27 protein-coding genes, 1 tRNA gene and 1 pseudogene (2 of these 29 only partly in view) are annotated in these 57,671 nt (G+C 64.5%); 10 read left to right on the forward strand and 19 right to left on the reverse strand.

The genetic code is table 11. The features are described from left to right. From LZA78_RS12580 to ubiT, 10 genes are all read right to left on the reverse strand, one after another. Positions 1 to 589: the 5' portion of a NapC/NirT family cytochrome c gene (locus LZA78_RS12580; RefSeq protein WP_306798982.1), read on the reverse strand. Its footprint begins 116 nt before the window's first position; only the first 589 of its 705 coding nucleotides appear in the window; the start codon lies at positions 587 to 589; its stop codon lies beyond the left edge, outside the window. A gap of 24 nt (positions 590 to 613) precedes the next feature. Then, positions 614 to 1,051: a nitrate reductase cytochrome c-type subunit gene (locus LZA78_RS12585; protein ID WP_233677290.1), complete on the reverse strand. Its 438-nt coding sequence runs from the start codon at positions 1,049 to 1,051 to the stop codon at positions 614 to 616. Positions 1,052 to 1,071: 20 nt separating this feature from the next. Further along, positions 1,072 to 1,992: a quinol dehydrogenase ferredoxin subunit NapH gene (napH, locus tag LZA78_RS12590; RefSeq protein WP_233677291.1), complete on the reverse strand. Its 921-nt coding sequence runs from the start codon at positions 1,990 to 1,992 to the stop codon at positions 1,072 to 1,074. Next, positions 1,989 to 2,804, reverse strand: coding sequence for a ferredoxin-type protein NapG (gene napG, locus LZA78_RS12595; RefSeq protein WP_233677292.1), 816 nt, complete (start codon positions 2,802 to 2,804; stop codon positions 1,989 to 1,991). Before napG ends, napH begins: the two co-directional genes overlap by 4 nt. Positions 2,805 to 2,831: 27 nt before the next feature. Next, the gene (gene napA / locus LZA78_RS12600; RefSeq protein ID WP_233677293.1) at positions 2,832 to 5,315 is read right to left on the reverse strand and encodes a nitrate reductase catalytic subunit NapA; all 2,484 of its coding nucleotides are present in this window, start codon (positions 5,313 to 5,315) and stop codon (positions 2,832 to 2,834) included. A gap of 16 nt (positions 5,316 to 5,331) precedes the next feature. After that, positions 5,332 to 5,592: a chaperone NapD gene (locus LZA78_RS12605; RefSeq protein ID WP_233677294.1), complete on the reverse strand. Its 261-nt coding sequence runs from the start codon at positions 5,590 to 5,592 to the stop codon at positions 5,332 to 5,334. Then, complete coding sequence (locus tag LZA78_RS12610) at positions 5,586 to 6,086, reverse strand: ferredoxin-type protein NapF (RefSeq protein WP_233677295.1); 501 nt, start codon at positions 6,084 to 6,086, stop codon at positions 5,586 to 5,588. Before LZA78_RS12610 ends, LZA78_RS12605 begins: the two co-directional genes overlap by 7 nt. A 321-nt stretch (positions 6,087 to 6,407) precedes the next feature. After that, entirely contained in the window at positions 6,408 to 7,310 is a 903-nt protein-coding gene (gene ubiV / locus LZA78_RS12615) for a ubiquinone anaerobic biosynthesis protein UbiV (RefSeq protein ID WP_233677296.1), read from the reverse strand. A 2-nt stretch (positions 7,311 to 7,312) separates the two neighbouring features. Next, positions 7,313 to 8,290, reverse strand: a complete 978-nt coding sequence (gene ubiU, locus LZA78_RS12620) for a ubiquinone anaerobic biosynthesis protein UbiU (RefSeq protein WP_233677297.1) — start codon at positions 8,288 to 8,290, stop codon at positions 7,313 to 7,315. After that, positions 8,290 to 8,772 (reverse strand): ubiquinone anaerobic biosynthesis accessory factor UbiT, encoded by a 483-nt coding sequence (gene ubiT, locus LZA78_RS12625; RefSeq protein WP_438811077.1) that lies wholly within the window; start codon positions 8,770 to 8,772, stop codon positions 8,290 to 8,292. Before ubiT ends, ubiU begins: the two co-directional genes overlap by 1 nt. Here ubiT and LZA78_RS12630 point away from each other — a divergent pair. The 4 genes from LZA78_RS12630 (at position 8,707) to LZA78_RS12645 (ending at position 12,171) form a co-directional block, all read left to right on the forward strand. Further along, complete coding sequence (locus LZA78_RS12630; RefSeq protein ID WP_233677299.1) at positions 8,707 to 8,910, forward strand: hypothetical protein; 204 nt, start codon at positions 8,707 to 8,709, stop codon at positions 8,908 to 8,910. The two genes, ubiT and LZA78_RS12630, sit on opposite strands and share 66 nt — an antisense overlap. A 62-nt stretch (positions 8,911 to 8,972) precedes the next feature. Next, positions 8,973 to 10,481: a UbiD family decarboxylase gene (locus tag LZA78_RS12635; protein ID WP_233677300.1), complete on the forward strand. Its 1,509-nt coding sequence runs from the start codon at positions 8,973 to 8,975 to the stop codon at positions 10,479 to 10,481. Beyond that, positions 10,478 to 11,044 (forward strand): UbiX family flavin prenyltransferase, encoded by a 567-nt coding sequence (locus LZA78_RS12640; protein WP_233677301.1) that lies wholly within the window; start codon positions 10,478 to 10,480, stop codon positions 11,042 to 11,044. The genes LZA78_RS12635 and LZA78_RS12640 overlap by 4 nt, the downstream gene beginning before the upstream one ends. Before the next feature lie 2 nt (positions 11,045 to 11,046). After that, a complete protein-coding gene (locus LZA78_RS12645; protein WP_255697452.1) occupies positions 11,047 to 12,171 on the forward strand; it encodes an NnrS family protein in 1,125 nt (374 codons plus the stop codon). Here the strand turns inward: LZA78_RS12645 and LZA78_RS12650 are convergent. Beyond that, positions 12,150 to 13,403: an MgtC/SapB family protein gene (locus LZA78_RS12650; protein WP_233677303.1), complete on the reverse strand. Its 1,254-nt coding sequence runs from the start codon at positions 13,401 to 13,403 to the stop codon at positions 12,150 to 12,152. The genes LZA78_RS12645 and LZA78_RS12650 overlap by 22 nt on opposite strands. Positions 13,404 to 13,599: 196 nt before the next feature. Between LZA78_RS12650 and LZA78_RS12655 the strand changes: the two genes are divergently transcribed. Both LZA78_RS12655 and LZA78_RS18055 read left to right on the forward strand, forming a co-directional pair. After that, the gene (locus LZA78_RS12655; protein WP_233677304.1) at positions 13,600 to 13,866 is read left to right on the forward strand and encodes a spike base protein, RCAP_Rcc01079 family; all 267 of its coding nucleotides are present in this window, start codon (positions 13,600 to 13,602) and stop codon (positions 13,864 to 13,866) included. Continuing rightward, on the forward strand, positions 13,866 to 15,086 hold the full coding sequence (locus LZA78_RS18055) for a phage head spike fiber domain-containing protein (protein WP_438811074.1): 1,221 nt from the start codon (positions 13,866 to 13,868) through the stop codon (positions 15,084 to 15,086). Before LZA78_RS12655 ends, LZA78_RS18055 begins: the two co-directional genes overlap by 1 nt. A 135-nt stretch (positions 15,087 to 15,221) precedes the next feature. Here the strand turns inward: LZA78_RS18055 and LZA78_RS12660 are convergent. The 8 genes and pseudogenes from LZA78_RS12660 to LZA78_RS12695 all read right to left on the reverse strand — a co-directional run. Further along, positions 15,222 to 16,232 (reverse strand): annotated as a pseudogene (locus LZA78_RS12660) (glycosyltransferase); the annotation flags it as partial. Then, positions 16,210 to 17,328, reverse strand: a complete 1,119-nt coding sequence (locus LZA78_RS12665; protein WP_233677306.1) for a hypothetical protein — start codon at positions 17,326 to 17,328, stop codon at positions 16,210 to 16,212. The pseudogene LZA78_RS12660 and the gene LZA78_RS12665, both read right to left, overlap by 23 nt. Then, on the reverse strand, positions 17,325 to 18,200 hold the full coding sequence (locus LZA78_RS12670) for a sulfotransferase (protein ID WP_233677307.1): 876 nt from the start codon (positions 18,198 to 18,200) through the stop codon (positions 17,325 to 17,327). Before LZA78_RS12670 ends, LZA78_RS12665 begins: the two co-directional genes overlap by 4 nt. Beyond that, the gene (locus tag LZA78_RS12675; protein WP_233677308.1) at positions 18,197 to 19,477 is read right to left on the reverse strand and encodes a lipopolysaccharide biosynthesis protein; all 1,281 of its coding nucleotides are present in this window, start codon (positions 19,475 to 19,477) and stop codon (positions 18,197 to 18,199) included. The genes LZA78_RS12670 and LZA78_RS12675 overlap by 4 nt, the downstream gene beginning before the upstream one ends. Next, positions 19,474 to 20,250: a WecB/TagA/CpsF family glycosyltransferase gene (locus LZA78_RS12680; protein ID WP_233677309.1), complete on the reverse strand. Its 777-nt coding sequence runs from the start codon at positions 20,248 to 20,250 to the stop codon at positions 19,474 to 19,476. The genes LZA78_RS12675 and LZA78_RS12680 overlap by 4 nt, the downstream gene beginning before the upstream one ends. An 89-nt stretch (positions 20,251 to 20,339) precedes the next feature. Beyond that, entirely contained in the window at positions 20,340 to 23,384 is a 3,045-nt protein-coding gene (locus LZA78_RS12685; protein WP_233677310.1) for an efflux RND transporter permease subunit, read from the reverse strand. Then, positions 23,381 to 24,424, reverse strand: coding sequence for an efflux RND transporter periplasmic adaptor subunit (locus LZA78_RS12690; RefSeq protein ID WP_233677311.1), 1,044 nt, complete (start codon positions 24,422 to 24,424; stop codon positions 23,381 to 23,383). Before LZA78_RS12690 ends, LZA78_RS12685 begins: the two co-directional genes overlap by 4 nt. Further along, a complete protein-coding gene (locus LZA78_RS12695) occupies positions 24,421 to 25,452 on the reverse strand; it encodes an efflux RND transporter periplasmic adaptor subunit (protein WP_233677312.1) in 1,032 nt (343 codons plus the stop codon). The genes LZA78_RS12690 and LZA78_RS12695 overlap by 4 nt, the downstream gene beginning before the upstream one ends. A 462-nt stretch (positions 25,453 to 25,914) precedes the next feature. Here LZA78_RS12695 and katG point away from each other — a divergent pair, with 462 nt between their 5' ends. The 4 genes from katG to LZA78_RS12715 form a co-directional block, all read left to right on the forward strand. Then, positions 25,915 to 28,140 carry a catalase/peroxidase HPI gene (katG, locus tag LZA78_RS12700; RefSeq protein WP_233677313.1) on the forward strand — a complete coding sequence of 742 codons (2,226 nt, stop codon included), beginning with the start codon at positions 25,915 to 25,917 and terminating at the stop codon, positions 28,138 to 28,140. A gap of 157 nt (positions 28,141 to 28,297) precedes the next feature. Next, positions 28,298 to 28,756 carry a GNAT family N-acetyltransferase gene (locus LZA78_RS12705; RefSeq protein ID WP_233677314.1) on the forward strand — a complete coding sequence of 153 codons (459 nt, stop codon included), beginning with the start codon at positions 28,298 to 28,300 and terminating at the stop codon, positions 28,754 to 28,756. A gap of 52 nt (positions 28,757 to 28,808) precedes the next feature. Further along, positions 28,809 to 28,885, forward strand: a tRNA-Arg gene (locus LZA78_RS12710). Positions 28,886 to 29,273: 388 nt separating this feature from the next. Next, positions 29,274 to 57,671 carry the 5' portion of a proprotein convertase P-domain-containing protein gene (locus LZA78_RS12715; protein ID WP_233677315.1) on the forward strand. 9,762 nt of this gene lie beyond the right edge of the window, so 28,398 of the gene's 38,160 nt are visible here — the first part of the coding sequence; the start codon lies at positions 29,274 to 29,276; its stop codon lies off the right edge, out of view.

Consider the following 57,671-nt stretch of genomic DNA (forward strand, 5'->3'; position numbering starts at 1 on the left):
CCGCCGGCAGCTCGTGCGCGATGCCCTGGTGGCAGTCGATGCAGGTCTTGCCCTCGTCGAGCGCCTTCTGGTGGTTCGACGCCGCACGGTTTTCCTGCATGGTGAAGTCCATGAACTCGAAGCTGTGGCAGTTGCGGCATTCCTTCGAGTCGGTGCGCTTCATGCGTTCCCACTCGTTGCTGGCAAGATGAAGCCGGTTTTCCTCGAACTTCTCGCGCGTCCAGATCGACTTGGTGATGAAGTGCCCGTAAAGTTCTTTCGAGGCTTTGATCTTGCGGATCATCTTCGGACCCCAGTCCTTCGGAACGTGGCAATCGGGGCAGGTAGCGCGCACGCCCGAACTGTTGTTCTGGTGAACCGAGCCTTGATACTCGGCGTAGACGTTGTCGCGCATCTCGTGGCAGGTCGTGCAGAACTTCTCGCTGTTGGTCATTTCCAGCGCGGTGTGGAAACCGCCCCAGAACAGGATGCCCGCGACGAAGCCCACGATCAGCAGAACGCCAAGCGAGACAGCGCCGGTCGGGCTCCAGAAGAAGCGCCACATGCGCCGGATGAGGCCCGGGCGGGCGGAAGGATTGCTGTTGGACATTGTCTTGTTCCTCTCGCCTCGGCCTTAGTTGTCGGAGCCCTGGAAGGTGTTCTGGACCAGCTCGGGGGCGTTCACCTGCGGAACGTGGCACTGGTTGCAGAACCAGCGGCGCGGCGCCACGTCATCGGTCTGCACGCCATCGCGGCTGACATAGTGCGTCATCGACAGGGTGGGCGCGCCGCGCTCGGCCGCGTTCTTCCAGTCGTGGCAGGCCAGGCATTCATTGGCCTTCACGTCGATCTGGTACTTGTCGATCGTGTGCGGGATGATCGGCGGCTGCTGGCGATAGTTGCGGTCCTGGCGGCCTTCTTCCTGATGATAGACCGGGGCAAGCCCGATGTCCTGGTCAGGCTGCGCGCCGCGCAGCGAGGTCACCGTGTCCGCGGACTGGGCAACTGCGAAACTGGCGGCGAGCCCAAGCGAGGCCGCGGCGATGGCGCTGAAGAGAATGGCGTTTTTCATGGCTTGGTCTCCGTAGGATCTCAGGCGGCACGCGTTTGCTGTGCCGGGGATTTGCGGGCTGCCTCGTCGCGGCCCGGAGCAGGGGCCTTGTCGAAGCGGTTGGTGAAGCGGAAGACATCGACCGAGCAGACGTCGATGCATCGACCGCAATTGGTGCAGTCGGGCGACAGGATCAGAGGAGTTTCCTCGGTCTTGCCGCGCAGGGCGGGGGTGATGACATGCATTTCGGGGCAGACGGCAAAGCAATCCATGCAATCGTCGCATGCCGCGCGGTTCGTGGCCGAGACGCGCAGCAGCGCCTTGCTGCCGACAAGGCCGTAGAAGGCGCCGACCGGGCAGAGGTGGCTGCACCAGCCGCGGCGCGACACGAACAGGTCGAACAGGAAGACGCCTAGGACGAGCGTCCAGCCAAAGCCCATCCCGAAGACAAGCCCGCGCTGAAGCATGGTGATCGGGTTGATGAACTCCCAGGCGACGGTGCCGGTTGCGGCCGAAACGATCAGCAGCATCGCAAGCAGCCAGTAGCGGGTCGATTTCTTCGGCTGCCAGCCTTTCTGGACGCCAAGCTTCTCATGCAGCCAGTGCGCACCATCGGTGACCGGGTTGATCGGGCACACCCACGAGCAGTAGACCCGCCCGCCGATCAGCGCATAGGCGGCCAGCACGATCAGCGCGCCCAGGATCGCGGTCATTTCGGGCCAGTGCCGCGCGACGATGCTTTGCAGGAGAACAAGCGGATCGGTCAGCGGCAGGGTGTCGAGCGTCAGCGAGCCGGCAAGGTTGCCCTTGACGATCCATAGCCCGAACCAAGGGCCGATCAGGAAGATGCCCAAGAAGAACGCCTGCGACAGGCGCCGCAGCAGCAGCCATTTATGTGCACCCAGCCAGCCCTTGGTGGCAACGGCTTCGGCACCGGTCGGGAGTTTGGTTTTCTCGCTCATTGGCTTGCCCCCGGCATCTTGAAGGCGGGCTCAAAACCACCCGGTGCGGCAAGGTTGTCGGTGCCGGGGCCGGGCAGGCGGTCGGGCAGGTCGATGATGCCTTCGACCACCGGGCCGCCTTTTTCCTGCATTTCTTCCCAGCCGAGGCGGTAATGCTCGCCCAACTGGCCGCGGGCCAAGCGTTCGGGCAGCACCTTGATGGCGGCCTCGGGCAGGACGCAGGATTTCTCGCATTTGCCGCAGCCGGTGCAGTAGTCGGCATGAACGGTCGGCATGAACATCGCATGGTGGCCCGAGCGTTCGTTATGTGTCAGGTCTAGCGTGATCGCCTCGTCGATGACGGGGCAGACGCGGTAGCACACGTCGCAACGCAGGCCGAGCGCGTTGAGGCAGTTCTCGCGGTCCACCAGAACCGCGATACCCATGTTGGCCTCGCCGATATCCTCCAGCGCGGGGTCGAGCGCGCCCGTCGGGCAGGCTTTCACGCAGGGGATGTCCTCGCACATCTCGCAGGGGATGTCGCGGGCGGTAAAGAAGGGGGTGCCGGTGGCCGGGCCTTCGCCCAGTTCGGCCAGCGCCAGCGTGTCATAAGGGCAATCGCGCACGCATAGCCCGCAGCGGATGCAGGCAGCAAGGAAATCACCCTCGGGCAGCGCGCCCGGCGGGCGCAGGGCCTCGGCCGGAAGGGCGCGAGCCTGTCCGGCATAGGCGCCCAGAAGAGTGCCCGCCACCGCGCAGCCCGCCGCAGCGCGCGCAGCATCCAGCAGGAAGCGACGGCGGTCGATCGGTTTGGCTTTGACGGCGGCGGGCATCACTTGTCTCCTAGGGAGGGACGGGCGTTAGACCCGTTCCACCTTCACGGCGCATTTCTTGTAGTCGGTCTCTTTCGAGATCGGGCAGGTCGCGTCGAGCGTGAGCTGGTTGACCAGCTGGCTCTCGTCGAACCAGGGCATGAACACGAGGCCTTTCGGCGGCTTGTTCCGGCCACGGGTTTCGACGCGGGTTACGATCGAGCCGCGACGGGTGCTCACGCGGACTTCCTGACCCCGCTTGAGGCCACGCTCGGTGGCGTCATCGGGGTGCATGAAGACCACGGCCGACGGGAAGGCGCGGTGCAGTTCCGGCACGCGGCGGGTCATCGACCCCGAGTGCCAGTGTTCCAGAACGCGACCGGTCGAGAGCCACAGGTTGAACTCTTCGTCCGGGCTTTCCGCCGGCGGTTCGTAGGGGGCGAAGATGATCTTGGCCTTGCCGTCCTTCTGGCCGTAGAACTTCACGCCCTCGCCAGCCTTGACGTAGGGGTCGTAGCCCTCGCGGAAGCGGTAGAGCGTTTCCTTGCCGCCGACGACCGGCCAGCGCAGGCCGCGGGCCTGGTGGTAGGTGTCGAAATCCGCAAGGTCGTGGCCGTGGCCGCGCCCGAAGATCGCGTATTCCTCGAACAGGCCCTTTTGCAGGTAGAAGCCGAAGTCCTTGGATTCGTCGTTGTCGAAGCCCGCGTAGGTGTCGGTCAGCGGATACTTGTCCACGACGCCGTTGGTGAAGAGCACTTCGTACAGCGTCTTGCCCTTCAGTTCGGGCTTCTTGTCGAGCAGTTCGGCCGGCCACACCTCATCGGTGGTGAAGCGCTTCGAGAACTCGACCAGCTGCCAGACGTCCGACTTGGCCTCGCCAGGGGCGGCAACCTGCTGGCGCCAGAACTGGGTGCGGCGCTCGGCGTTGCCATAGGCGCCTTCCTTCTCAACCCACATGGCGGTGGGCAGGATCAGGTCGGCGGCCATCGCGGTGATGGTCGGGTAGGGGTCGGACACGACGATGAAGTTTTCCGGGTTGCGATAGCCCGGCCAGCCTTCCTCGTTCATGTTCGGCGCGGCCTGCATGTTGTTGGTGCACTGCACCCAGTAGGCGTTGATCTTGCCGTCTTTCAGCAGGCGGTTCTGCAGCACGGCATGGGCGCCGATCTTTTCGGGGATGGTGCCTTCCGGCAGGCCCCAGATTTCCTCGGTGTGCTTGCGGTGATCCTCGTTCGTCACCACCATGTCGGCGGGCAGACGGTGGGCGAAGGTGCCCACTTCGCGCGCGGTACCGCAGGCCGAGGGCTGACCGGTCAGCGAGAAGGGCGAGTTGCCCGGCTCCGAGATCTTACCGACCAGCAGGTGCACGTTATACATCAGCGAGTTGACCCACGAGCCGCGGGCGTGCTGGTTGAAGCCCATCGTCCAGAGCGACATCACCTTGCGGTTCGGGTCGGCATATTGCTGGGCGAGCTTGAGCAGCTTGTCCTTCGGCACGCCCGACAGCTCGGCGGTGTAATCAAGGGTGTAGTCCGCGACCATCGCCTTGTAGGCCTCGAAGTCGATCCCCTCCATCTTGCCGGTGGTCTTCGGATCGACGCCTTCCTCAAGCTTGTGGGTCGGGCGCAGGCCGTAGCCGATATTCGTCTGGGTTTTGGCGAAGTTGACGTGATTGTTCACGAAGTCCCAGTTCACCGCGTTGTTTTCAATGATGTAATTGGCGATGAAGTTGAGAATCGCGAGGTCGGTCTGCGGCTTAAAGATGATGCCATTGTCGGCCAACTCGAACGAGCGGTGCTCGAAGGTCGAGAGCACGTGCACCTGGCAGCCCTGCTTGGTCAGGCGGGTGTCGGTGAGGCGCGACCACAGGATTGGGTGCATCTCGGCCATGTTCGAGCCCCAGAGCACGAAAGTGTCGGCATGCTCGAGGTCGTCATAGCAGCCCATCGGCTCGTCGATGCCGAAGGTGCGCATGAAACCGGCCACGGCCGAGGCCATGCAGTGACGCGCGTTCGGGTCGATGTTGTTCGAGCGGAAACCCGCCTTCATCAGCTTGGCGGCGGCATAGCCTTCCCAGACCGTCCATTGGCCCGAGCCGAACATCCCGATCGCCTCGGGGCCCTTGGCCTTCAGCGTGGTTTTCCACTTCTCGGCCATGATGTCGAAGGCCTCGTCCCACGAGACCGGGGTGAATTCGCCGTTCTTGTCATAGACGCCGTTGGTCTTGCGCAGCATCGGCGAGGTCAGGCGGTCCTGGCCGTACATGATCTTGGACAGGAAATAGCCCTTGATGCAGTTCAGGCCGCGGTTCACCGGGGCCTCGGGGTCGCCCTGGGTGGCGACGACGCGGCCATCCTTGACGCCCACCAGAACCGAGCAGCCCGTGCCGCAGAAGCGGCAGGCTGCCTTGTCCCAACGGATCGAGTTGTCAGCGGCGGCCGCCGGGGTCGCCATTTGAATGCCGGCTGCCGAAGCGGTCGCTGCGGCGGCGGTGGCCTTGAGGAAGGTGCGGCGCGTGGTGTCGAGCGTCATGGGTCAGTCTCCCGGATCAGGAAAGGGTTGCAGGCGCGTCGTCTTCGAGCGCCTCGAAATGGTGGTAGGTGAGGGTCACGCCGATCACGCCCGGGATCTGGTGCATATCCATGATCAGATCAGAGGCGCGGCGTGTTTGAGTGTCCTCGACGGTCACGACGATCCGGCCCTTGTCATGGGCATGGACCTCGCTGCCTTCGGTCGCGTTCAGCGCCTCGATGACGCTTGCGGTCCGGTCGGGGGCCGTCTGGACGAGGCATCCGCAAATATTCAGCATTGGGCAGGCTCCGTCGGGTTGAAGGGGTGCAGGGCGATGGCTCCGGCGGGGCAGGGCGCCACGCAGGCGCCGCAGCCGGTGCAGGCGGTATCGTCGAACAGCGGTTGCGCCGAGCCGCCGGGCAACAGCCGGAAGCGGATCGCGCTTGAATCGCATTGGTCCTCGCAGGCGCGGCATTGCACACCGTTGAGCGAAAGGCAGTTGGGTTCGGCGGCGGCGCGCCACGGGAAGGGCTGCCCCGCGATCAGGGCGCCGGTCTCGCAGGCCTCGGTGCAGGCGCCGCAGAAGGTGCAGGCCCCGGCGCGCGGGTCGAGCACGGGATAGCCCTCGGCATCTCGCAGGATGATCTCTTCGGGGCAGGCGCGCGCGCAGTCGCCGCATTGGGTGCAGGCATCCTCGAACGCCATCGGCGCCAGCGCCCCGATCGGGCGCGGGTGCGGGCGCTCGTTGACCTTGCCGCGCAGGATCGCGCGCCGGGAAGGCGAGGAGGTCATCGGCTTGCGGGCTCCGGGGTGATTTGGTGACGCTATCTGAACCATGGGAATGTCCCTAGCATCGTGTCCGCATGATTCCGTTGATCTGCGTCAAAAAGCAAAATTGACTTTGAGGAAGAAATGAACTCTGCGGCGTGTTCCGTCGGGCGGGGCAGGATGGGTAGAACCGCTGACATGGCTTTGCTTTGTTGGCTTCGGAGCCCAAGGCGCTCGCTTTGTTCACCGGGATGATACCAACATGAAGATTGTCACACCTTGACCAAAGTCATTTGCGCGCCGCATTGCCGCACGCGCAAAAATTCATGCAACTTATTGAATTTATTATGCCGTCGATTCGGCTGACCAAGCCACGCCTCGCGCGCCGTCGATGAAGCCGTCGCTGAGGCGAACCTCGGGCGTCAGTTCGCTAACCTGTGCGATTGCGGCCTCGGGTGTGAGCGAACCCTCCAGAATCGCACGGTAAATCCGGCACAGATCCGCGAATCGCTGCGACTGGGGCGAGAGCCGCAGGGCTGCGACACCTGCGTCACGCAGCGCCTCGATCTGGTTCAGCGTGCAGGCATGCGTGTCCGAGAGCGTTTGCACCCCGTTGATTGCCAGGAAGGGCTGCTTGTCGAGCGTCTTGACCGGCCGGCCATCGGGGTCTTCCTCGCAGGCATATTGGCAATTGTCCTTGGGCCGCCCGTAGAGGCGCGAGTGGTAGCAGCGCCCCGAGATTGCCAGCGGCAGGCGCCCGTGGCCCCAGACCTCGATCTGGACCCCAAGCGATTTACCCGCCTGCGCGAGCACCCGGATCGAGGCAAGCGGAAGCTCGGGCGGCAGGCTGATCCGCGTGGCGCCCCGTGCGGCAAGCCAGGTCAGCGTGCCCTCGTTATAGACATTGACGAGCGGCCCGACCGAGAAAGCCGTGCCCTCGGGCAGGTATGCCAGCGCGGTCAGGTCGTTGATCTCGATCTCGACGCCCATCTCGGCCAGTTCCGCCATCAGCTTGCGCTCGCGCCGCAGGGTGATCAGGGCAAGGCTGGTCAGCGCGACCTCTTTGCCCGCAGCTTGAAGCGTTGCGGCGGCTTCGGGGATCAGATCCTGGTAGAACGGCAGGCGTTTCGAGCAGACCAACTCTCCCAAAACCACCCGGTCTACCGGGGCATCGACAAGATCGGCGTGAAACTGCGCCCAGAACTCCGGCTTCCAGAAATACTGCACGGCGCCGACGGTCAGTTCCATAGTCATCTCCAGGTCTTGCGATAGGCGCCGGTGGTATTGGCCTGGCCTTCGGACAGGCGCACCAGCATCCCCTCGGGCATGGCGCGCCCGGCGTCGAGCGCGTCCACCGCGGCGCGGAAGTTGCGCACCACCTGCGAGACATAGGACACCGAGCGTTGCCGCCCCTCGATCTTGAGCGCGGTGACGCCGGCTTTCTGGAGCTGCGGCATCAGCGCCTCGGCGTTCAGGCTGACCGGGTCTTCAAACAGGTGGCCGGTCTTGCTGCCCGCGGTAAAGCAGCCCTTGCACAGGGTCGGGTAGGGGGCGGGCTCGCCCTTGCCGACGCGGTGGATCGTGTAGCCGCCAAGACGCGCATCCAGCTGCCCGCCCTGTTCGTGGTATTCGACATGGCTTGCGGGCGAGCAGACGCCGTTCATGTTGGGCGACTTGCCCGTGGCGTAGGACGAAAGCGAGCAGCGCCCCTCGGCCATGACGCACAGGCCGCCGAAGACGAAAACCTCGGTCTCCACCTCGGTCTCGGCATTGATCGCGGCGATCTCGGGCACGGTCAGGACGCGCGGCAGTACCACGCGTTTTACCCCGAAGGTGCGGCCGTAAAAGTTGATGATATCGGCATTCGCGGCGGCGGCCTGCACCGAAAGATGGCGACGCAACTCGGGGAAGTTCTGATGCGCGAAGGCCAGTAGCCCGATATCGGCCAGAATGACCGCGTCGGCACGGCATTTCGCGGCATCGGCGACGGCACGATGCCACAGTGCCTCGTCCCCGGCGCGTGGATAGGTGTTGATGGCGATCAGGACCTTGGCGCCGTGATCATGGGCGAATGCGATGCTGTCGCGCATCTCGTCGCGGTCGAAATTCAGCCCCGGGAAGTTGCGGGCGTTGGTCTCGTCGGCAAAGCCGCAATAGACGGTATGCGCCCCTGCCTTGACCGCCGCGCGCAGTGCCGCCGGGGTGCCTGCCGGGCAGACGATTTCCATTACCAAGTCTCGATCTCCTCGTGTCGGCTGAGGGCAACGCCGGTGCGTCGCTCGCCGAATTCGGTCAGTCTGCGCACTAAGCCTGACGCAGGGCCAAGCGCCTCGGCCAGTTCCGCACCCAGATCCAGTTCCGCCGCGTCGATCGCATTGCGCAACGCCAGAACCGCCGAGGTATCGCCTTCGACGGTCAGATCGCGCGAGAAGAACAGTGCATCGCCGTCATAGGCGCCGTGAACCATTCCCAGTAGGGCCGCCAGGGGCCCTGCGATGCGTGCATCGCAGGGCTTGGGCTGGCGTGACAGCGCGACAAGGGGAGCGCCGCCACGTGGCTCGATCACGATGACGAAGGGTAGGTCTGTCGGATCGATCTCGAAGCGCGCATGGGCATGGGGGCCCATGCGGCGAAACATGGAAGGATGACTGCGCGCAACGCGGCGCGCGAGCCGGTTCAGGGCAAGGGCGACAGGGGCCAAGGGGGCCACGCGCAGGAAGCGCGCCGGAAGGCGTGGAAAGATGGGGATGTCGTCGAGGGGCTGCGACACGGGGCGGTCCTGATGGTCTGGCACCGGTCTCGGCCGGTCTGGGGCGTTGATAGCGCGGCGCGACTCGGGGCGACTTGACCATTCTCAAGTTGCCCGCATCGGGGCGCTGCTATGCCGCTTGCAACAGGAACGGATAGATGATGCGCGAACTCCCCCCCTTTCGCACGCTGCGCGATTTTCTCGACTGGTGTGCCTCCGAGAACCAGCTTGCCACGATCTCAGAACCGGTTTCGGTGCGCCATCGCATGACCGCCGTGCATCGCGCCGCGCTGGAGCGGGGCGGCCCGGTGCTGCGCTTCGATACGCCGGTTCTGGCGGATGGGAGGGTCTCGGGCATTCCGGTGGTCACCAATCTCTTTGGCACGCCCGACCGGGTTGCTGCGGGGCTTGGGGTGGGCGTTGAAAGCCTGCCCGATCTGGGTAATTTCCTTGCGGCCCTGCGCGCGCCCACCCCGCCCGAGGGGATGCGCGATGCGCTTTCGCGCTGGCCCATGCTACGCGCGGCGCTGGCGACGCGACCCAAGATGGTCTCGCACCCGGCAGTGCAGGAGATCGTCGAGGAAGGCGCGGCGATCGACCTTGGCGCCGTGCCCGTGCAAACGCACTGGCCGGGCGATGCTGGCCCCCTGATCACATGGCCTGTGGTGCTGACGCGCCCCTATGGCACCGAGGCAGACAGCGTGTCGCGCTATAACGCAGGGGTTTACCGGGTTCAGTTGATCGGGCGCGACCGGCTGATCATGCGCTGGCTGGCGCATCGGGGAGGGGCCGCGCATCATCGCGGTTGGGCCCGCGCGGCTGAGCCAATGCCCGTTGCCATCGTTCTTGGTGCCGCACCGGGGCTGCTTCTGTCCGCCGCGCTTCCGCTGCCCGAGACGGTCTCGGAGCTTGGCTTTTCCGGTGTGTTGGGTGGTGCCCGCCCGCGCCTTGCCCCGGCGCGCTCCGTTCCGCTTTTGGTGCCTGCCGACGCCGAGATGGTGATCGAGGGCTGGGTTTCGCCCACGGAAACCGCGCCCGAGGGGCCGTTTGGCGATCACACCGGCTATTATAATGCCGCCGAACCCTTCCCGGTCATGCAGGTCAGCGCAGTCACCAGGCGCAAGGATGCGCTTTATCTGTCCACCTATACCGGCCGCCCGCCGGACGAACCCGCGATCATCGGCGAGGTCTTCAATAAGCTCGCCCTGCCGACGATCCGTGCCCAGATCCCCGAGATTCGCGATCTTTGGTTGCCACCCGCCGCCTGTTCCTATCGCATGGCGGTCGTCAGCATCGACAAGCGCTATCCGGGGCAGGCGCGGCGGGTCATGATGGCGCTTTGGGGGATGCTGCCGCAGTTCAGCTATACAAAGGCAATCATCGTCGTGGATGATGATCTCGATCCCTCGAACTGGGACGATATCGCCTGGGCGCTGGCCACGCGGATGGACCCGTCGCGCGATGTCATGATCCTGAATGACACGCCGATGGATTACCTCGACTTCGCGTCTCCCCAGCCCGGCCTTGCGGGAAAGATGGGGATCGACGCAACGAACAAGATCGGCCCCGAGACCGCGCGCGACTGGGGTTCGGTGATGCGCATGGCGCCCGAGGACGAGGCCGCCGCGATGGATATCCTCGCACGCCACCTTCCGGAGGGAGTGCCATGAGCACGCTACGCGTTGTCCTGGGGATATCGGGCGCGTCCGGCGCAGCGCTTGGCCTTTGGGTCGCGCGCCACCTGCGCGTGCTTGGCGCTGAAATTGATCTGGTGACCAGCGCGGCGGCCGAGCGCACGCTGGCCACCGAATGTGGCCCTGAGGCGCAGGAGGAACTGCGTAGCCTTGTGGATCGCCATCACCCGATTGCAGATATCGGCGCGTCGATCGCCTCGGGCTCGGCGCCGGTTGCCGGTATGATCGTGGCGCCCTGTTCGATGCGCAGTCTCGCGGCCATCGCGCAGGGGCTGGACGACAACCTGCTCACCCGCGCGGCCTCGGTTCAGCTGAAGGAACGGCGCAGGCTTGTGCTGCTGGCGCGCGAGGCGCCGCTGACCCTTGCGCATCTGCGCAACATGACCTCGGCGACCGAGATGGGGGCAGTGGTGATGCCCCCGGTGCCAGCGTGGTATCTGATGCCCGAAAGCGTCGATGACATTTCGCGCCAGATCGCGGCAAGGGCGGTCGATCTGCTTGGGCTTGGGGCGCCAAGGGCGAGCGCCTGGACGGGCTGAGAATGACGGTCTTGTCAGCCCCTTGGCGGGCGCCCCACCTGAGCTTGTTTGCTCTGGCCGCGCTGTGGGCCGCCGTGGCACCGATGGTCTGGGTGCTCAATGTGGGTGGCTGGCCCGCCGATCCGGTCGCATGGCACCGGCATGAGCTGATGTTTGGCATGGGTGGCGCGGCAATCGGAGGCTACTTGCTGACCGCAGCCTCGCATTGGACCGGGCGACGGTTCGCGCCGGGGCTGACGCAGGCCGTGGTTGCGGCATGGTGCGCCGCGCGCATCGGCTATTCAGCGGGCGCGGGCTGGCTCGGGTTGCTCTACCCGGTATTGCTTGCGGCGGTTCTTGTTCAGGCGGTTTGGGCCACGCGGCGCTGGCCGCGCCTGCCCATTGCCTCGATGCCGCTGGCGCTGTTTGCCGCAGAACTGGCAATGTTGAGCGGTCACGAACCCGACGCAACAACGCTGATCTTCGGCTTCGGCGCGCTGATCGCCGTGGTCGGAGGGCGCATCTTGCCCGCCTTCTTGCGCGCCCGTGTGGGGGATGAGAGCGGACGGGAATGGTCTTGGGTGAATGCCCTTGCCGACTCGACGGTGCTGGCTTTGCCGGTCTTCGCGGCGGTGGGTGTCGCGCCGGAAGTTGTTGGGGTCGCGACAATACTGGCCGCCTGCGCGCAAGTTCTGCGCATGGTGCGCTGGCCGATGCAGGCGGTCGCGGGGCAGGGCGATCTGATGCTTTTGCTGCTGGCTTGGGCGTGGCTGCCTGCGGGCCTCGCATTGGCGGGAAGCGAGCTTTTGTTCGAGGCAGGCGGCTCGTTGGGGCGCTACCTGCATATGCTGGCCTTGGGCGCGATGGGGGGCATGATCTTTGCCGTCGCCGCGCGCGCCTATATGCGGCGCGTGCCGGGGCGGCTGGTGCCCGGGCACTGGTTGCGTGTCGGGTTCGGTCTGGTCTGGCTGTCGGTTCCCTTGCGTCTTGTGCCGGAATTGCTGCCCGACGGGCTGCGCCTTTCGGCGCTGATCTGGTGCGCGGGTTGGGGGTGTTTTTTATGCGCGGCGCTGCCTGCCATCTGGTGCGACATCCCCCATCCGGTCCTGAGCGCGCGTCGCGCGGGTCAGACCCGAAGCATTACGTAATAGGCCAGCCCCCCTGCGAGCAGAGCGGCAAGCGTCGCGCCCCCCAGTGGCACCCAGAATTTGCGTGGACCGGCCATGGCGGCCAGAAACAGCCTTCCGAAGGCGTTCGAGCCAAGCGCAATCAGGATCGCAGTCGCGATCAGGTCGGTGGCAATCGGCCCGCCGCTCAGCCGCACCGCGCCCAGAACCGCGACATCGACGTCGAACATGCCCGAGAGGGCCGAGGTGGCCAGCAGGCTCATCTCGCCAAACCAGCCGACGACCGCGGCGTTCGCCGTCGAGACAATGGCGAAGAAACCGGCGAAGGCCAGCAGCGCGCGCAGCTCGAACGGGTTGCGAATGTCATCTTGCTCGACCGAAGTCGTGCCGTTCTGGGACAGCGCGAAGCCACCCAGGGCCGCCATCACCAGCGCCGCGGCAAGCGTTCCGGGCAGGATCTGCACCGCGACCTGCGGCGCGAGAAACCCCACGATGATGCTGACGCGCAGCAGCGAAACGGTTGCGGCCAGTGCTGCGGTCCCGGCTAGCCTGCGCGGGTAGGGGTTCGCGCGCGCCATCCGCGCCAGCGCCACGGTCACGGCGGTGGAGGATACCACCGCCCCGGCAAGGCCGCTTAGCAACAACCCGCGGCGCGGCCCGAGCATGCGCACCGCGATATAGCCTGCAAAGGAAATGGTCGCGATCAGGACCGTGAAGAACCAGATCTCCCACGGATTGAGTCCGCCCCAAGGGTCGACCGTGCGGTTGGGCAGCATCGGCAGCACGATCACGGTCATTACCGCCAGCACGACGGCGGAGCGCAGCTCGACCCAGGACAGTTTGCGCAACACCGCGTGCAACCATTCGCGGCTGGCCAGCAAGGCGGTCAGGGCGGCGCCCGCTGCGGCGGCCACCTGGTAGTCGCCCACAACCGCCAGCGCCCCCAGCCCGAAGACACCCAAGCCCGCCATCAGGCCGGTCGCGCTGAAGGTGTCCTCGTGCGTGGCCTCGTGATACTGAAACGCGCCGAACAGCAGCGCAAAGCCTAGGTAGGCGGCGGCCAGAACGATCGGCGCATCCATCGCCGCGCTGAGGGCGGCGAAGATCCCGCCCAGAAGGCCGAAGATTCCGAAGGTGCGCAGTCCGGCAGTGCGGCTGCCCTCGGGCTGATCGCGCTCGCGCCAGCCGCGTTCGAGCCCGACCAGCAGGCCGATCGCTAGGGCGACGGCAAGTCTCAGGATCGTGTCGGTCATCTCGTGTCCTCGGGATGGCACATGCCTGTAACAAGCTAGACAGCCAGCGCAGGCGATAGTCAACGTGGCCAAATGACAGGGTTTTTTGTCGGGCGCATGGCAGCGAACGCTCCGTTCAGGGAATATCCAGCGGTTTTCTCAAAGATTTGTCGCGCAAGGCCCTTGGGCCGATGGATCAAGAATCGAGGAACCGACGATGCGTAACCCCTTCGAGAATCGCACTCCGGCGCTGCATGGCCCCGCGCTGGACATGGTGCCTGTGACCCCCGCGGATGCGGCCGATCTGGGCGATGTCGCCTCGGCGCTTTATGTGGAAACCGGGGGCGCGGTCAGCTTCGTGACGCTGGCGGGCGCGGTGCGCACCGTCTCGGTCGCCGATAAGTCGATCCTGCCGGTCGCGGTTCGGCGTGTACGGGCCACGGGCACCACGGCCAGCGGCATCTTCGCGATGGTGCATGTCTGATGCTCTTTCCCGGTCTTTCCCTTGCGGCCCGCGCGGTGGCGCGGCGCGGCTCGACCGTGCCGAAATGGTTGATGCCCTATTTGTCGAGCACCGGGGCGGTGCCGTCCCTTGTGCTTGACTATCCAGCAGGTCTTTACGCGGTAAACGGGCAGCAGGTCGCGCATCCCGTCACCGGGGCGCGGCTTGGCCCGCGCGCTGTAGATGGGCTGGGGCAGGGCTTGATTGTCGATCCGGCGCGCAGCAACCTCGTGACGCAATCGGTTGCGACGACGGCGGGTTGGACGATCATCGGCAGCACGCAGCGCACCCAGTTGACCGAGAATGCCCACGGCCTGTTTCCGGGCCTTGAGGTCGTCTCGGAGGGCCAGAACTGGCACCGCATCCAACCGCCGCCCGGCAATCTCGCGGCCAATGTTCCCTATGCGGTGTCGGTCTGGTATCGCGCCGGAACCTCCGGGCGCATCCGTGGCATTCTTTACAGCGGGGCGACCAATCCGGTGACATCGGTCGCGCTGGCTGGCGCGGCGGGCGCGGTGACGCTGAATACCTCCTCGGGCGCGACGATCTCGAATATCGAGAACCTCGTGCTGGGGGGCGGTTATCACCTGCTGCGTTTCGTGATGGTGCTGGCCAGCGCGGTCAGCGCCAGTGCCTTCGGGCTCGGGCCTGACAGCACGGTTTCGGGCCAGAGCGTCATCGTTTACGCGATGCAGGTCGAACAGGCCGCCGCGCCGAGCGGATACATCGGCACCACGGGCAGCGTCGCGGCGCGCGCGGCCGATGCGGCGGGACTGGCGGGCAGCGGATGGCTTTCGTCGGGCGAGGGGACGCTGCTGCTGCGCGCGCGCCTGCGTTGCGCGGGCGAGGTACCCCTGGCGCGCCTTTCCGGGGCGGCGAGTGCGCTCGATTTCTATCGCACCGAGGGCGGGAAGCTGCGGGCGCAGCTTGGGGGGGCGTCGGGTCTGACGCTCGACAGTGCGGCCAGTGTCGCAAGCCACAGCGATGTCGCCATTGCGCTTGGCTGGTCGGGCAGCGGCATGTCGCTGTGCCTGTCGGGCGGCGTCGTCGGGACGGTGAGCGGGGCGATGTCACCCGCGCTTAACCGGCTGGACTTCGCGGTGCCGGGGGTGGGGGCTGGCGCAGGCCCCGCCCAGATCCGGGCCGCCCGGTTCTTCCCCAAGCGCCTGAGCAGTGCCGAGCTTCAGGCCCTGACCGTCTGATCGGCGGCGGCGTTCCAGCGCCTCGGCATAGCAGCGTTCAAGCAGCGCCAGGTTGGTGTCGTCGGTATAAGCCAGTTCATACTGCCGCCGTGCAGCAGCAGATAGAGGGCCCGGATCGGCCCCGTGGACCTCGCGGACCTTGTTCGCGAGGTCTTGCGTATCTCCGGGGGTGAACAGGGCACCGAGTTCCGGGGTGACGATCTCGGCGGCCGCTCCGATCCGCGCGGCGACGATGGGCAAGCCCGCGGCCATCGCCTCGACCAGCGTCATCGGAAAGCCCTCATACCAGATCGAGGGGAACACCAGCAGCCGCGCCTGCGCCATGCGTTGCAACACCGCGTCGCGCGGGAGGGGGCCGATAAAGGTGACATTGCCCGGAGCTGCGCTGCGCAGGGCCGCATCAAGCGGTCCGCTGCCGATGACGGTCAGCGGGATCTCCGGTATGGATCGCCACGCGGCGATCAGGCTCGCGACGCCTTTTTCGGGTGAGAGCCGCCCGACGAATAGCGCGCCCTCGCGCGCGTTCGCAGGCGGGATATCCGCGCGCGCCACGAAGTTCGGTTTCACGAACAGCCGGTCGGCTGGCAGCCCGCCCCGGACGAAAATCTCGCGGCTGAACCGGGTAAGGACGATGAAGCGGTCGATTTGTTCTTGCCAGTCACCCCGCGTGGCGCGTTGCATCGCCATAAGTGTGGCGGAGCCCGGCAGCGAACCGCGATAGCAGCGATGCACCAAGGCGGTGGTGCGGCTGCCTTCAAGGCAGTCGGTGCAGGGCTTTCCATCCCTCAGAAACATCGCATTGGCGCACAGCAGGCGGTAGTTGTGCAGCGTCTGCACCACCGCCGCCCCGGCCTGCCTTGCCGCCCCATGCACGGCAGGCGACAGGAGCGGGAAGAAATTGTGCACATGCACGATCTGCGCCTGCGTTTCGCGCACAAGGCCCGCCACCTGCCTTGCCGCGTCGCGGTTATGGGCTACGCGCACCAGCGCCCCGAAGCGCGCGCCGACCCCATCGATCTGCTGGTTCGAGACATGGTGCAGATGCACTTCATGCCCCGCGCGGCGCAGCAGGGCGATTTCGGCCTCGACCACCGCATCCTCGCCGCCACGCTGACGATAGGCGTTATGCAGAACGAGGATCTTCATCCGGCACCCGCAGCAGGGCGATCGCGATCACCCAGTAATAGAAGTAGGTCAGCACATTGTCGGTCAGGAAGATCAACGCCGTATAGGTGGCGATCCCGCGCGCCGCCGGTGCTGCGCGCGCCATGCGCTGAAATGCCCAGAAGGCGCCGACAAGGCCCACAAATCCGTAATCGCTGTGTAGCCGCAGGATATCGTTATGCAGCAGCGGGAAATGCTTTTGCGCCAGATCGGCGCTTTCCGTCAGGAACCGGGTCGAAAACCCCGGCCCGTGACCGACGAGGCTGCTGAATATGCTCGCATGCGCCCCAAGCCAGTCCTGGAACAGCAAGGTCGCGAAATAGCGCCCCGAGGAGACCTCGTCGGGCGAAAGCGATAGGCCGAAGAGCGATTGCGCGAGGGCGGAGAGGTGTTCATAGACCAGCGTAGAATTCAGGCCGCATAGGAAGACCGCCGCGATCAGGGCCGCGCGTAAAACCGCGCCCAAGCGTGGGAAACGACCGGATTGCAGCACCTCCAGCACGATCACGATAGCCAGTGCGAGCAGGGCAATGCGCTTGAACATCAGCACGCTCAGCAAGAGGCTGACCAGAAAGACTCGCCGCCTCCCGCTTGCCCAGGCGTGGATCGCCACAAGCGGCAGGGCCAGCCCGAGCGAGCTTTCCCCCGCCGTCTGCGCCGAGCGCAGCAGATCGAATCCGGCAAACAGGCCCGCCGCGCTGCGCAGCCAGGTGACCAGCGCAACGCCTCCCCCGGCGATCAACAGCGCGATCGGGAACCGATGCGGAGTTTCGAAATGCAGCGTCAGCACAAGCAGGGAGGCGGCGACGAACAGGGCCTCATGCACTCCCACGCTGCCGTTGGGCAAGGACAATGGCAGCCAGAGCGCAAGGAAGCACAGGCCGATGAATGCAGCACCCCGATGCAAATCGGCGCGGCCGCTCGCCAAGCTTTCGGCGATGAAAAGCAGCGGGAAGGCATAGATCAGATCGCGCGCGCTGGCGTTTTCGGGCAGGCAGAAATAGACCGCAAGGCAGGCTGCGAACAGATAGAGGCTGCGCAGCGGCGGGGGCGCGGGGATGGCGCAGGCGACGGTCATGGTGCGCGCCCTTTGTCTTCGGGCTTCAGCCGATAACCGTAGTGCAGTAGCAGCGGCGCGGTCAGCAAGGTGACCAGTAGGCGCCGCGTGCCACGAAACTCGGTCAGCCATCTGCGGTCCGGGGTGAGGGGCTTTTGCGCCGTATCGAAGCGCAGCGGGTTGCCCGAGACGGAGTGGACAAGCGCATTTCCCTCGGACGGCACGAAGGCGCGACCCTCTGCCAGATCCTCGTAGCGCAAGAGCTGGTAGCCCGGGGTTCTGGCGAATAGCCGCGAGGTCGCGAGGTTGATGAACACCCAGTCGAGCGCCGCACGCAGCGCGCCGATCCGGGGCATGTATTCCTCGGCCCAATGCACCTCGGGGCGGCGTTTGGGCTGGCCCCAGGAATGCGCGACGGCGCGGCTGTCGCGCATGAGGTGCAGGATCGTTGCGTCGGGTGCCAGTTCGCGGATCAGATCGACATGGGCGGGGTCTTTCGAGCTGTCGATGATGACATCCCGCCCCGAGACGGCGGTGATCGCCGCGTAGATCCGGCGCAGGATGGCCAGGTATTCGGCACGATCTTTCGCATAGCGCGCTGAGGGCAGCCGGATCAGCCGCCGGAGCATAAGGATGCGGTGCCGCTCGACCCGTCGGCGCAGGGCCTCGACCCGCGCGGGGGCCAACCCGTCGGGGAAGGCGCTCACGATGACCTCGGCCCAGAACGGGCATTCGGGCGTGGGGCGGCCGCAGGCGCACAGCTCGCCGCGCATCAGCCCGCGCGACCAGAGGTACTTCATCTCGCCAACCGCGATGCCGCCCTGCGCTGCGATCATCTGTTCCAGAACGGTGCTGCCCGAGCGCCCGCTGCCCGCGATGCAGATGATCCTCATGGTGCGGCCTCGGGTCTTTGGGCGGAGAGCGCGGTGCCGATCATCGCGCCAAGCGCCCCGGCGATCTGCCCGAGAACAGCCGCGACGGCACCAAGCAGCGGCAACAGCGCAAGCGTCACGCCGAGCGAACAGGCCGCGCCGATGGCCGTCGCACGGGTGATGGCTTGCGGGCGGCCGAGTGCGAGGCTCCAACTGGTAAGCGGCAGTCGCAGCAGAACGATCAGGTTGAGCAGGCAGTAAAGCAGCAGTTCCGCCGAGATGCGCGGCACCTCAATCTGCATCCAGCGCGTGGACAGCATTGGCCACAGCGCCAGCAGCGCCGCCACGGCCAGGGCAAAGAGGCCGACCAAGCCAAGGGTTACCCGCAGCAGGGCGCGCCGCATACCGTGGGCGCCAAGTGTCGCATGGCTGCGCGTGGCGATTGAGGGCGCGATCTGGGACAGCGCGTTGAAAGGCAGCGCCAGCAGGTTCGTCACCTGCTGTAGCGCGCGCAGAAGGCCAAGCGCACCATCGCCCAGGATCGCTCCGGCGATCAGCAGCGGGGCGTTGCCCTGCACGGTCTCAAGCAGTGTCGTCGGCAGCATCCAGCGCGCGAGGTGCCAGAGCCGCGGGCCGACATGGCGCGCAAACCGGGCGTGCAGCGTCGCGCGCCCGAACAGCACAAGGCCCAAGGCCACGCCCACGCCGTTGCCCAGACACAACGCCCATAGCGCATGGGCCGTCGTGACCGTATGTGCCGAGAGCACTAGCAGCGCGATCGCGCCGATCTGCGTGGCATGGCGCAGGGCGTCCATGGCGGCTGCTGCGCGGGCACGCTCGAACACCAGAATGTGGCGGCGCAGGGCATCGGCCAGATTGCCAAGCAGGTTGGCCAGCGCCAGTGGGAGTGCGGCCTGCGCCGCCCAGGCATAGCCCTCGGCCCGCGCCACAAGCATGATCCCGGCGAAAAGCGCCAGCGACGCGAAGCCGCCAAAGCCAAGCGTCAGGGCCAGCACCAACCCGCGAAACGCGACAAGCGAGGTGGCGCGCAGCCTCGGCCCAACCAGCGCGAGCGGCGTCAGCAGCACCGCCCCCAGCAGGTTGCGCAGGATCATCAGCGTAATGAAGCACAGCGTGTAGCGCCCGAACCCATCCAGCCCCATGGCGCGCACCAGCAGGACCGATGCCGCGAAATTCCCCCCGCTGGTGACGATCTGCCCGACCAGAGTCCACCGCGCCTCGCGCGTTTGGCGCAAAAGACCCGCCCATGGCGCGGGGCGGCGCAGCGCCGCCATCATATCTTGTTCCCTGCGCTGCGCAGGATCAGCCAGACAAAGCGCGGCGCGAGGATGAGGTAGCGGCGCCACAACCGGCGCGGCTCGGAGATCAGTCGGTGAAGCCATTCGAGCCCCGCACGCTGCATCCAGCGCGGGGCGCGGCGCACGGTGCCGGCGTGGAAATCGAAGGCCGCGCCGACGCCGATCAGTGTGGCGGGCAGGGCCGTGACATGCTCGGCCATCCAGATGTCCTGCTTGGGCGAGGACAGCCCGACCCAGACGATATCGGCACCGCTTTCGCGTATCAGGCGGATGACCTCGGCGTCTTCCTCGGGGCTCAGGGGGCGAAAGGGCGGGCAATAGGTGCCGACGATGCGCGCGCCGGGGGCGCTGGCGCGAAACTCCTCGGCCACGCGCTCGGCCACGCCGGGTTTGCCGCCATAAAGGAAGTGCCGCAACCCGTCCTGCGGCGCCTCGCTCAGCATCTTTTCCATCAGGTCGGGGCCGCAACTGCGCGCAACGGCCAGGCCGCGACGGCGCCCGATCCACACCAGCGGCATCCCGTCAGGCAGGTTCATCGCCGCGCTCCGCGCGATCCGGGTCAGCGCCGGATCGTCGCGCATCGCCATCAGCGAGGGCACCTCGCGCACGCCCACATAGCGCCCTTCGCGGTCGCCGGCCCAGATGCGCAGGGCCCTTGCCGCCGTCTCAAGCGTGGTGACCGAGATCGGGATGCCCAAAACATCGTAGCTTTGCGCAGCATCGGCGGTAGGGGTAGGGCGAGTATCCGTCATTCAGGGCCGCGCAGCAGTTCGCTTTGCGCAACCTTAAGATGAATTATGTGGGCGACGCAATCGCCATGGTTAATTGAACGTGGAGGGCGTCAGCACTCTGCCTCGGGCTTCACCTTGAACACCGCGCAATACAGCGCGGGCGCGAAGAGCAGCGTGATCAGCGTTCCGGCGATGATGCCGCCCATCATGGCAAAGGCCATCGGCGCCCAGAACACCTCGCGCGAGATCGGGATCAGCGCAAGGCTTGCCGCCGCCGCCGTCAGCAGGATCGGTCGCGCGCGGCTGTCCGAGGCTTCGAACACCGCCTCCCAATGGGTCTTGCCCTTGGCCAGCAGCTCGGTCACCTCGTTGATCAGGATGATCGAGTTGCGGATCAGGATGCCGACCAGCGCCAGAACCCCGAGGATCGCAACGAAGCCAAGCGGCGCGCCCGCGGGCAGCAAGGCCGCCACAACACCCACCAGCCCAAGCGGTGCAACCGCCAGAACGATGAACATCAGCCGGAAGCTCTGCATCTGGATCATCACCAGCGTCAGCATGATCAGCACCATCAGCGGCACGACCTCGGTAATGGGGCCCTGACTTTCCGAACTCGTCTCGATCACGCCGCCCTTCTCGATGTGGTAGCCGGCGGGCAGGCGGGCGGTGATTTCGGCGATCTGCGGGTCAAGCTGCGCAACGATTGTCGCGGGTTGGTCGTTGCCACTTACGGCGGCCTTGACGGTGATCGTGGGGACGCGGTCGCGCTGGTGGATGACCGGCGGCTCCATATCCCATTCGAGGCGGGCGAAGCTGAACAGGGGAATCGGAATGCCCGCCGTGCTGGGGATCTGCAAGGATTGCAGCGAGTTGATCGAACTGCGGTCCGCCGCGGCTCCGCGGGCGATTACGTCGATCAGCGTATTGCCGCTGCGCAACTCGGTCACGGCGATGCCGCTGAACAGGGTTTGCAGGGCTTGCGCCACGTCCTTTTGCGTCAGACCCAACTGCCGCAGCCGCTCCTGATCAAGGATCACGCGGGCCACGCGGGCAGGCTCGCCCTGATCGAGCGCGATATTCGACAGGCGCGGGTCGGTTGCCATTAGCCGGGCGATGCCGCGCGCCTCGCGCAGCAGCAGGTCACGATCCGGGCCCGAGATGCGGAATTGCACCGGCTTGCCCACCGGCGGGCCAAGCTCCAGCGTCTTGACGAAAAGATCGACGCCGGGGATCTGCGCGGCGTGTTCGTTCAGCGCGGCGCGCAGGGCGTTCCGCTCTTCCAGCCCCTTCGACATGATGACGATCTGCCCCATGAAGGGCGCGGGCGTGGGCGCATCAAGCGACAGCAGGAAGCGTGGCGCCGAGCGCCCGACATAGGTCGTCCAATAGGCGGCCTCGTCGCGGGTCGCGAGCCAGTCCTCGATCCCGGCCATGGCCCGGCTGGTCTGCTCGATCGTGCTGTTCTGGCGCAGGTTGATATCGACCAGAAGCTCGGGCCGGTCAGAGGCGGGGAAGAACTGCTGCTCGACAAAGCGCATCCCGAAAAGCGACAGGCCGAAAAGCGCCACGGTGACGCCGATGGTCAGCCATTTGTGGTGCATCGCGGCCTGCAGCGCCACGCGGAACCCGCGCCGCAGCCGCCCCGCGCGATGTGCGTGATGCGAGAGTTTCGCTGGCAGGAAGGTCACCCCCAGAAGCGGCGCGAACAGCACCGCCACGATCCACGACAGCAAAAGCGAGATCGCCAGCACGTAAAACAGTGACAGCGTGTATTCGCCCGCCTGGCTTGAGTTCAGCCCGATCGGGATGAACCCCGCCACCGTCACCAGCGTGCCCGACAGCATCGGGAAGGCGATCGAGGACCACGCATAGGAGGCCGCCTTGCCGAGGCTCTCGCCCAGTTCCAGCCGTGCGATCATCGTCTCGATGGCGATCATCGCATCGTCCACCAGCAGGCCAAGCGCGATGATCAGCGCCCCAAGCGAGATGCGTTGCAGCGTCACCCCCATCATGTCGAGGATGACGAAGGTCATCGCCAGCACCAGAGGGATCGACATCGACACCACCAGCCCGGCGCGCAGCCCGAGCGAGACGAAGCTGACGAAAAGCACGATGGCCACCGCCTCAGCCAGCGCCTTGAGGAAGTGGTTCACCGACTCCTCGACCACCTTGGGCTGGTCGGCGACCTTGTTCAGCGTGATGCCGACCGGTAGTTCGTGCTGGATGCGCTCCATCAGTGCGTCAAGATCGGCGCCGAATTCCAGGATGTTCGCGCTTTGGCGCATCCCGATGATCAGGCCGATGGCATCCTGCCCATTGTAGCGAAAGATCGAGCTGCGCGGGTCTTCGTAGCCATCGCTGACCGTGGCCACATCGCCAAGCGTAAAGAACGCGTCGTTGACCCGCAGCGGCGTCGCCGCCAGCTCGGAGGCCGAGGCGAAACGCCCCGACAGGCGCACGGCGATCATCTCGTTGGCCGTTCGGATGATCCCCGAAGGCACGATCGCGTTCTGCGCCGCCAGCGTGTTCAGCACGACGGCCTTGTCGAGCCCAAGCGCCGCCAGCCTGCGGGCCGAGAACTCGACATGCACCACCGGGTCCTGTGTGCCGATCAGTTCGACCTTGCCGGTGTCACGCAGCGTCAGCACGGCCGAGCGGATATCCTCGACCCGGTCTTTCAGCTCGCGCGGGGTGAACCCGTCCGAGGTGATCGCATAGATCGTGCCATAGACATCGCCGAACCCGTCGTTGAACGAGAAACCCCCGAATTCCGCGGGAAACTCGCCGCGGATGTCGTTCATCATGTTGCGCACCTTGAGCCAGGTCTGGGTGACCTCCTCGCCGCGCACCTGGGGTTGCAGTTCGACATAGACGACGGCCTGGCCGGGGAAGGTTTCGGAGCGCGTGAACTTCAGCCGCGGCAATTCCTGCAGCTTCTTCTCGATCCGGTCGGTGACCTGCTCGCGCGTTTCCTCGGCGGTGGCGCCGGGCAGGGCAGCCGCGATGGTCATGATCTTGATGGTGAAGGACGGGTCTTCCTCGCGGCCCAGATTCATATAGGCCAGCGTTCCCGCCACCAGCGAGACGATGATCATGAACCACACCATCGAGCGGTGGCGCAGCGCCCAGTCCGAAAGATTGAAGCCGCCCATCATTGCTCGCGCTCTCCCAGAATCTCGCCCTCGCTGACCGAGTGGATGCCCCGGATCAGGATCTCGTCGCCCTCGCTCAGCCCTTCGCGCACGGTGACGCGATTGTCGATCCGGGCGCCGGGGGTGATGGTGACGCGCTCGGCCACGCGGCCGGAGGCGACGCGCCATACCGAGACCGTGTCGCCGGTTTCCAGCAGCGCCTCGACCGGCAGGGTCAGGATCGGGGTGCCGGGCTGATCCAGCCGGGCGTCAACCAGGGTGCCCAGGCGTGGCGGAGTAGCCTCGGGCGACAGGGTGATGCGCAGGCGGCGGTTGCGGATGCTCTTGTCCGCGACCGGCTCGATCAGCCGCAGGGTGCCGCCGATCGGGGCCGCGCCAAGCGTGCGGGGCGCGATCACGAAGCGCGCCTCGGGGCTGAGCAGGCCGACCACCTCTTCGGGGACGTCGATCACCGCCTCGCGGCCCTGATCGGTTGCCAGCATCAGAACCGGCGTGCCGGCCGAGACCTCAGCGCCGGGTTCGACAAAGATCGCGGTGATGACACCGCTGGCGGGTGCGCGCAGCGTGCCGAAGCGTTCGGCGTCAAGCGCGCGGGTCAGGTTGGCGCGCGCCGCGCGTAGGCTGCCCTCGGCGCTTTCGGCCTGCGCGGTTGCAGCCTCAAGTGCAGCCTGCGAGGCCACGTTGCGTGCGTGCAACTCGCGCGCGCGGGTCAGCGATTGCTGCGCGAAATCGAGCTGGGCCTGCGCCGAGTCCACTGCCGCGCGCGCCGCGCTGACATCCTCGCCTAGGGTGATCTGGTCGAGCGTCGCCAGCTCGTCGCCAGTTGCGACAAGGTCTCCCAGCCGGACCGGGCGGGTGGCGATACGGCCCGCGGTCTGGAAGGCCAGCGTGGTTTCAACCTTGGCTGCGATCTCGCCGGGATAGGCGCGCAGAGCCACGGCCTCGCGCGTCAGGATCTCCGACACGACCGGGCGCGGCTGATCGGCCAGAACGGGGCTGCAAAGCGCCGCGGCGAGCATCAGGGGCAGCAGGGGGCGGATCATGGCTTGCCTCCGGCGCTGGTGACAGTTCGGCCCGGATAAAGCAGCTGCGCGCCCGAGGTCACGACCTCGGCACCCGCCGCCAGCCCTTCTGACAGCTCGACCGAGCTATCGGTAAAGTGGTCGATCTTGACGGGTGCAAGCGCCACCTGCCGGGTCGCCGGATTGACAACCCAGACCGCAGGCCCGCCCTCGGCCCGCATCAGCGCGCCCGAGGGGACACCGATGGTTGCGGGCAGGGCGAAGGAAACCTCGCTTGCCACGGCGGCCCCAAGGCTGGCGCCAGAGGCGGGCGTGTCGAACCGGGCCTTGACCATGATGGTTCCCGATTGTCCGAAGATCATTGGCGAGATCTCCGAGATCGTCGCCGCCAGACGCCGGTCACTGCCGTCAAGGATGCGCAGCTGGATATGCTTGCCCAGCAAATCGTCGATCTCGGCAAAGTCGGGGGCGTGGAAAACGGCCTCTCCGGCGCCGTTGCGGGCAATCGTCAGAACGGTCTGCGTGGCGCCGACGATCTGCGCGGGCTCGGCGGCGCGCGCGATCACGATGCCCGCCGCCGGGGCGCGAATGACGGTGTCGCGGCTTGCCTGGCGTGCCTTGTTCAGCGCCGCCTTGGCCTGATCGCAGCCCGATTGGGCTGCTAGCAGCGCTTGCGTCGCCGAATCGAGCGCGGCCTGCGTCGCGGCCCCACGCTCGGTCAGGGCGGTGATGCGCTCCTGCGCCTGCCGGGCCTGAAGCAGCACCGCCTCGGCGGCGGCGAACTGCGCCTCGGCGGCGGCCTCGGCGGCCCTCGCCTGCGTGTCGTCCAGCCGCGCCAGTATCTGCGCCTGCAACACCTGATCGCCCACATCGGCGGCAATCTCGGTGATCCGACCGCCGCTGCGAAAGCCCACCGGCACCGCCTCGGCGGCCTCGACCGAGCCGGATAGCTCCACCGTCATCGCGGTGACGCGCGCCTGTGCTATGACGGTCTCAACGACAAGGGGCGTTTCGGCCCCCGCCGGAGGAATCGGAATGAGCACGGCCATCAGTAAAAATGATCTAACAAAACGCATATCGGCACCATATCGCCCCTTCGGGCCTTGCCACATTGCTCTGAATTTGGGGAGGGAAACAACTCCATCCCCGAATTCCGTGGCGTTACCCGAACCAGGGCAAGGCGAGGGTGCCATTTCGCGCCCGAGTTGCAAACGCGACAAATCGAACGTCCTTCGCAAACCTTTAACATCAGGGTTTCTTATGGAAGTGATCAAAATATACGATTTTTTCCTATGATGCGCAGTTGCTAAACGATGCGAAGCTGAGAGGAGAACCAACCCATGCCAAGCCCCCTGTGCAGGCCGCGACCGATCCGCCTGCTGAATGGCGATTACAGCCTTGGGTGCGGGCCTATCTGAATTCGACGGCGCTGCGGGCAGGCCCGGAGGAAAACCTTCGGGCTGAACGCGTCGCCCAATCCATCCACCAAGAATTACTCTGGGAGAAAGATAATGGACGGAAATGATGTCGCGAAATCGGGCAAGTGCCCGGTTCTTCACGGGGTGAACCCGAACGTGACCTTCAAGGCGCGCTCGATCCGGGACTGGTGGCCGAACCAGCTGAACCTCAAGGTACTGCACCAGAATTCGGCCTTGTCGAACCCGATGGGCCCCGATTTCGACTATGCCGAGGCCTTCGGCAAGCTCGACCTGAACGCGGTCAAGCAAGATCTCTACGCGCTGATGACCGACAGCCAGGAATGGTGGCCGGCCGACTGGGGCCACTATGGCCCGCTCTTCATCCGCATGGCCTGGCATAGTGCCGGCACCTACCGCACCGCCGACGGGCGTGGTGGTGGCCGCACCGGCACGCAGCGTTTCGCGCCGCTCAACTCGTGGCCCGATAACGTCAACCTCGACAAGGCGCGCCGCCTGTTGTGGCCGATCAAGCAGAAATACGGCAACAGCCTGTCGTGGTCGGACCTGATGATCCTGGCGGGCAATGCCGCGCTGGAATCGATGGGCATGAAGACCTTCGGCTTCGGCGGCGGTCGTCCCGACGTGTGGGAACCCGAGGAAGACATCTACTGGGGCGCCGAGAGCGAATGGCTCGCCCCTTCGGACAATCCCAACAGCCGCTACTCGGGCGAGCGCGAGCTGGAAAACCCGCTGGCCGCCGTGCAGATGGGCCTGATCTACGTGAACCCGGAAGGCCCGGACGGCAACCCCGACCCGGTCGCCTCGGGTCGCGATGTGCGCGAGACCTTCGGCCGCATGGCGATGAACGATGAGGAAACCGTGGCGCTGGTCGCTGGCGGCCACACCTTCGGCAAGTGCCACGGTGCGGGCGACGCGGGCCTTGTCGGCGCCGATCCCGAAGCGGCGGGCATCGCCGAGATGGGCCTGGGCTGGAAGAACGCGCTTGGTTCGGGCGTCGGCATCGACACCACCTCGAGCGGAATCGAGGGCGCATGGAAGCCGAACCCGACGACCTGGGACATGGGCTACCTGACGGTGCTGTTCAAATACGACTGGGAACTGGTGAAGAGCCCGGCGGGCGCGCATCAGTGGCTGGCCAAGGACGTGGCTGACGAGGACATGATCGTGGACGCCCACGACCCATCGAAGAAGCATCGCCCGATGATGACCACGGCCGACCTGTCGCTGCGTTTCGACCCGATCTATGGGCCGATCTCGCGCCGCTTCCTCGAAAACCCCGAGGAGTTCGCCGACGCTTTCGCCCGTGCATGGTTCAAGCTGACCCACCGCGACATGGGGCCGAAGGCTCTGTATCTCGGCCCCGAGGTTCCGGCCGAAGACCTGATCTGGCAAGACCCGATCCCGGCTGTGGATCACGCGCTGATCGACGCCGACGATATCGCCGTGCTCAAGGGGCAAATCCTGGCCTCGGGCCTGAGCATTGCCGAACTCGTCTCGACCGCATGGGCCTCGGCCTCGACCTTCCGCGGCTCGGACATGCGCGGCGGTGCGAATGGCGCCCGCATCCGTCTGGCCCCGCAAAAGGACTGGGAAGCGAACCAGCCCGAGCAACTGGCCAAGGTGCTGGCGGTCTATGAGGACATCAAGGCGGGCTTCGATGCCACCGCCTCGGGCGGCAAACAAGTCTCGCTGGCCGATCTGATCGTGCTGGGGGGCAGCGCCGCAATCGAGGCCGCCGCCAAGGCTGCCGGTCATTCGGTCGAGGTGCCCTTCACCCCGGGCCGCATGGACGCAACCGAAGAGCAGACCGATGCCGAGTCCTTCGCCGTGCTCGAACCGCAGGCCGATGGTTTCCGTAATTACCAGAAGAAATCCTACTCGGTTTCGGCCGAGGAGATGCTGGTGGATCGCGCGCAGCTGCTGACCCTGACCGCGCCCGAGATGACGGTTCTGGTCGGCGGGATGCGGGCGCTTGGCGCCAACCACGGCGGCACCGCGCATGGCGTGTTCACCACGCGGCCCGGTCAGCTGACGAACGATTTCTTCGTCAACGTGCTCGACATGGGCACCGTCTGGACGCTCGTGTCCGAGGCTGAGGATCTGTTCGAAGGCCGCGATCGCGCCACCGGTTCGGTCAAATGGACCGCGACGCGCGTCGATCTGGTGTTCGGCTCGAACTCGCAGCTGCGCGCCCTGTCAGAGGTCTATGGCCAGAACGACGGTCAGGCCAAGTTCGTGGCCGATTTCGTCACCGCCTGGACCAAGGTGATGAACGCGGATCGCTTCGATATCGCCTGAGCGAGGCTCTGAAAAACGACTGCGGCGCCCCGGTTTTTGCCGGGGCGCCGTTTCTATTTTTGGCGCCGCGTCACATCTTCGCGCGGCCCTGTCCAAGCCCCTTTGACATGGGTAATACTGCCCCCAGCCGGACCGGCGCGGACGCAAGGAACAGACCATGATCACGATCACTCTCGAACATCCCGTGCAGGAGGATCTGGCCCTGCTGCATGCGCGCCACCACGCGGCCATGCATGCTGACACCCCGCCAGAGTCGATCCACATGCTGCCCCCCGACGCGCTGGCCGCCCCCGGCATCGCCTTCTTCGTGATGCGCGAAGAGGGGCGCGCCGTCGGTATGGGCGCCTTCAAACGCATCGATGCAGGCCATGCCGAGATCAAATCCATGCATGTGCTGATGGAGCTGCGCGGGCGCGGTTTGGCGCGCATGATGCTCTCGCATCTGATCACCGAGGCACAGGCTGCGGGCTACGCACGCCTTAGCCTCGAGACCGGTGCGCAGCCCTCGTTCGAGGCTGCTCGGGCACTCTATCTGACCGCCGGTTTCACGGAATGCGCGCCCTTCGAGGGCTACGCCCCCGATCCGAATTCGGTCTTCATGACGCTGAGCGTCTAAGGGTTCGCAGGGCTTGCGCGCGCGCGCCCAATGCCTCAAAAGGGATGTCAGCGGCCCCTTAGCTCAGCTGGATAGAGCATCCGCCTTCTAAGCGGACGGCCGAGGGTTCGAATCCTTCAGGGGCCGCCAGATCACTCCCTAAAACAGCCGATCAGTGGCCCCGCCAAGCGGCGCGAAATTCCCCGGCAAGGGGCGCGCTTTCTTGTCTCCCGAAGTGGCGGATTGGGCAGTGTTCTGATGGTCTGCGACGAATCGACACAGCGCGAGATCGTGGCATTCACCCGTCCTGACAGCCCGCTTCGAGCCGAACGCCCAGGTGAAATGCTTCCGCTTAAGGGCTGATTTTATTTGAAATATGACCTTTTTGCGGCGCCATCCGTGAATCTTCTTGAAATATTTTTGCGATCCCGCAGGCTTAAACGATCACTAATTACTTGCTGCTGCGCGTTCTGCCACGCGCTTTAAAACTTACCAGGGGGGTGGACCTGCCGTTACTCGGCTGAGTCCATTTATTTGATTGTCGGGTTTCGGGATTTCAAAAATCTCAGACTTCCTGCGCGGGAATCTTTCCCGCGTTTCGGAGCATGCCGACGCAAATGACCCCGGTGAGCCCTCGGGTTCCGATTACGATCAACTTCATCGCGAAGAAAACTACCGTATCGAGGCGCTTGAGCCGCGCGTCCTGCTTTCGGCGGACCCGGTGTTTGGCGAACTTGCACGGATAGCCGCGACGGCGCACCAGATCGACCCTCAAGAGGGTCTTTCCGCCATCATCCAGATGGTCGAAGACCTACATGAAGAGGATGAACTGGCTGCCGAGGAACACCTGGCAGAGGCTTCCGAACAAGGCGTTTCCTGGCCCGAAGACTGGACCGTTCCGGTTGCGGAACAGGCCCATTCGCAGGCCGAAAATGCCGATGATCAACTGGGCCCCGAGGTTGCTGCGCTTGTCTCTGAGACGGGCGAAGAACGGGATCTGGGCCTTGCGACAGAGCTGCAAGAATTGCTTTCCAGCGTGCTCGGGGAACGTGGCGAGGCCATGCAAAACGGCCGCAGCCCCTTCGTGCCCGCTGAAGCCGATCGGACGGGGCATGAAGCCCGCGGACCCCCGGCAGAAATCATTAACCTATTGGAAATTAATGAAAATATTCCCGGCGTTCCCGCCGGGCAGGGCGCTTTTGAATACCAAGATACCGCCGGAAACCCGCCGCAAGGCACCGAAAACACGGACAATTCCGGCGATGAGACGGGCTCTGACCCGGCCCGCGCACCCCCGACCCCTGACAGCGAATACCTGCTTCTGGATGGCGCCACCGCGACGTCCGGGGATGCAACCCAGCTCACCGCCGAGGAGCTCGATGTGCTCTTCCGCCATGCACTGGGAATGTGGGGCGACCTCGCTGGCGATGCGGCGATCCTCGATGAGTTGACCGTGACGATCACGGATCTCGAGGACGGGGTGCTTGCCCGGATCACCGGAACCCTCATCGAGATCGACATCGACGCGGCGGGCGCCGGTTGGTTCATCGACACCACGCCCGGCGACGCGACCGAGTTCGACCGTCTGGTGGGCGACCGCCTCGTGGCCAGCGACGGGGCCGCTGCGGGCGGCGTCGATCTGCTGACCGTCCTGCTGCACGAGATCGGCCACGCGCTCGGCCACGACCACGACGGCGGCCTGACCGTGATGGACGCGACCCTCGCCGCGGGTGAGCGTGTCGGACTTCCCGACCTCACCCCCGCCATCGCTGCCCCCGTCGCCGGGGCACTGAGTGAGTCGGGTGGCGTCCTCGACGGGACTGCGGACAGCGACCTGACCTACATCGTGAATGCCGATGGCACCGTCACGGTTGGCGGGGTGACCTATGGTGCGCCGGGTAGCCCGATCACCTCGATCACGGCGGGCTCGGGTTTCGCGGACACCATCCAAGGTCCGGACGCTGACACCATCTGGACGATCACCGATCTGAACGCAGGCTCGCTTAGCTGGGGTGGCCTGACCATCACCTTCACCGGCGTCGAGTCGCTTGAGGGTGGCACCGCCGCCGATGCCTTCGTCTTCGATGGCCCGGGCTTCGTGATCGGTGGCTTCGATGGCAATGCCGGACTGTTCGAGGTTTCGATCGGTGACTTCCTGACGGTGGCGACGGCGGACGGGGTATCGAACCCGCTGACCTTCTCGAACCTGTCGGGTCAGAGCGGGGTGCTGCGCAACACCGACAGCGGCGATCTGACGGCGGTCACCGATCTGCGCGTGCTTACCATCGGGCTGACCAGTGGCTCGGTCTTCGCGGGCAGCGGGGCGAATGCGTTCTTCACCTCGGGCCAGCCTGCCACCTCGGTCGGCTTCAAGGTCGAGAACCTGTCCTTCTCGCTGCGTGTGGTGCGCGACGACGCCGGGCACCAGTGGCTGCTGGCCGAGGGCGCCGTTGACGCGGCGGGCCTCGTGAACGTCGCCGGTGTCACCGCGACGCTGCGCGACGCCGACCTGTCCCTGGTGACCGATCAGGAGATGAGCGCGGGCGTTCCCACCTCGGCGGTGGTTGTCTCCGAGATCGGCGGGGCCTCGACCGGCGCGGCCGTGCCGCTGATGCAGATCTCGGGCAAGGTCACCGTTGCCATCGGTGGCGAGGTGCTGATCGCGGGCGGCTTCAGCTTTACCAAGACCCAGGTCAGCGGGCTGACCGGGGCGACCGCGACAAGCGGCGATTTGATGGTGCTTGGCTTCCAGTCCGCACAACTGTTTGCCGGGACGGGTGCAGTCTTTGACACGTCCGACCTGTCGAACCCGACCGTCGATACGACCAACGCGTTCGGTTTCTACGTCTCGAGCTTCTCGGGCAAGATCGCCACCCTTCGGACCGCCGGGGCGGCGCCGACCCTCTACACTGCGATCGACGTGACCGTGTCGGCCGCGGGCAAGGGCATTCCGGGGGTGAGCGTCGAGGTGACCTCGCTGACGATCCAGCGCAACAGCGCCTCGAGCGGCGCCGCGCTTGATTGGGGTCAGGCGGCGTTGCAGTCCTACGGTCTGACGCTCGCAACGACGATCACCAAGGTTGAGGCCTCGGCGACGCTGACGGTCGATGGTTCGGTCTTTATCGCGGGCACCTTCGGTCTGGTCAGCACTGATGTAACCGGGGTGACCGACCAGAACGCGGCGACGGTGAATGGCAAGCTGCTGGTCGTGACGGTCAGCAATGCGCGGCTGTTCGCGGGCGTGGGGGCGGTGATCAGTGGTGCCACGCTCGACCTGACCGACGCGACCGGGTTCGAGATCCCCTCGCTCTCGATGACGCTGGCGATGTTCACGGCCGAAGGCGCGCAGACCGTGACCGGTCTTCAGTTGTCGGCGGGGGCGGTGCTTTGGGGCATCGACGATGTCACTGCCGTGATCGACAAGCTCGACGTGGACTATTCGAGCGCGGCACTCGACTGGAGCCAGTCGCAGTTCACCGGGGCCGGGGTGGGCTTTACCTTCGCCCCCGGGTTCAACGGTATCGATATCTCGGTGCGCGGCGAGTTCGCGATCAAGAGCACCGTGCTTCTGGCAGCCCAGATCGACATTTCGGTCGAGACCACCTCGATCAATGACGGCAACTCGCCGACCGCCATCGCGGTGACCGACGCCAAGGTGATGACCTTGAAGCTCACCTCCGGCTTCATCTTCGTGGGCACGGGCGGGGCCTTTGACCATGACTTGCTGACGGGCGACGTGACCGGGATTGCCGCCGGCGGAACGGGCTTTGCCGCGACTGTAAGCCTGTTCGAATTTGCATCGGTCAAGAAAGTCAACGCGCTGACCGGTGCTGTCGAGGCAAGCTGGGGCGCAATCAAGCTGGCGGCCGCCACGGTCGAAGTGCGCGGTGTGCCGGGCTTTACCCTGAAGGTCAGCGATTTCATCGTTGAGGCGAATATCGCCGATGTCGGCGGATCGCTGATGAACTGGGCCGGTCTCGACCTTGGGTTGAGCATCACGGATGACACCAACGGTTTCGACGCGACCGAGCAATTCCTGATCGGCGCCACCATCGATGAGCTTTCGATTTCGGACACCGTTCTGCTGACCGGCAGCTTTACCGTCCTCAAGACCAGCGGCGCGACGGCCGAAGGTGGCACAATCACGGGCGACGTGCTGTTTATTGAGCTGCAGGATATCAACCTGTTTGCGGGCTCGGGCGGCGCCTTCGACGGGGTCGGTGGTATCGATCCGACCAACGCGACCGGCTTCTCGGCTACGGATGGCGACTTTGCGATTGCCCTCTTTACCACGACCGACGGCTCGAATGTGCGCTACACGGGCGTCTCGGCGGCCCTGGGCTCGCTTGGCCTGGTCAATGTTACCGGCGTCACGCTCACTCTCGCCAGCCTCAAGGTTCTGTTCAACAGCTCCAGCACCGCGACCAAGCTGAATTGGTCGAGCGTCGATGTCGCGGCGGTGTCTTCCGCGCTTGGCGATATCATCGCTTCGACCGAGCTTGAAGTCTCGGGCAAGCTCACGCTTGGCGTCGGCGGCTTTGTTGCGCTGGCTGGCAAATTCGGGCTGCGCGCGGTCGCTGCCAGTGCCGATGCGGGTGTGGTCGACGCGCCCGATTTCGCACATATCGGCAATGGCAAGCTGACCCATATCACGCTGGAAGACGTGGTGTTCTTCGCTGGCACCGGTGCCACTCTGAGCACCGATACCAACACGGGAACGGCGAGCGTCGTCCTAGCCAGTGATGCCGCAGGCTTCTATGCGGCAGGCGGGGCGCTTGCCCTTGGGCTGTTCACCGATCTCAATACCGGCGTCAAATATACCGGTGTGCTGGCAAGCCTCCAGGCGCTCGAGGTCAAGGGCATCGACGTCGTCACCATTCGCCTCAGCGAGATGGCGCTGGCGTCGAACTCGACCAGCGGTGTCGGGCCGCGCCTCGACTGGTCGAGCATCAACGATGCCACGGCCGCAAGTTCCCTCGGCGATCTTGGGCCGGGCGACCAGCTTGCGGTGTCGGGCCGCCTTGCGCTGAGTGTTGCGTCGAACGTCTTCGTCCTGGCCAAGTTTGACTTCAGCGCATCGACCGAGACGATCAACGATCAGATCCAAGCCGCGATCAACAACGCGCAGGTCACCCGCATCAAGCTGAGCGAGGTCAACTTCTTCGCCGGTGTCGATGGTGCCTTCACTTATGCTGCCGATGTGCCGGTCGGGATTGCGGATCAGGGCACCGGCTTCCTGACGACTGGCGCAAGCCTTGAGGTGATGATCGTCAAGGATGCGGTTGGAACCGTAACTCCGCGCAGCTGGAGCGCGCTTTCGATTGCGGCTGATTACGTCGGTATGCGCGGTCTGCCTGCCGAATTTGCGCTCAATGTCTCGGATCTCTACTTCCGGATGAACACCGCCTCGCTCAACGCGACCGCGCTCGATTGGAGCGCGATCGTCGACGCAGGTGACTTCCCCGGCCTTGCGCTGATCACCAACACGACCAAGATTGCCTTTGGCGGCACGCTCGATCTGGCCCTCGACGGCTTCGTGCTGGTTGCCGGCACGGTCGAGGGGGCGATCTCGCGCGGCGATATCAACGATGGCGCGATCAGCCTGATCGGCGCGGATATCACCAGCTTCAAGATCACCGGCGCGTCGATCTTCGTGGGCGCTGGCGGTGCGTTCGACCGCGACGTTTCGACCAACAAGGTGATCGGGCTGCTCGATCAGGGCACCGGTATCTATGCGACGTTCGGGGCGGGCGACGCGCTTGAATTCGCGCAGATCAGCCGTGCGGCCCGCGCGACCGACGATAACCCCGCCGACGATGGCGATGCCGCCACCCAGTGGGACGATGCGACGGTTGCCCTTGGCTGGACTGCGGTGCGCATTTCGGTCGCCTCGCTCGGTCTGCGCGGGATCGACGGCTTCACGCTGGCACTCAGCGATCTGAACGTCGAAGGCAACTTCGCCGCCGCAGACGGCTCGGTGCTGAACTGGAGTGCGCTTGGCGCCGCACCCGGGCTGACGACGCTGGGCCTTGCTGACGCGACCGAGGGTTTTGATGCGACCGAAGGTTTCGGTGTTTCGGGCACGCTTGATGAGCTGAATGTTGCAGGCGTGATCGTTGCCTCGGGTGAATTCACGATCAAGAGCCTCGTGACCTCGGTCAAGATCAGCGACACCGAGACGCTTAATGACGCAGGCATTCTGATCCTGTCGCTGAGCCACCTCAACCTCTTTGCCGGGGTAAATGGCGCGCTTCTGGCTGACGGAACCATCGACCCCGATCAGGGTACGGGCTTTGTGGCGGGCGACGCCTCCGTGCAGCTTGTCACCGTCAAGGAAGCCACGCTGATTACTCCGCGCAGCTGGACGGCTGTCGCGCTTGATGTCGGCGTCGTGACGCTTCAAGGCTTGCCGTCGACTGTGACGATCCAGGGCCGCGATCTCTATTTCGGCTTCAACGGTGCCGACGCGACCGGCGCGCGGATCGACTGGGGTGCGACCACTGTCGCCCAGATCGACGCGCTCGCCTCGACGGAATACTTCGACGTGACCGAGATGGGGGCGGCCTTCAACATCGCCTTTGGCGGCTATGTCGAGTTTACGGTGGACGGTTTCGTCACCATCGCGGGCACCATGACGGGGCAGATCCTGACGACCGACATTGACGACGGCAACGGCATCGTGGTCGGTGGCGCCTCGATCATGAGCTTTGCACTGACCGGCGGCGTACTCTTCGCCGGTCAGGACGGGGTCTTTACCCGGGTCGATAACAAGATCACCGCCGTCGATCAGACCCAGGGCATCGGCATCTATGCCAATGGCGTGACGGTCGAGTTTGCCTCGGTCACGCAGGCCGCCGACAACCCGTTGACCGACGGTGTCGTCGAGACCCGCACCGTTCAGAGCTGGTCGGCGATCCGGATGAGCTCGACCTCGGTCGGGACAGTGGGTCTGTCGGGCTTCACGTTGGTGCTGTCGGATATTCTGGTCGCGGGCAACTTCGGTTATGTCGATCCGGCGACCGGGCAGACGGCCTCGGTGATGAACTGGATCGGTCTCGACGGTCTGCTGAACCTGACGCTGAGCGACCCGACCGACGGCATGGGCGCGCTTGCGATCCTTGAGGTCTCGGGCACGATCAGCGAGCTGAACGTGGCGGGCTATGTGCTGGCGACGGGCAAGTTCTCGATCAAGAGCTTCCTGGCCGACGTGGCCGTCGCCACCGATATCGACGCTGACGGCACCCTGACGCAGGCCAAGGTTCTGGTCTTCACGATTTCCGAGATGGATTTCTTCGCCGGGGTTGATGGGGCGCTTCTGAATGGCTCGATCGATCCCAACCAGGGCATGGGTTTTGTCGCGCTTAATGCCTCGCTCGAACTGGTGACGGTGACCGAGGTCGCCGCGGCACCGGCGCGTAGCTGGATGGCGATGGCACTTCGGGTCGAGCAAGCCGGGCTTCAGGGCCTGCCGCTGACGGCAACGGTGAGCGATCTTTACTTTGCGATGAACGGCGCGGATGTGAACGCCAAGAAGCTCGATTGGGGCGCAACCGGCGTCGATCAGATCAATGCTCTGGCCGATATCACGCAGCTTGACGCGGGCTTCGGGATCGAATTCTCGGCCTATGTCGAGTTGCAGATCGAAGGCTCGATCCTGCTGGCGGGTGGTCTGTCTGGCCTGATCCGTGACGCGATGCTGGACGATCCTACGGGTACGAGCATCTCGACCAAGGCATTCGCCTTCTCGATCGACGGTGGCTACGTCTTCATCGGGTCCGGCGGCGAATTCGAATATGACGAGTTCGACCGGGTCGATGCCGTGGCCAACATGGGCTTTGGTTTCGCCGCTGAGGGGGTGGATTTTGACCTGATCTCGGTCACCGAGGTGATCGATCCGCTTTCAAGCGCGACGCCGCGCAGCTGGACCGCGCTGTCCGCCCATGCGGACTCGGTCGCGCCGCGCGGCCTGCCCGAGGGCCTGGTGCTTGAACTCCACTCGCTCGACTTTGCCCTGAACGGGCGCGATGTGAACAACCAACAACTTGATTGGGGCACGGTCGTTCAGGATCTGGGTGTCGACGCAGTTGCGCCCGAGCCGGATACTGACCTCTCGATCTCGGGTGCGCTGGATCTGGATATCTACGGCTTCGTCTCGGGTGAGGCAACCTTCGACGTCAAGATGTTCAACGCCATCGAGGCCGAGCTGGACAGCACGCAGGCGGGCCTTGAAGACGCTAGCCTGATGCTGATTGGCCTGTCGGTGAACAATCTCTTGGTTGGCCAACCCGGCGGTGTGGGCCTTAGCGTCGCCTCGGCCAATATCGCGGTGGCAATCGTTAAGGCGACGGTCCCGGCCAACAGCACGCTTGCGCCGACGACCACGCCCTCGGCGACGGCGGTGATCGCTTCGGTCGAGGGGGGCAAGCTGGAGGGCCTGCCCGAGGGACTGGACATCGAGGTCAACCGCTTCACGCTGGACTACTACGCTACCAAGCCGACAGCCCAATTGGTCAATGGTCAGCCGGTCACCAATGCCTTCGACTGGAACTTCATTGACCTCGATGGCACCCCTGATCCGCTGGAGCCCGCCAACAACGCCCCGGCCCCGGTGAGCTTCACTTACGGTCAGGATGACGAGAACACCACCGAGTACGAACGCATCACCGTCACCTTCGATGCTCAGGCGGATCGCACGCTGGTCGAGGGCTGGCTGACGCTCGACGCCTTCGGGTTTGTGCAAATTGGTGCGCGCTTCTCGATGGCCCAGGACATCGTCGATGTCGATGTGAACCACGACGGTGTGTTCAACATCGCGACCGATATGAATGACGCGCGCCTGACCCGGATCGGGCTGCATATCGGCACGAGCGTTGACGATCCCCTCGATTTCACGCCGAACTTCTTCATCGGCATTCCCGGCGGCCCGGGCGTGACGATCGGTCAGGCCGATCTGGTTCTGGCTTCGGTCAAGGCGGCCAATCCGACCACCGACACCCGCAGCTTTACGGGTCTCAAGGCGAATATCGCCAGTGCCAGCCTGACCGGCATCGACCCGATCACGCTCGCGCTTGATGAGCTGTCGCTGGAGATGAACAAGGCCGCCGATGCGAATGGCGCGATCAGCGTGCTCGACTGGAGCCAGGCGGTTAACCTCGACTCGAAAGAGTGGGCCGATGGCGACAGCAACCTGACTGGCTATGACGTGATGACCGCGACCTCGGCCGATGGTGACGATACCTCGGCCGTCACCACCGGCCTGCTCGACATGGTCAAGTCGGGCTTCGCGCTTTACGCCAGCGCGACCATCGTGATCGACGAGTTCGTCTATATTCAGGGCGATGTGACCATCACCAAGACCGACGACGTTGCCGCCCGTGAAGTGGGGTCCACCACCGCCTTCGACGTCTCGGTGCTGTCGATCGGTGTCGCCCATGCTGTGGTCTTTGCCGGGGTGGGCACGCCGACGATCATCGAGACGGTCGAGAATAATGAGATTACCGCTCGCAGCGTCGATCCGAACTCGGAGGCGACCGGCGTCGCGCTCTCGCTCGACAGCATGGGGATGCATCTCGTCAAGGAGATGCCGCTTGACCCGCTGAACCCCACCGCAACCCCGCTGCGCAGCTGGATGGTGGTGAAGGCCTCCGGCACGGCCGCGCTGGTCGGTGTGGATAATGTGGTGGTCGAAGGGTCGCTCGATCTGATCATGAACAGCGCGGGCGAGTTGCCCGATCCGAATGGCGGCAATCCGATCCCTTATAACACGCTTGATTTCGCCTTCGGTGGCCCCGGCGGCACGTGGGATATCGAGATCGGCGCAACGACCGTCAACTTCGACGGGCTGCTTGTCGCGACGCTCGAAGTATCCGGCACGATCACCATCGGCTTCGACCAATATGTCTTCGTGCAGGGCAAGTTCGCCTTCACCAAGTCGGACGCGATCTATGACATGTTGCTGTCCACGGGTGAGGCACGCAAGCTGAGCGCGGTGACCGTGGGTGCGAAGGCCGTGAACATCTTCGTCGGCACGGGCTACGATCTGACCGCCGATTTCAACGCGCAGAACGACTTGGTCGGGCTGAAGATCACCGATGCCTACATTGCACTGGCGATGTTCCGCTCGGTCAATGCCGATGGCTCGGTCATCCTTGCCGCGGATGCGAATGCAGCCAACGGCGGCTCGTTCATGGCGCTCAAGGCCGGTGGCGATGTGGAATTGGTGGGCATCGACGGCGTCACCCTGTCGGCCTATGGTCTTGAGGTTGAGCTGAATCAGGGCAAGAACCTGACCGGCACGCCTAAGGCGCTGAACCTTGGCGCGTTCGATGGCGGCAACGGTTTCGATGTGCGCGTGGGGCCGGAAACCGACGATATCGTGACGCTTGATGCGGACGATGCGATCCTCGCAGCCTCGGGCTTCGTCGTGATCGGGTTCGAGGAATATGTCTTCCTGGCCGGTCAGGTTGCCTTCCAGAAGGGCGCCGAGCTGACCATCGGCACCGGCGTCAACGAGAAGACCTTCGGCGCCATCGAGATCTCGGGGGATCATATCTATGCCTTCGTCGGCACCGGCGGACCTTATTTCGAAGTCGATACCTCGGGGGCTGATCCGGTCGTGACCCCGCTGGCCGATACTTCGGACGCGCAGGGCCTGGTGCTGAGCGATTTCAGCTTCCGCCTAGCCATGCTGAACCAGATCAACAAGGTCACAAAGGTGGCTATGGCCGCGGGCGAGAAGTTTACCGCGCTTTATGCCTCGATCGGCTCTGTCTCGCTTGCCGGTATTCCGGGCGTCGCGATCATTGCCAACAATGTCGAACTGATGCTCAACCAGGGCAAGTCCGGCACCCAGGGGGCAGGGGCCCAAACCGTCCTCGCGGGCTTCGACTTTACAGAGGTCACGGGCCTCGACCCCGGTCAGGCGACCCCCATGGAAGAACTCAGCCCGCTGCAAGCCTTTGCGCGGCTGGGGTATAAAGGCACTTTCCTGTCGGTTTCGGCCTATGGCAATCCGGCGGGGACGGGGATCCAGCTTCTCGTCAATCTCTCGGGCACCACGCCCACCAGCGCATCGGACGCCGACTTTGTATTCTCTGGCGATCTGTTGTTCGAAAAGGTCACCGCCGCGTCCGGGGCCGTCTATTCGAAGATCGCGCTGACCGACATCACCCTGAAATTCGGCGATTACACCTTTGGCGGCTCGGCGCTGCTGTATCTGACGCCGACCGGCATGGCGGGCAGCTTCTCGGTCATCCTGCCCTTGATCTCGTTCGACGATGGCACCAATGCCTACCAGATCGGTTCCGATGATCCGAACGCCCCGACCACGGCAAAGCTGGAAATCAACACCGCGCCCCAGGCGATGCTGGTCGATTTCGGCAATGGCAATGTGCTGGATCTGCCGCGCGGCAAGTATCTGCGTGTCTCGCTGGAGAACGCCGCGTTCAAGGTGGATCTTGGCTCGACCACGATGGGTTCCAACCCCGAGATTACGTTGGCTGGCTCGCTCATGCTGTCGCAGTTCACCGACAGCCTTGGCAACAAGCAGATGACGCTGGCCTTTGCCGATGTGACGGGCGGTTATCAGGATGCCTCGGGCGCGTCCTTCACCATCTCGGACGGCAAGGGCGTGCTGATCTTCTATTCGAGCGCGCTGAACCCCACCGCAACGACGAATGGCATCGCCGCGCAGATCGAGGTGACGGCAACCGGCAGCCTCGCGGGCTTCTCGGCCGGGGCCACCGCCATCATCCGCATGAACACCACCGCGCGGACAGACATCTACGAGACGGTGGATGTGGGCGAGGCGACCTATATCCTTGATTTCCGCGGTCAGCCCAACGTCAACCAGATCGCGCTGGCCGAGATCAAGCTCAGCTACGATCCCTATTTCACCATCGAGGGTAGCCTGAGCGATGCAGCCTCGCTTCCGTCGGGTGCGACCAGCGGCAAGGTTGGCCGCGACATCACGATCTTCCTGGGTGACAAGGGCGACTTCGACGACCCCGATGACGATGTCGGCCTGCTGATCACCGATACGGTCATCGCCATCTATGAGTTCGGCGTCGATGCAAATCGCAAGTTCGCTGTCTATGCCAAGGGCGATGTGCAGGTGCTTGGCCTGCCCGGGCTGAATATCTCTGGCTCGGTCGAGGTCTGGATCAACAACTCGGGCGTTGCCTTCAGTGTCGTCGACAGCGGTCTGCCGCGGCTTGAGGGTGACACGGGGACCGATCCGATCGCCATCTCCTTCATCGCGGGGCAGATGGAGCGCGTGCGCGGTGATGTCGATATCAGCTTCGGTGTCGATGCGACGGGCGATGTGCTGGTGATCTCGGCGCTCGATGTGATCTTCACCAAGACCCCCGATGGCCGGATCGACGTCGATGCACCGGAAACCTCGATCACGGTGACCCCGCCGGGCGGCGAGAGCTTTGGCCTGACCGGCGCCGCGCGCTTCAGCTTCGGTGGTGCGCTTGGCTTCCAACTCGCCGATATGCGTGTGACCGGCTACACCTTCTTTGGCGAGACGGTGCAGTTGACGCAGACCACGAACCTGCGCCCGCTGACGGCCGATCTTGCCTCGCCGCTCAATGGTCAGATCGTCGATCTCGACGGGCTGACCTATATCGACGTTACCTTCAATAACGTGAACCGCTTCGAGAGCGATCTCTACCCGATGGGGATCGACCCGACATCGATCACCGATATCGACCCGGAGTTCATCATCTATGCGAATTACGGCGGGTCCGAGAATGTCGCCATCCAGGTGAACGGCGCGGGCACCGCGGTCGAAGGCGCGGCGCGGCCGACCTTCCGCTACCAGATCACCACGCCCGCCAGCCTGCCTGCCAACGTGACCTATGAGGTCCAGTTCCTTGCCAATTCCTGGCGCGACGGTTTGGGTGCGCAGGGCGCCGCCGAGTACGAACGTTTCACCGTTCGCGCGACGCCTGCGGCAAACATCAGCCAGCTGGTTGCGACCACCGAGCCCGACGCCGCGCCGTCGGTCGAACTGGCCTCGCCCTTTAATGGCGCGGTGATCGACAAGTCGATGCTGAACTCGAAGGGCTATATCGAGGTCCGCTTCGTGCTGCCCAATGGCGAAGCACTCGATTACACCACCATCGATGGCGACGAGATCCGGCTTGAAGGCTCGGGCACCACCAACGTCAACCCGCTCTTCAACAGTGCGTACAAGTTCGACGTCAAGAAGATCAACAACACGACGTTCCGCTACTACATCTACGCCAAGGCCGCGACGACCTCGAGCAGCAGCACCGTGCAGGTGCCGACCTCGCAGGCGACCTCGCCCTCGAACGGTGCCTTCGGGGTGGGGGATGTGCGCGTCGTCTTCGTCGCCGGGGCGTGGAAATACACCGACGAGCAAGGCGCCTCGCATTTCTTCGGCGGCGTGGACAGCTACACCCCGACCAGCTCCAGCACGATCGCGCCGGCGGCCTATTCGCAGACCTTCAAGGTCGAGGAGCTGCCCGCCGGTCAGGCCGCGACGCCGATCAAGATCGGTCCGGTGTCGATCCTGTCGCCCACGCTCGGCATCAGCAAGCTTGGCTTCAAGGATGGCCAGCTGGTGATCACCATCGGTATCGGCGCCGAGAGCGCCTCGCTGGCCTTCGGTGGTGCAACGCAGGGCGCAAACGGCACGCAGACCAACACCGGCGGCACGCAGATCACCATCACCAACCTGCTGGTCAAGTTTGACATCGGCATCCGCGTGCTCGACCTGATTACGGGCGACGGAGTCGATCCGCTGGTCTCGCCGACCGGCAAGTGGTCGATCTCGGCCGACCGTATCGTCGGGACCATCCCGAATGTCGTGACGCTTGAGGCCTCGAACATCCTGATCACCTACGATCCGGCCTATGACCCGGCAACGGGGGCCGATCCGACGGCCCCGACCGGCGCAGGTCAGAAGCTGGTGGAAATCGACACGATCAAGGTTACCTTCCCGAAATTTGGCATCGCGGGCCAGATCACGCGGCTGGGCCAGATCGCCGGCCTGACGATCTACGACAACGGCTTCCGTATCGGCCAGGGCGAGCTGATCTATTCCGGCACCGGCGCGACCTCGGGTTCGGGCGCGCAGACGGTCGAGCGCAGCGATGGCGGCACGGGCAAGATCAAGTTCGGCTCGATCCTGGAGTTCGACGACCTTCGGATCGGTGTTGAGAACTTCTCGCTGATCTTCGGTCAGGAGGTGGACTTCGACGGCCTGATCTACATTGGTTCGGGTGGCGCCACCTTCGCGCCTGGCAAGGCGGTCAATGCCAAGGTGACCGACCGCGTCTCGGGCGAGGCGGTGACCGACACCATCGCCATCAAGGCTGGCCTGACCTTCACCAATGGCGAGGTTGACGGGTTTATCTTCGAGCTTGACACCTTCGAGATCAACATCGGCTCGGTGCTCAAGCTCAAGGGGGTCGATTTCCAGCTCGACACGGGTGCGGCCGATGACGAGGAACTGATCAGCTTCGCCTCGATCGGTGCCGAGTTGCGCATCGGCTCGCTCCAGCTCTCGGGCGAGGCGCGCCAGTTCGCCTTCCTGGGCGATGGCACCTTCGTGACGAAGCAGGGCTTTGGTGTCTTCATTGGCGTGGGCTCGGCTACGGGCGCGAGCTTTAAATGGCCCAGCTGGCTCCCGATCCGGATCACCGAGATTGGCATCCAGTGGCCGGATATCCAGGCCGACCCGTCCGATTTCGTCCTGACCTTGTCGGCTGCGATCACCGGTTTGCAGGGCTATGACGGGCTGACCTTCGAGGGCACAGTCGAGGGCATTCGCATCGATGTCGGCCTGTTGCTGGCCGGGCAATTCCCGATCATCGGGATTGACTCGCTCGGTGTGAAAGTCGGTGGCAAGGCCTTCGGCGGCGAGATCACGGGCGCACTGATCGGCGGCATCATCCGGATCGGCGACAACGATCAGCCGCTTTCGACCTTCGATCTGACCAGCCACGTCAAGGACCGCATCTTCTTCATGGGGGTCGAGGCCGGGTTCTCGATGGCCGGTGTGGGTGGGTTCACGATCCGCTTTGCCCTGTCCGAGCTTGGCCCGCTGGGTGTCCTCGTTTCGGCCTCGGTGCCCGGCGGGATCGTGCTTGAGCCGAACTCGGGCCTTGCGATCAACGACTTCACCGGCGGCGTGGATTTCTTCAAGTCGCTGCCCGACATCACCGACCCCGACCAGCTTGAGGGCCCGGATTTCGCGCTGCCGCTGAATGTCTCGGTCGCTGACTGGCTCGACTCCGTGCAAGCGCAGGTCGTGCGTCAGTATCTCGCGATCCAGGGTGGTTCGGCCATCGGCGGCGGGTTCCTGGCGGCCTTCACCTCGCCCATGATCATCACCGGTTCGGCCAAGATCTACACGATTTACGCCTCCCAAGCGGTGTTCAACGGGCAGGTCACGATCAAGATTTCGACCGACGGCAAGATCCTGGTGATCGGACAGCTGAACTTCGCTGCCGACAACCTGTCGCTGTCCGCACGGCTTTACGCGAACCTGTCCAAGATCGCCTCGGGCGAGGCCACGATCCTGCTGCTCGTGAAGGTTCCCGATCAGCTCGATCTGCTCAAGATCAAGGGCTCGCTGCAATTCGGCTTCAAGGATATCCTGGGCGAGGCCACGCAATTCGCCGTGGTTGAGGAGCAATCCGCCACGCCCACGCAGCGTCTGGCCAGCCCGGCTGACGGCGCTGTCACTGGTATCGGCAACTTCAACAACCGTGCCTATGTCGATATCACCTTCCCGACCATCGCGGGGGCGACGATCGACGCGGCCTCGATCCTTGACCTGTCGCCCGAGATCACGGTGACCGGCGGCAGCCTCGTGCTCGATACCTCGCAGGCAGCAGTGCATGTCTCGGGCAATACCTACCGCTTCTGGCTGATCGGTGGCACGGTCGGCGGCTTTACCTACGAGTTCATCTACCAGTCCTGGTATTATGCCGAGACCTCGACCAACGACACGGTCTACTCACCCGTTGGCGGCGATGATGACAACACGACACCCGCCACCGTCACGCCCGTTGCCGGGCCCTGGCTCGACATCAAGTTCATCGCCGAGCTTGGCGGCGAGATTACCGCCGAGACGCTGGCGGCCATCGCGACCAATCTGGTGGCGCCCTTCAAGCTGTGGAACGACGAGGGTGACGAGATTTCGATCATCGGGGCGATCTCGATGGGTGACGGGCGGATCCGCTACTTCATCGACACGAGCGATTCCGATCTCGATAACGGCAAGCTGGCGGTCGGCGATTACACCGTTGAATTCGTCGCCGGAACCTGGGCGAATGGCACCAGCCAGACCACCGGAACGAACGCAAAGACCGCTGACGCGCTCTTCTCGATTGTCACTCCGACCGCGGAACTTGGCGCGCCTTACAGCGCCACGCAGAACGGCTATACCGTCGATGTGAATGTCGCCAACGACAACCAGTCGATCCTGCTGAACTTCAAGTCGGCAGGCGGGGTGGCGCTTGATTACGGCGCGATCCTCGATGCGGATGCCGAGTTCACGCTGCATTCTTCGACGCTTGCCGGGGCGGTGGCGGGCAACGCGATCGCTGTTTCGGCCACGCCGGTGCCGGTCCTGATGTTCATCAATGATGACGGTCAGGCTGAACTCAAGACGCTCAAGCTTGATGCCGAGGGGCGTGTCGTCGCCTCCGACAGTGCCGATGCGGTTAGCGATCTGCCGACTTACGACCCGATCAACGATGCTGCGGGGACGAAGTTGCTGCTGGAGCTGCTGACCCGCGAGGGGATCACCCAGTTCCGGTATGACATCACGGCCGCCAATTTCGACTTTGCTCCGAACACCTATGCGATCCTGTTCACCGGGGCTTGGGTGGATGCGGCGGGCAATGCGGGCGCGACCGAGGGCTTCGAGATCGTGGTCGAGGGCGCGACCGCGACGATGGTCGATCCTGGCGCGGGCGGTGCGATCGACGTCAATGTGCTGAAACTGCGCAACTACATCGACATCGCCTTCCCGACGCTGGCGACCGGCTTCATTTACGATGCAGCCTCGATCACCGATGGCGGGGCAGAGTTCGTTCTGTCGGGCGACGGTCTTGGCACCATCCGCATCGACGACGGCGTGGCGCCGGAGCGCGTCGGCGGCACCGATGACGCGCCGATCTATCGCTATTGGCTGACGGGCGAGTTCGACAACACCAAGACCTATGCCGATCTGACGGTGACGCCGGTTCAAGACGGCTGGTCGGTGCGCTATGCCAGCAATAGCGGCGCGGGTCTGCCGGGCCTTGAGGCCAACGGAACCGCTACGAGCGCGACCGGTGATGTCTCGATCAGCATCACGGAATCGACCGTCGAGATCACCTTCACCAATATCCCGGCGGGTTACACGCTCGACACGGCGTCGGTGCTCGATCTGCTGAATGAATTCTCGATTGCCACTACGACAAGCGAGACGAACCGTCTGACCGGCGGCACCTTCCTTGTGCAACTGACGGACGGGGCTAAGCCCGCTCTGCTTCAGAACGATCCGAACGACCCGACCGATGTAACCTTCGTTTATTCGCTTCAGGTCCTGACCGTTCAGAGCGGGGCCGACCCGGCTGTGCTGACGGGCGATCTGCTGCCGCAGGACATCACGCTGAGCTTCGACCGCACCAGCATCTCGTTCCTGCCTGACACGATGCCCGATGCATCGGATATGAAGATCAAGACCTGGAACGGTTCTGCCTATGTCGATGCGAGCGGCACGCTGCCGGGGGCGCGGACCTATTTCGACATCGCCGTGCATGCGGCCTATGGCGAGACGATCTCGGACGATCTGGCGATTGGCGATTTCACCATCGCTGGCCTGACCGTGACGCAGCTGCTTGAGATGAATGGTGTGATCCGCGTCTTTGCCGATGGCTCGCTCGGGATCGGCGATGCAACGGTTCTGATCGCGGCGAACAGCTTCGGCGGCACTGCGAAGAACCGCGCCCAGACCCTCGGCTTTACCGTTTCGGGGCCGCAGGGCGATCTGGTTTCGCCGACGGATGAGGGCAGCACGGGCCTCGGCTCGGTCAACAACCGCGGCTATGTCGACCTGAGCTTCGAGCGGCCCGCAGGCGGCGCGCTCGATATCGGCTCGATCATCGACCTCGCGCCGGAGTTCGTCTTTGTCGGTGGGTCGGGTGGCATTGCCTTCGACGCAAGCATCGCGCCCGAGTGGCTGAACCCCGACGCGACCAGCGGCAACTACGTCTTCCGCTACTTCACCATCGGCACCTATTCCGCTGGCACCACGATCGAGCGGATTGCGACCTACGAAGGCGAGGCTACCGTGCTGCGCGCCGATGGCACGGCCGATAGCGCGACCGGGCCCGTCAGCTTCACTCAGGGCACGCTGTCCACCGCCTATATCGACGTGCGCTACACGCCGACCTATGGCGACGAGATCGACTTTGGCACGACACTCGGCGATGAGATCAGCTTTGCGGGCGCGGGTGCGAACGGGGTCACGGTCGCCTCGGCGTTGATCGTCGGCGACGGCCTGACCGTGCGCTATTTCCTCAGCGGCAAGTTCACCGCGGGTGAGATTGAGGTCAGCTATACCCAGGGCAGCTTCGGGTCGGGCAGCTATGTGAACGATGCCAAGACCCAGAGCTTCAGCCTGGTCGAACTGGGCGCAAGTGTCGTCGATCCGATCAATGGCGGCACGGTGGGGCAGGCGCCGCTCAATGAGCGCGGCTATATCGACGTGACCTTCGATCTGCCCGATTATGCCAGCGGGATCGATATCGACAGCGTCACCGACGAGGGCGCCGAGATAATCCTGACCGCCACCGGCTACACGATCACTATAGACGACAGCCAGAGCCCGTTCTACATGGGCGAGGATGCCAACGGCAACCCGATCTTCCGCATCTGGTATCTGGGAGATTTCGCGGGCTCGAACCTCAACAACAATGTCTCGGTCGAGTTCATCTCGGGCAGCTTCGACTGGCTGGGCACCGACGGCGGCACGATCAAGGCGATCACCGCCACCAACTCCGAAGACCTGGTGGCGACCTCGGGCGCAATCAACGGGCAGAACGGCAACTTCTCCTATGTCGCTCTGTCGCTCGGCTCCAGCCAGACGCTGTCGCTCTCCTCGCTCGCCAAGACGGATTTCACGCTCAAGGACGTGGATGGCAATTCGATCACCATCACCAACCTCTTCGCGCGCGGTCCCCCAGGCGAGTACGCGGTAACATTTGATTCCGCCGATGCCGCTGTCGGCGATACGCTCACTCTTTCCTATGCCGCGGGTCAATGGACCTATGGCGCAACTGCATCGCAAGCCGCCGCGCCGACCACGCTTTCGGTCAAGGCTACCGATACCTCCTCCTACATCGATATCCGCTTCGAAACGCTCGGCTCCGACGCGCTCTATGCGATTGACGCTGCCACGATCAACGGGGACGAGTTCACCCTGGGCGGTGCAGGGGCCGCCGGCGTCACCCTGCTGAACGTGACGCCCACCGATCTCGGCGATGGCACCTTCCGCTACTATGTCTCGCGCAGCTTCGACGTCGGCACGGTCACGGTGACCTTCAATGCCGGGTCCTGGGCCGACCTGCAGGGCAATGAAGGCGGCGCCAGCACCCAGAGCTTCCGTGTCATCGACCAGATGCAAAGCGGCGGCACCCCGGCCGAGGACGCCGATCCGGCCACCACCCGCGTCTTCTTCATCCGCATCACCGGTTCGATCACGCTGAACTCGGCCGGGATCGCGGACGAGCCGCTGATCGAGCTGCGTGCCCAGGCCGAATTGACCTTCGGCGATTACATCAAGGCCGACGGCTCGACCGTGTTCCGCTTCGCGCTTGAAGCGTCGGGCACGATGACGGTTTACAAGCTGGGCAATATCGGCTCGGCTGCCGCGCGCTTCGTGATGGAGACGGGTGGCCTGTCGAGCGGCCTGCCGCAGTTCTGGGGCGTGGCGACGATCCAGCCGAACTTCACCGCGCTCAAGCAGTTCGGCGTCCATGTCGAGGGCGTGGCGACGCTGATGATCAACATGTCCGGTGAGGACAAGATCGAGACGCTCTCGCTTGAAGGTGTTCCGGGCGATCAGCTGACCCGCACCGATGGCGGCGTGGATGACACGGTTGACACCAGCACCCTTGGCCTGAGCACCTCGGCCTTCTACACCAAGTCGACCGCTAATGCCGCCACGATCTCGGCCTTTTCCCAGTTCGGCGTGACGCTGAGCGCCGAGGCCCAGGTCGAGATGACGCTGAACCTCTCGGCTCGTACCCAGTGGCGCGTGACGGACGGCGGCAAGATCTACTTCATCGAGAGTGTGAACGGCACGGCCAAGTTCTACTCCGAGGATCAGACCTACGAACTGACCCGCAATTCGGTCGTCTTCTACGTCGCGGGCGAAATGCAGCTAACCGCGCCCGGTGACGACCCCGACGCGGGCGACACGGTCTATGCCTCGCTTTCCGGGGCGTTCTACCTCAAGATTTCGGCCGAAAGCACCGAGGTCTTCGTCGCTGCCGATGTAAACGTCGTGGGCCTGATCGAGGGCCGAGCGCTTGGTGTGCTGATCATCAACTACGGCAACAACTCGGGCAAGAATCCGGGTATCGCCGGCAACCTGTCGGTCGATATCAGCCTTAACGATGTCGATGACGCCGATGGTTCCTCGTCGGCCGAGCAGAATGCTGGCAGCTTCGGCGCGATCGCATCCAGCATCTTCCGGTTCGAGGCGACGGTTTCGCTGGTCTTCAATACGACCAAGCAGGATCAGGTCTTCGAGGTGCCCGATGCCCTCGTGCCGTTCTTGCCGTCGGATGTGCCGACCAGCATCACGATCTGGGGCGCTCCACCGAATATCGGCGATAACGAGCAGCCCTCCGGCCAAGCTGATATCTATTTCGTCATCCAGATCAGCGGCTCGATCACGCTCTTCGATACGCTGACGCTGAACGGCTTCGTGCAGGTCAGTGTCGCGGGCACGGTGTTCACGATCCAGGGTTCGGTTTCCGGGCAGATCGCCAACTTCGGCGCGGTCGAGGGCACGCTCTACATGAGCGCCGATATCGACCCCGCCAGTGCGGGCGTCATGGGGCGTGCGACGCTGAACCTCGTGGGTGGGCTGGTCATACCGGGCGTCGTCGCCGGGGCAGGCGGCCTGTCTATCCTGCTCGAGTTCAGCTCCTACACCGGCACGCAAACGGTCCGCACGATCATCACCCAGTCCGAGTATGACGCGGTCATCGCCGGCACCAACACCGACATCACCAATGTTGCACAGGCTGGCGACCTCTACCTGGGCGATCTGGATATCGAGAACGGTCTGCGGCTACGGGTCTCGGGTGTTCTCGTGATCTCGGACGTCATCGAGCTGACCGGCACCTTTGTCTTCGAGTTGCGCGGCGCGCCGAGCTTCGAGCTGATCGCGACGCTTGATGTGCAAGCGCGCCTGATCGGCGTCGCCTCGTTCCAGCTGACCGGCGCGCTGGTCATCTCGGATGGCGGTCTGGTGATTTACGCCGAGATCTCGCTCGACTTCGGGATCGGACCGGGCGCCGAGGGCAGCAAGCCGCTGCAGATCACCGGTGCCGCGACGTTCCAGCTCAATACGTTCTCGACGTCGCGCACGATCTCGATCCAGAAGACCAACGCCCAGAACCAGCTTTATACCGAAAGCGTGACCGTCGCCTCGGGCTTCAGCCTCGAAATCGAGGGGCAGGTGAACTTCCTCGGTCTCGCGACTGCCTCGGGCCGGGTCTATATCGCCGTGCAGGCAAGCCAGTTCGTGATCGAGTTCGAGGTCATGTTCACCCTTGGCGGCCTCAATGTGAGCGCGGCTGGCGGTGCGGCGCTTTACTTCGACAACAGCGGTAACCTCTTGGGCCTTGCCCTGCTGCTGGATGTCAGCATCAACGCCAATATCGCGCTGGTGATCGACATCGCGGCCAGCGGCAAGCTGATGCTGAACACGATGGGCAACAGCGTGACCCTTGCAGGGCGCCTGATCGCCGCTAACAGCTTTAAGATCTCTCTGACTGGCTCGGTCGAGTTCCTCAAGGTCCTCAAGTTCGATGCCTCCTTCACGATCACCGTGCAGAACAACGCCTGGGAGGTTTCGTTCTCTGCCAGCATGGACTTCTTCGGCCTGGCAACCATGAGCGTGACCGGCTGGTTCAATTCCGAAGGCTTCTTCGACTTCTCGCTCAGCGGACGGCTGGTGCTGGGCTCCGACAGCTTCGGGCTGAGCGGCAACTTCTCGATCCGCGTCTATTATCTCAAGGTGAACAACGTCTACACACTGGGGGTTTCGGGATCGGCCTCGGTGTCGCTGCGCGCCTTCGACATCAGCTGGGCGACGGTCTCGGTCAGCTTCTCGGCCACCGCCACGGGTGTCGGCCGCGTGCCGATCGTCATCTCCGCCAGCGCCAGTGTGAAGATCCTGTTCGTCAAGATCTCGGTGAGCATGTCCTTCACCGTGGGCTATGTCGAATTCCCGCGGCCGATCTACTTGGCGGGCGATCAGAGCGGGGCAAACATCAACGGAACCCTGACTGACTGGACCGACTCTTCTCGTGTCCTGGTCCTCAACATGGGTGCTAACAACCTCGACCGCGGCGTTGGCGACGCTGCCATCGGCGAGACCTATATCATCGAGGCGGTCGAGCCTGCGGTGAATGGCCTCCAGACGATCCGCGTCATCTATTCGGGCCGCGAGCAGATCTTTGCCCATGTGCAGGAGATCCGCGGTAATGGCGGCAGTGGTGACGATCTGCTTGTCGTGCGCGATGGAGTCGCGGTGCCGGTCTACTTTGAGGGCGGTAACGGTCTCGATACCCTGTCCTACGAGGGTGATGGCCAGGTCTTCGTCAACACGATCAGCTCCAGTAGCGACCTCGGCGATCAGATCACCATCGGGGACGGCGTCCTTGCCGGTTCGGTGGTCAAGGGCACGACGGCGGATGACCGCATCGTGTCCTACTCGGGCGTCGCGATCATGCTCTACGGTCTGGGCGGTGATGACGTCATCATCCAGAACGGCAGCGGTATCGCCACGATCCATGGCGGCAACGGCAATGACCGCCTGATCGGCGGCTCGGCTGCCGACATCATCTATGGCGATAACGACAACGACGAGATCGATGGGCGCGACGGCGCCAACCAGATCTTTGGTGGCAGCGGCGACGACCGGATATTCCGCAACCTGGCCTCCTCGGGCGTCGAGGTGATCGATGGCGGTGGCGGTACCGGAGATACCGTGCTGCTCTATGGCACCCCCAAGGTCGATCTGGTGACCGTTGATGAGGACCCGTCGAATACCAGCAAGCTGCGTGCCCGCGATGCCGACGGCTCGGGTTTTGTGGCCAGCGGGGTCGAGGCGCTGACGATCCACCTGCTGGGCGGGGCCGATACGCTGACCATCGAACCGCTCGCCCATACCGCGCTGGCAACACTGCGTATCGACGACGATCTGGTGGTCGAATCCGCCGATCCGGCGCGGGATGTGGCCGAGATCGACGGCGCCAGCGACAATGCGGCCGACGCGGTCGTGATCAACGGCACCAGCGGCGCAGACAGCTTCACCTTCGCGCCCGGCACCCCGGCCACGCAGGAATTCGAGCTGACCATCGTGTGGTCCACTGCGACGACGCCCTCCTCTGTGCGCGTGATCTTCGACGATACCGTGCGCGCGAAGGGCGATACGCTGCGCGTCGCCAGCGGCGGTGCGGGCGACACGATCGACGCGCATGCGTTGACCAACGACCTGATCGCGCTGACACTCGCGGGCGAGGCGGGCAACGACCGGCTGATCGGTTCGCCCTTCAACGACGTGATCGATGGCGGCGCGGGCTCGGACACCGTGACCGGCGGCGAGGGCCTTGATACCTTCCTCGACACCGACGAGTCCAACGAGACCGACATCCTGATCGAGACCTTCTCGGGCGAGGATATGGGGCTTTACGAGAACCTCTTCCTGGTCGGCAAGGTGTTCCAGGCAGATGGCTCGACCGCCTATGCCTCGGGCACCTCGGCGGGTGCGATGGTGCCGGGCGACGGCGATCTGTGGAGCACTTCGGGCCTTGGCGCGGGTCAGACGACGGTCGAGTACCTGAACGGGATCTTCGAAGAGGTCCGCCTGACGGGCGGGAACGGCGTCAACAATACCTTTGTCGTCAATGATCTGGGCGGCTCGGTGCGCGTGGGCACTACCGACATCGCCGTGCGCGCTTTCGACGGGCATGTCATTCTCGACAACAAGGGCGCGAGCGATCAGGAGCATTACATCATCGCGGCGCCGGTCGGTTCGGCCTTCACCGTTCAGATCAACGACACCGGCGCAAGCGATGCCGACAAGCTGGTTTACCTCGGCTCGGCCGGCGATGACTTCTTGCAGGTCGGCATCGGTCAGATCGTGGCCAAGAAGCTGACCGGCCCGGCGCAGGGCCAGCTGCGCGGTGCGGCCGCCGTCACGATCAACCATACCGGCATCAGCGTGATCGAGCTGGATACCCGCGCGGGGTCCGACGGCATCGCCATCACGGCCACGAATATTCCGGTCTATGTGAATACCGGCATCGGCGACGATGTGATCAACATCGGCTCGACCGCGCAGCCCGATCCGCTGGTAAGCACCACCGACGGCGTTCTGTCGGGCATCACCGCATTGATCCGGGTGGATGCCTATGACACCTATTCCGGCCTGACGCTGGTCGATCGCGGCACCGATACGCTCAACATCGACGACAGCGGCAATTCGGGCGTGACCTCGGGCTCGATCGGTCTCGTCTCGCGTGCGGCACCCGAGGGCGAGGTCTTCGTGAGCGGCCTCACCGGCTCGGCCGCAGGCATCCTCTATGTCGGGCTCGAGCGCGTGAACGTCGACCAAGGTAACGGCGCGAACACGCTGCTGATCGACTCGACGGGCATGCGCGACGTGATGACGATCGAGACCCGCAACGGCGCCGACGTCATCACGCTTTACACGATGAACGGCCCGGTCACGATCGACACCGGAGCGGGCGCCGATGAGGTGACCGTAGGCGACGTGATCAGCGCTGATCTGGGCAATGAATACACGCTGAATGGCATCCTCTTCGGCTATCTCACGCTGATCGCCGGCGATGGCGTTGGCGATAAGCTGCGTGTGTCGGACAACGGCGATACGGCACCCGATCAGGGCGGTTACCTGAGCGCGACCGAGATCGTCGGCCTCGGCATGACGCTTGGGGTGGTCTACAGTGGCTTCGAGGCGCTGCGTCTTGAGTTGAGTGACGGCAACAACGTCTTCCATGTGGCCGATACCCATGCGGGTGTCACCCGTCTGCACACTGGCGACGAGGTGCCGACCGGCGATGCGATCAACGATGTCCTGACCATCGAAAAGGTTAGCGGACGCACCTATGTCGACTTGGGCAATGGCAACGATATCGTTCAGGTCAATTACACCTCTGCGGGCGAGCAGACCTTCCTGAACGGCATCGCCGGGCAAGAGCTTGACCTTGATGGCGGCAGCGGCAGCGATCTTTATGAAATCGGCCTGGCGGGTGAGGGCAACTCGATCGTGCGGCTGCTTGACAGCGGCCTGCCGGCGGCTGGAATCGACCGCGCCGAGATCAAGGGCACCAATGATGCGGATCTGTTCCTGTTCCGCGCCAACCATGACCGCGACATCGGCGTTGTGGCCGCGCTGCCGCTGGATGAGAACGGCGGTTACGCGGGCGACGTGGTCGAGCGCGTCGAGTACACCACCGCCATCGACGCCGATCTGCGCGTCTTTGGCCGCGACGGCGATGATATCTTCGTCTTCGACGACACGCTCGCGGGCGTCGAAGCCTTCGGCGACGACGGTGACGACACCTTCCAGATCGGCCAACTCTTCGCCTCGGCCCGCGATGAGGCCAACCCCTATAACGGCCTGACCGGTATCGATTATTACGAGACGACGCAGGTCACACTCGGCTTCCTGTCGAATGGCGTGAGCTACAACACCACGCTGCATGGCGGCGACGGCCAGGACAACTTCACCGTCTATTCCAACAAGGCCGAGCTGTTCCTGTTCGGCGATGCCGATGATGACACCTTCCAGGTCCGCTCCTTCGTGCGCGTCGATCCGGCCGATCCGGCCGCGCCCTACACCAATATCAACGGCGGGCAGGGCGCTGACTTCATCGAATATGCGGTGAACGCGCCGGTGCGGATCGACGGCGGCGATGGTTTCGATACGATGACCGTAATCGGCACCGAGATGGGCGACGACTACGTCATCACCGAGAATGGCGTCTTTGGCGGCGGCCTCTACATCACCTACACGGGGATGGAGAAACTGGTCGTCGATGCGCTGCAGGGCAACGACACCTTCTTCATCCAGAGCACCTCGGAAAGTGTTCTGCTGGAGATCGTCGGCGGCCTCGGCTCGGATAGCGTGAATGTCGGCGGCTCGGATCTGGACGGCGTGACCACGGGCGGTGCGATCACCGTGGTGTCGAACGGCCTGAACGGTCACAGCGGCCTGATCCAGACCACCGTCAGCAGCACCGATCCGCGCTACCTGGCCATCTGGGCCGAGGATGTCGTCTCGCAGATCAAGGATAACGACGCGCCCGATCTGGTCTTCTTCAATGCCTCGGGCATCCTGCGCGTGTTCGAGAACGCCACCGCCGACCCGACGATGACGATCAACACCTACGCCATCGCGCTCTCGAGCCGCCCGGACGAGGATGTCTATGTCACCATCACGCCCACGCTGGGGACCGAGGGCGATGTGGCCGCCGGCGCCAAGGGCGTGCGCGTCAACGGCTCGTCTGCTGGTGTGACGCTGGTCTTCACGCCCGACAATTGGGATCAGGCCCAGACCGTAACCGTCACCGCGATCAACGATCTGATCGCCGAGGGTCGCCAGACCGTCCTGCTTCGTCACACCGTCACCGAAGGCATCACCGCCGACGACGAACTCGGCTATGACGGGCTGGCGGTGCCGAGCGTCCTGGTCGATGTGATCGATGACGATGTCGCCGAACTGCTGATCTTCCCGGTCCACACGCTCAGCTCGGCTATCGATCTGGCGAACGAGACGATCGTTGCCGAGGCGCTGGCGCTGGCCGAGAATGACAGCTTTGCGGTCATGCTCAGCCGCGCACCGACGGGAACGGTCCAGGTGGGCTTCGCCGCGGATAGCAACGTGACCCTTTCGGGCACCTACCTCAAGACCGGCACCGGTGGGTCACGCTATCTCGAATTCTCCGGTTCGAACTGGAATACCGCGCAGACCGTCGTGGTGACGGCGGCGAACGACACTCTGCACGAGGGCGTGCATTACGCCCGGATCACGCCCACCATCTTCGCGGACACCCGCGATGCCTTCCTCGGCGTGACCTATGGCGATATCGCCACCGGGATTGCGGCGAATATCAATCGCGACATCAGCCAGCAGCGCTCGGCCGAGGTGCTTTACACCGGCTTCGACCTGACGATCCTGCGCGGTGATCTGACCGTGGCAGAAACCTATGTGCTGACACTGGGTGGTGTGGTCTATCGCTACGATGCGGTCGCCGGTCAAAGCGCCGCGAGCATCGCCGCGGGGCTGCAGTCGCTGGTTGGCGCTGCCGCGACTATCACGCGCGACGGAGCCAAGCTGACCTTCTCGCACGCGCAGGGCATCTCCTTCGCGATGGAGCTGGAAACCGACGCCTTCAGCAACGGCTACACCTTCACGCCGAACGGCACGATCTACATGTCTCTGTCGGGCAATGCCTTCGAGGTCCAGGGCACGGATAATGCCGGGCAGGACATCATCTTCACCGGCACCCGCGCCTTTGATGTTGCCGCCTTCCAGATCGCGGCCTCGACCGCCGATGGCACCAAGGATGCCGCTGGCAACCTGGTGGATGGCGCGACCTGGGTTGTCTCGGTCGATGGGCTGACGGTTCAGGCGAGCGCCGAGTTTGGCGACACGCTGGCCGATATCGTCAACAAGCTGGTCGCGCAGTTCGCGGGTACGGGCTATGCCGCCTCGGCGGGCTACCTGCAAGCGACGCTGCTGCCCGCGGCGGTTGGCGGTGTTTACAGCTCGACCGAGGGATCGCGCACCTGGCAGATCCTGATCGACGGTCAGCTGATCGAGTATACTTCTGTTTCGGGCGATGAGCTTGGCGGCATCAAGGGAATTTCCGACAAGCTGGCCGAGAAAATCACGACCCTGACCAGCGTTACCGCCACTGTGGATGTGAACGGTGCGATCACCCTCAGCGGGGCCGACAGCTTCTCGATCATCACGCTGAATAACGAGTTTGCCTCGATTGCCGTCGCGGATGAGGCAAGCCTGACCCCGCCGAGCTACCTCGCGGGCGAGATCTTCATCTCGCGGGCGAACGGCCATTCGGGCGTTGAGGCCTTCTCGATCGAAGTGCTGCGCAAGCCGAGCGCGGATTCGGCCGACGCGACCGCCGGTGCGACCGAGGTGGTCGCGGATACGCAGCGCTCGGACACGCATTGGCAGGTTGCGCGGATCGCCTTCACCGCCGTGGGCAGCGTCCCCGAAGATGCGCAGTGGGATCTGTCGCTTGGCGCCAATATCACCGATACGGGCTTTGCCCAGCAGTACACGGCCTATGCCTATATCGTCGGCCATAACGGCGACAACCTTGCGCCCTCGCCGCTGGATGTAACGGTGCTTGATGACGACGCGCCGACGGTTCAGATCATCCAGACCGGCGGGTCGACCGATCTGGCCGAGCGTGCGCCCACCGATATTCAGGTCGTGGACAGCTTCGTGATCGTGCTGACCGGGGCGCTGACGGGCTCGAACACCGTCACGGTCGATGTTACCCCGCTGCCCACGCGGACCTACAATTCGCAGGAAGCCTTCAATGCCGATGCGAACTTCGGCGAGAATGAGCTGGTGCAGGTTCAGGTCGCAGCACCGCTGGCGAGCATGACC

Source organism: Rhodobacter flavimaris (assembly GCF_021378075.1).
GTDB lineage: Bacteria > Pseudomonadota > Alphaproteobacteria > Rhodobacterales > Rhodobacteraceae > Rhodobacter > Rhodobacter flavimaris.

What these genes read in the sequence shown, in the direction of transcription:
- LZA78_RS12585 (WP_233677290.1), bottom strand. Translation starts at nt 1,051, where the DNA reads ATGAAAAACGCCATTCTCTTCAGCGCCATCGCCGCGGCCTCGCTTGGG.
- napH (WP_233677291.1), bottom strand. Translation starts at nt 1,992, where the DNA reads ATGAGCGAGAAAACCAAACTCCCGACCGGTGCCGAAGCCGTTGCCACC.
- napG (WP_233677292.1), bottom strand. Translation starts at nt 2,804, where the DNA reads ATGCCCGCCGCCGTCAAAGCCAAACCGATCGACCGCCGTCGCTTCCTG.
- napA (WP_233677293.1), bottom strand. Translation starts at nt 5,315, where the DNA reads ATGACGCTCGACACCACGCGCCGCACCTTCCTCAAGGCCACCGCCGCC.
- LZA78_RS12605 (WP_233677294.1), bottom strand. Translation starts at nt 5,592, where the DNA reads ATGCTGAATATTTGCGGATGCCTCGTCCAGACGGCCCCCGACCGGACC.
- LZA78_RS12610 (WP_233677295.1), bottom strand. Translation starts at nt 6,086, where the DNA reads ATGACCTCCTCGCCTTCCCGGCGCGCGATCCTGCGCGGCAAGGTCAAC.
- ubiV (WP_233677296.1), bottom strand. Translation starts at nt 7,310, where the DNA reads ATGGAACTGACCGTCGGCGCCGTGCAGTATTTCTGGAAGCCGGAGTTC.
- ubiU (WP_233677297.1), bottom strand. Translation starts at nt 8,290, where the DNA reads ATGGAAATCGTCTGCCCGGCAGGCACCCCGGCGGCACTGCGCGCGGCG.
- LZA78_RS12630 (WP_233677299.1), top strand. Translation starts at nt 8,707, where the DNA reads ATGACTGCGCGCAACGCGGCGCGCGAGCCGGTTCAGGGCAAGGGCGAC.
- LZA78_RS12635 (WP_233677300.1), top strand. Translation starts at nt 8,973, where the DNA reads ATGCGCGAACTCCCCCCCTTTCGCACGCTGCGCGATTTTCTCGACTGG.
- LZA78_RS12640 (WP_233677301.1), top strand. Translation starts at nt 10,478, where the DNA reads ATGAGCACGCTACGCGTTGTCCTGGGGATATCGGGCGCGTCCGGCGCA.
- LZA78_RS12645 (WP_255697452.1), top strand. Translation starts at nt 11,047, where the DNA reads ATGACGGTCTTGTCAGCCCCTTGGCGGGCGCCCCACCTGAGCTTGTTT.
- LZA78_RS12650 (WP_233677303.1), bottom strand. Translation starts at nt 13,403, where the DNA reads ATGACCGACACGATCCTGAGACTTGCCGTCGCCCTAGCGATCGGCCTG.
- LZA78_RS12655 (WP_233677304.1), top strand. Translation starts at nt 13,600, where the DNA reads ATGCGTAACCCCTTCGAGAATCGCACTCCGGCGCTGCATGGCCCCGCG.
- LZA78_RS18055 (WP_438811074.1), top strand. Translation starts at nt 13,866, where the DNA reads ATGCTCTTTCCCGGTCTTTCCCTTGCGGCCCGCGCGGTGGCGCGGCGC.
- LZA78_RS12665 (WP_233677306.1), bottom strand. Translation starts at nt 17,328, where the DNA reads ATGACCGTCGCCTGCGCCATCCCCGCGCCCCCGCCGCTGCGCAGCCTC.
- LZA78_RS12670 (WP_233677307.1), bottom strand. Translation starts at nt 18,200, where the DNA reads ATGAGGATCATCTGCATCGCGGGCAGCGGGCGCTCGGGCAGCACCGTT.
- LZA78_RS12675 (WP_233677308.1), bottom strand. Translation starts at nt 19,477, where the DNA reads ATGATGGCGGCGCTGCGCCGCCCCGCGCCATGGGCGGGTCTTTTGCGC.
- LZA78_RS12680 (WP_233677309.1), bottom strand. Translation starts at nt 20,250, where the DNA reads ATGACGGATACTCGCCCTACCCCTACCGCCGATGCTGCGCAAAGCTAC.
- LZA78_RS12685 (WP_233677310.1), bottom strand. Translation starts at nt 23,384, where the DNA reads ATGATGGGCGGCTTCAATCTTTCGGACTGGGCGCTGCGCCACCGCTCG.
- LZA78_RS12690 (WP_233677311.1), bottom strand. Translation starts at nt 24,424, where the DNA reads ATGATCCGCCCCCTGCTGCCCCTGATGCTCGCCGCGGCGCTTTGCAGC.
- LZA78_RS12695 (WP_233677312.1), bottom strand. Translation starts at nt 25,452, where the DNA reads ATGGCCGTGCTCATTCCGATTCCTCCGGCGGGGGCCGAAACGCCCCTT.
- katG (WP_233677313.1), top strand. Translation starts at nt 25,915, where the DNA reads ATGGACGGAAATGATGTCGCGAAATCGGGCAAGTGCCCGGTTCTTCAC.
- LZA78_RS12705 (WP_233677314.1), top strand. Translation starts at nt 28,298, where the DNA reads ATGATCACGATCACTCTCGAACATCCCGTGCAGGAGGATCTGGCCCTG.